The organism is Mycobacterium sp. Root265, from assembly GCF_001428895.1.
Lineage (GTDB): Bacteria > Actinomycetota > Actinomycetes > Mycobacteriales > Mycobacteriaceae > Mycobacterium.
The window spans coordinates 111,859-168,154 of sequence record NZ_LMJA01000031.1 but is presented as its reverse complement, the minus strand read 5'-3'; the positions used below and the strand labels follow the sequence as shown (position 1 = coordinate 168,154).

Here is a 56,296-nt window from a genome sequence, read left to right as displayed (position 1 = left end):
CCGGATCGCCGGGACAACGGTCGACGGTGTGCTCGGCGAAATCGTGCTCGAAGGTGAGTCGGTGTTCGCCGGCTACCGCGGGGACCCGGACAGCGCCACCCGCTGCATCGGTGGCGAACTGCACACCGGGGATGCGGGTTTCCTGCTCGACGGCGAACTGTACGTACTCGGGCGGATGGGAACGAGCGTGAAGGTCAACGGGCGCAGCATCTTCGCGGAGGATCTCGATCTGTCGGCGGCCGCGGCGCTGGGCACCACGCCGAACCGGGTGATGACGGTCGCGGTCGACGACGGTGGACGCGCCGGGGTGACGGTCTTCATCGAGCAGCCCGCCGGCGCCGCACTCTCGCGCCTGCGCACCGCGCTGAGCGGACAGGTCGGCGCGGATGCCCGGCTGCAGTTCGTCGGTGTGCCCCGCGGTGGGCTGGCCCGTACCTCCAGCGGCAAACCGCGGCGCGCGCACATGTGGCAACAGTGGTGCGCGGGTGGTCTGGTCGGCGCCGAACTGCTGTCGGTGTCGGACAACGGCATGGTCGAGAATGTGCGCGGTCTCTTCGAGAAAGCCTGTGCGCTCGCCGTGATACCGGAAGACGCCACAGTGCATTTCGAGGGATCGCTTGCCGAGGGCTTCGGCAACGAGGGCTCCGATATCGACCTGCTGCTGCTGATCCCGGGCGCCGGTGCCGAAGCGGTGATGCCGACGGTGCTCTTCATCGACGGGCACCGGGTGGAGATCCGGGCGCAGTCTCATGCCCAGGTACGCACACGGCTGCTGCGGATCCGCCGATCGCTGGACACCGGTGCCGTGGCCTCCGAGGATGCGCTCAACCGCGTGCAGCGATTCCTGCGGGGCACCGTGCTCAGGGCCGGACCCGGCTATGGCGAGTTGCGCGACGTCGTCGGCTACCCGGAACTCACGGAGCTACTTTCGACATGGTGGCAGCGCCGCGCCGATCAGTGCCTGCACCAGGCGGCCGCCCTGGCCGGGCTCGGCCGCGACTCCGAGGCGGTCAGCTGGGCCCGAGAAGGTCTGGCCCAGACCATGAAGGCATTCCTGGCCCACCACGGTGAGGGCTATGTGGAGATCAAGTGGCTGCCGTCGCAGATGGACCGGCTGCGGCTCCGCGCGGACGCCAGGGTCGCGGCGATCCTCGACGACTATCGAGAACTGGACCGCGAGTTCACCATCGGGGCGGCATTCGCACTGGCCGCCCGCATGGGCGGGCCGAGCATCGGCGTGGACCCGCGGAACGTGATCCTGCGCCGGGTTGCAGGCGTCACCACCTGGCCCGTCAGGTCGACGACCCACGTCATCCGTGACAAGGACGATCTCTTCGTATTGTCAGCCGAATGTGCCGAATCCTGGCGGCAGGTCGTGTTCGGACAAAGCCTCGCCGAAACCCGGGTCCCCGGCGAGCACCTGGCGTTGTTCGCGCGACTCGGCCTGGTCGCGCTGGCCTGGCGAGGTGGCGGTGTCATCACACCGGTTGCCGCGATGTGCGATCCGGGCAGGCCGCTGACTCCGGCGCCGTCGGTCCGGCGCCCGGTGATCACCATCGACGGCGCACCGCCCGATGGGCCGATCTCCAGATCGCCCTTGAAGGCAAAGGCGTTCGCCGAGGGCGCCAGTGCGCTGATCCTGGCCAACATGGTCTTGGAGAACGCCCGCGAGGACTTCGACGGTGCCGTCAAGGACGGTCAGTGGGAGGTGGCGGCCCTGTGCGGACGGCGCATCGTCACCATGGCGGTCCGCATCCTGGCCAGTGCGTGGGGCGTCACGCCCTTGCCGGGCGACCCGGTGCTGCTGCACGGACTGGACACGCTGGTGCCGGATCACCCCGAGCTGGCCACCCGGGCCCGCCACCTCGCCGAACTGAAAGTCGAGGATCACGATGACGCATCGCGAGCGCTGGCCGAGGTCGACCAGTTCGTGTCGGACGTCCAAGCGGTGACGGGCGGAGAGATGTTCCCATCGTCGTTCGCCTCCCGGACGCAGTGGCAGGAGACGTTGCGATACGGCTACCAGTGGCTGCGGATGGGCGGCTATCTGGATGCCTATGTGGAACTGGACGAGGCGAGGGATCTGCTGGCCAGCGGCGGCGCGCAACCGTCCGCGCGGGCAGGCGGGGAGCCATCGTGATGACCATCGGGAGCGACGTGCTCGCGCTGGTGACCGCCATGGCCCCCGGACCGGTCGAACCGGCCCTGCACAGCGCGTTCGTCGGTGACCTCGGCTATACGTCGCTGCGCCTGCTGGAGCTGTCCATCGCGGTCGAACGGGCCTTCGCCCTCCCGCCACTGACACCGGACACGCTGGCGGGCGTGCAGACCGTCGGTGACCTGGTGGCACTCGTGCAGAACCTCAAGGTGCCGTCGTGAGCGGGCGGCGCGTCCTGGTCACCGGCGCGGCCGGACATGTCGGAGCGGACGTCGTGGCCCGTCTGGTCGCTCGCGGACACGATGTGACGGCCCTGGTGCACGACCGACCCGTCGTCGTCGCCAACAGCGGCCGGCGCGTGCGGCCGACCCGGGTTGTGCGCGGTGACGTTCGACTCGAGGAGTTCGGTGTCAGCGGGCTGGGCGATGAGATCGACGTCATGGTGCACTGCGCGGCCGTCACCGACTTCGGGCTTCCGGAGCAGCGGTACACCGAACTCAACGTGCAGGGAACCGCGAACGCGTTGGCGCTCGCGCGCCGCCGGGACTGTGACTTCGTGTACGTCAGCACCGCCTACGTCTGCGGTGAGCACAACGGCCCGTTCGGCGAGGATCAGCTCGACGCGGGGCAGGGCTTCGGAAACGACTACGAGCGCAGCAAGTTCCGGGCCGAGCAGCTGGTGCGCAGCTCGGGACTGCGGTGGGCGGTGGTGCGTCCCGGCATCGTCTCCGGCGATCACCGCACGGGGCACAGCCGCGAGCACAAGCACATCTATCAGGTGCTCAAGCTGATCGTCGAGGGCCGGTTACGCACCCTGCCCGGGCAGTACGGTGCGACGCTGGCACTCTCGCCGATCGGGCACGTCGCCGACACCATCGTCGCGGTCACCGAGGGTTTCTCCGACAACGTCGGCCGCACGTTCCATGCCGTGGGAGCGAAACCGATTTCACTGCGCATGATCTCGGACGTGCTGGCCGAATATCCGTCCTTCCGGGTGGCCGACTTCGTGCCACCGAGCACCTTCAGCGTGGACGACCTCGACGAGATCGAGGCGGGCTACTACCGCAAGGTGGGCGCGCTGTACGCGAGTTACCTGACCCGCCGCCCGGAGTTCGACAGCACCAACACCCGCGAGCGACTCGGTGTCACGCCGCCGTCGTCGGGTGCCGGCTATCTGCGCCGAATTCTCGACTCATGCCTGCGTACCGGGTATCTGGGCAGACCCCAACCGTCCGTCGCCGAGGTGCTGGCCACCTTGCACCGAGAAAGGAGCCAGGTATGACCGACACGCGTGTCGCCGGCAGGTACCGATCCGACGTCTACTTTCTGGACACCGATGAGGCGCTGGCCCGGCTACGGATCGATGCCGGCGAGTTCGCCTCGCGCAGAGCGGTTCTGTTGCTCAAGCCGGATGCGGCGATCACCGGCGGGATGAGCCGGGCGGTGTCCTGGCTGATCGACAACGGCTACCGCATCGTCGGGGCGTACCCGGTGTCACTGAGCCCCCTGCACCTGCGCGCGCTGTGGTATTTCAACTGGCACCTCGCCACCCCCCAGCGGCGCAGGCTCGCCGACCGACTCGCGCAGATGACGCCGTCGGTGGTACTGATCGTCAGCCATCCCGACGGCACCGTGCCGGTATCGGTCCGGTTGACCGCCGACAAGGGTCCCGCCGATCCCGCGCAGCGACAGCCGGGTCAACTCCGGCATGCCCTGGCATCGGGCACCTATCTGCTCAATCAGGTCCACTCGCCGGATGACCCGGACGACGTCCTGCGCGAGTTGAGCATCTACTTCGCCGAACCTGTGCTCAGCGAGGTGATCTCGGCGTGTTCCGACGGCGTGGATGTCGCCGCCGAGGCGATTCGGCTGGCGCGGCGGATCGAGGCCGGCGTGCCGCGCCGAAGCGGTGATCTGAGGGCAGCCCATGACGCCGTTTGGGCCCATCTGCGGGCCGCGGGCGTGGCGTCACGCCCGGAGACCGGACCGGACTGGATGGCGGCCATCGACGCGGCCGACGACGAGCACCACCCCCTGGATCCCTGGTACCGGCTCGTACTGGAATCGGCGCACCTGCCCATGCATCGACGGCAAGATCGGGATGAATCATGAACGCAGTCAATTACTCTCAGACGATCGCCCGCGAACTCGTGCACAAACGGGCGATCGGCGAGGTGCTCGTCACCGCGGTGACCGGCCAGCAGCAGGGGTGGATCTGCCACGCGCAGTTGCCGCGGCAGCACCACTTCCACACCGACACGACCGCCTGCCAGCGGGCCTACCACGATCCGCTGCTCGTCATGGAGGCCTTCCGGCAGGCATGTATCGCCGCGAGCCATCTGTTCTACGACGTCCCGATGGATGCCCGGCACACGGTGCGGTACTACGAGTTCTCCGTGGTCGATCTGACCGCGCTGCGCCGCGACACCACGGCACTGAACCTGGAGTTCAACATCGCCGTGCGCAAAGAGTTCCGGCAGGGTCTGGAGGTCGGCGCGGTCGTCACCCATGACGGCACGAAGGTGATGGAGTTCACCGCTGCCTTCGGCTGGATGTCGGGCACCCAGTGGGAGAGCTTCCGCGACGGTGCGAGCTGGGAACCGGTGCCGTCGGCGCTCCCCGCCGAGCCGGCACGGGTGGGCCGCACAGATCCGCGGAACGTGGTGATCGGCGAGCCGACCGGGACGGCCGACGGTGCGAGCGCACCCATCGTGGTGGACCTCGGTCACCCCACGATCTTCGATCACCCGCTCGATCATCTGCCCGGTGGTCTGATCATCGAGGCCTGCCGTCAGCTCGCGTTGTCGGTCATGGGGCCGCGAGCCCCGAGCGTGACCGGCCTGGCCTCGCTGCGGTGCGACTACACGTCCTTCACCGAACTGGATGCCGTCAGTACCGTCACCATGGCACAGGCACCCGAAGACGATATGACCTTCCGCGGGGCGGTGACTCAGTCCGGGCAGACCCGTGCCGCGATCGAGCTGACCTTCTCGGCCGAATGACGGTCACCGAACGCCGCGGCGGGGTCGGCGCGTATCTCGCCGAGCGTTACCTGCCGGTCTACCCGGTGTACCTGACGCTGTGGGTGGTCGCCGTCGAGAGCATGACCGTCGTTCTCGGCGGCGGCGGACCGTGGCGACCGACCTGGGACACGCTGTGGAAGGTGCTGGCGCTGATCGCGGCGGGTGCCTTCCTGCGGATGGTCGACGACCAGAAGGACCTCGCCTACGACCGGACACACAATCCGTCGCGACCATTGGTGCAGGGCCGGATCTCCGGCGGGGAACTGCGGCAGGCGATGTGGCCGACCGCTGCGCTGGCGCTGACTCTCGCGTCGGCCGTCTCGCTTTCGGCCACGGCGTTGCTGGCGACCGCGCTCGGCTACGGCCTGGTGCTCTGGTGGGCTGAACCGCGGACGGCCTGGCTACGGGACAACCCGTTGGCAGCCCTTGCGGTTGTCTGCCCGGCTCAGTTCCTGGTGACCGGTTTCATGATGGTGGGCCAACCCGGCCTGGATCTACGGGCGCTCGCCGTGCCGTTGGTGTTCACCAGTGCCTTCCTGCATCTGGAGTTCGCCAGAAAGACCTCCCGGTCCGCCGCCGTGCGCGACCCGCATTCCTATTCGCAGATGCTCGGCCCGCGCGCAAGTGCGGTCACCGCATGGGCTTTCGGCCTCTTCGCGGTGCTGCTGGCGATCCTGCTCACCGGTAATCCGCTGCCGCTGGCGACCGTCGCATTGCCCTGCGTGTCGGCATGGATCTTTTTCACTCGCGAGCCCGCCGATCATCCGCGGAGCTGGCCAACGGTTTTCGTGGTCGTCTTCTATCTCAGCATTCTGGTCCAAGGTCTCCTGCACACGAAAGGTGCATAGTGCGCATTCTCATCCCTCTCGTAGGCAGCCGGGGCGATGTTCAGCCCGGGATCGCGCTGGGCCTGGAGCTGGAACGCCGCGGTCATACCGTGGTGATCGGTGCACCACCCAATTTCGTCGACTTCGTCGGCAAGACAGGCCTGACCGCCCGGCAGTTCGGTCCCGATGTGCACGCGCTGTATTCGTCGCCCGAAGGGCAGCGGGCGCTGGCGGCGGGAAACTCGTTCAAGCTGATGCAGATGGTGTCCGGCCAGATGGCCGAGTACGCCGACCGGATGGACGATGAGCTGATCGACATCTCCGCGGACGCGGAGATGATCGTGTGCACCACGTTCAGTGAGGACCGCTCGGTCATCCTGGCCGAGGCGCGCGACATCCCGGTTGTCACACTGCACACGTACCCGAGCCGTAAGAACAGTTCCTACGCGCCGCCCGGTGCACTGCCACACCACTGGCCGATCCCGGGAGCCGTCAACCGGGGTGCCTGGTTCGCACTGGAACGGCTGCGCACCGCGGTGTTCGGGAAGTACCTGAACAATCTGCGGGTGAAGCTGGACCTGCCGAGAACGACAGCCAGCACGGAGTCTCAGCTCGCGAAACGGCAGGTGCCCGAGCTGCAGATGTACGATTCGGCGCTCGTCCCCGGCCTGGCGGAAGAGTGGGGATCGACACGACCATTCGTCGGCTTTCTGTGGCTGCCGCGGTCGGCCCGCGAGGCAATCGGTGAACTGGCCGAGGAACACACCGACGTGGTGCAGTGGGCAGCTGCCGGCACACCGCCCATCTTCTTCGGGTTCGGCAGCCTGCCGATACAGGACTTCGGCTCGGTGATCGGGCTGATCCAGCAGATCTGCGACCGGACCGGGCAACGCGCCTTGATCAGTGTGGGTGGCGCCGACCTGGGCAACGAATCATTGTGCGTCGGAACGAATGTCAAGATCGTCGACGCCCTCGCCCACGACCTCATCTTTCCGCACTGCGGTGCGGCGGTGCACCACGGTGGTATCGGGACGCTCTTCGAGAGTCTGCGTGCCGGCCTGCCGACGCTGGTGTGCTCGGTGTCCTTCGACCAGCCGCTGTGGGGAACCCAGGTCGAGCGGCTCGGCGTCGGGGCGCACATCCCGTTCACCAAGCTCGATGCGCGCACCCTCGGCACGGCGATCGATGTGCTGCTCGACGAGCAGACCCGCAGCCGCGCAGCTGCTCTCGGAGCAAGGCTGCGCGCGACCGGGGACGGTGTGCCCATGGTGTGCGATATCGCCGAGAAGGAGGCCGCGGGCTAGCGAGGCGTCAGCGTCACCGGCAGTGCCGCCGGTGACAGCACGAAATCCTTGCCCCGCACCTTCACCTCGAAATCGTCGGGGAGCGCCGGACGCCACCGGGCGAACAGGGCGGCCGCCTGCAGAGTGATCGACAACAGCGCGAAATGATTACCGGGACAGTGCCGTTGACCCATCCCGAAGGGCATCATGGCCTGCGGGTCACCGGCCGCACCGTCCCAGCGGTCGGGGTCGAACACGGCGGCGTCCCGGAAATGCCGTTCCTGGTGATGCACCATGTACGGGCTGAACAGGAAGTCGGTGTTGTCCGGAAACTGCGTGGCGCCGATGCGGACAGGGCCGCCGGAGGTGATCATCGAGATCCACGGGGCCCACACCCGCAGCGTCTCCATCAGGACGTTGCGCAGGAACGGCAGCGACGACGCGTGCTCGGGCCGCACCGGGCCGGTGCCGACCACCGAATCCACTTCGGCGCAGATTCGTTCGGTGATCTGCGGTGCGCGCGCGGTCTCATAGATGAGCCACGCGAAGATCGAGGACTGCGAACCGATACTTGCAGCCAGTGCCAGCAGCAGCTCGTCCACCAGATCGTCATCCGGAAGATGCAGCAGCGCCGAGAGCATGTCCCCGCGGTCGGTGTCCTGGCGGCGCTGATCGATCAGCGATCGCAATGCCGTGCGTACTTCGCCGGACTGCCGGACGAACCGGCGATTGGGGATGATGCGCAGGCGCCGAGCCGGTTTGGGTAGCGCGCCCCGGATGATGACCTCGCCGAGCAGCCAGGGGATCCGCCGCTGGATGAAGCTCGCCTCGTCGGCGCCGGAATCGGACCGGAACAGGGTGGCGAACATGGTGCGGGTGACGAGTTCGTGGACGCGGGAGCGTAGATCACCGCAGTCGCCGGCGGTGAAGGCCGCCGACCAGTCGTCGGCGATGGTGGCGACGTGGCCTGCGTACTCGTTGAGTCGGCCCTGGCGGAATGCCGGGGCGATCATCCGCCTACGTACATCGTGTTCGGTGCCGCTGAGGACGTTGGTGGCGCCGCTGACCAGTTCGCTGATGGCGTCCCGCAGCGCATCGCGATGGAAGGTCCCCGCCCGGCCGAGGCTCACCTCGCGAATGGTCTCCGGCGTGGTGAGCACGTAGGCGGGCCGCGCGCCGAGGTAGATCCGGACGACGGGCCCGAGTTCGGGTAGCGAGGTGAGGAAGGCCCGTGGGTCCCCGGTGACCAGGTGCGCATGGCCGAGTAGCGGCAGTCTCCCTGGGGCGGTGGGGAACTCAGCCGTCATGCGCCATCGTCAGCAGTAGCGTCCTGATCCGGTCGGCGAAGGCCTCGGCCCGGGCGGCGGTGAGGACGGCCGCCGGGTAGCTGGTCTGTATGTTCAGCCGTCCGTGATAGCTGAAGACCATGTGGTGACGTCCGGTGGACAGCGGCAGGTTGTCCGGCGGCCCGCCGCCCGCCAGTACGGCGTAGTTGGCGTTGCCCCTGATCTGGAATTCCCCCGCGTGCACCCCGGCGGGCAGCGTCAACGGCGCGAACTCACCCATGTTCGACACCGAGATCGGCTCGAGGTTGTCGCTGGTGGCCCACCGCGCGATGATGTCGGGAATGTGCAGGCAAGTCTGCTGCACCACACCGTCTTCCAGGTCGGTGTGCAGCTGGCTCAGGATCTGCTCGCCGATGTGCCGCGGATCGTCGGCCGGGTCGACGATGACCTGGGCGCAGGAGTACCCGAGCACATTGGTCCCGTCGGCCTCATCGGCGGGCGGGCTCATCCACCGGCGGATGTTCACGTGCGAGATCAGGCCCATCGGCAGCGGACCGTCGGGGTCCAGCAGTTCACGCTCGGCGAGAAGAACGGCACCGCATATCAATCCGTGCAGCGTTTCGTTGAGTGCCTTGGCCGACGCGCGCAGGGCGGCGGTGTCCTCGGCGCTCAGCACGGTGACGATCCGGTGCTGAGCGAACGGGTCCGCGTCCGGGCTGCGGCCGACCGGGTCGCGGAACGGATACACCACGACACCGTCGAGTCGTTCGGCGCCGCTGCGCGGCCCCTTCCTGACACCGCGGTCGGCCAGCAGCGTCTCCGTGGCGGCCGGTGCGGGCAACGGTTCGGGTACCGGCATCGTGGCGCCGGCCAGGATCTGCGTGTAGTTCTGCCAGAGGATCCCGAACCAGTGATACACCAGGATGCCGTCGGCAATGGCGTGGTGGGTCACCAGGCTCACCCAGTGCTCGTCGCCGGGCGCCGGGGTGACGTCGAGAAAGGACACCGTCTCCCCGATGCCGATCGGCGTCGTGGTGTGCTGTGCCGGATCGACCCGGCCGCTGGTCAACGGCGGCGCGGGCGTAGACGCCTCGACGATGAGTTCCGGCCCGGCGGCTCCGAAGCCGATCCGGCCGGTAAGCACGGGGTTGCGCTGTACCAACCGATCCCACGCGGCGTGCAGCGCGTCCAGGTCCAGTGGTCCGGCCATCCGGCTCGCCATCACGGTCGTCTCGCAGACCAGCGCATGGATCGTCTCGAACGGAGACAGTGCCCGGCCCTGCGGGCAGCGCACCGTCAGGGGAACCGTCTCCAGCATGAGGCCTCCTGTGCATGTGGTGTTCCATGATTCTTTCGGCACACGCACCAGGGGACCTAGGTACAGCGGTACTCGTTTATCGGTTCTCGGAGAACGCCCGCAACGATTCGACCTGCGCCGGGTCCAGTGACGGGCGCACGTTCTCGCGGGCCTTGGCCACGTCCTCGGCGGTGACGTCGGCCGCGTCGATGGAGCGCCGCATCGCCGTCAGGGCGGCTTCGCGCAGCAGCGCCACACAGTCCGCGGCGCTGTACCCGTCCAGATCCTCGGCCAGCGCATCGAGGTCCACATCGTCGGCGAGCGGGATGGACTTACCCGACGTGCGCAGAATGTCCTTGCGTGCCTGCGCATCCGGGGGTTCGACGAACACCAGCTTCTCCAGCCGGCCCGGGCGCAGCAGCGCCGGGTCGATCAGGTCGGGACGGTTGGTGGCGCCCAGCACCACCACATCGCGCAGCGGGTCGATGCCGTCCAGTTCGGTCAGCAGTGCGGCCACCACCCGGTCGGTAACCCCGGAATCGTGGCTCTGCCCGCGTCGCGGTGCGAGTGCGTCGATCTCGTCGAGGAACACCAGCGAGGGCGCCGAATCGCGTGCGCGGCGGAACAATTCGCGCACCGCCTTCTCCGAGGATCCGACCCACTTGTCCATCAGCTCGGCGCCCTTGACGGCGTGCACGCTGAGGCGGCCCGAACTGGCCAGCGCGCGCACCACGAACGTCTTACCGCAGCCGGGAGGTCCGTAGAGCAGCACGCCGCGCGGGGGTTGCACGCCGAGGCGGGCGAAGGTGTCCGGGTGCTGCAGCGGCCACAGCACCGCCTCGGTGAGCGCCTGCTTGGTCTCGACCATGTCGCCGACGTCCTCGAGGGTGACCGAACCGACGGCCACCTCCTCGGTGGCCGACCGGGACAGTGGGCGGATGATCGACAGCGCCCCGTTGAAGTCATCCTGGGTCAGTGCGGGCGGCTGCCCGTCGGCGCTGGCGCGCGCGGCGGCCCGCAGAGCGGCCTCGCGGACCAGGGCCGCCAGGTCGGCGACGACGAAACCGGGTGTGCGTTCCCCGATCTCGTCGAGGTTCAGGTCACCGGCGGGTACCCCGCGCAGCAGCACTTCCAACAGGGCCTTGCGGGTCGCGCCGTCGGGCAGGCTCAGCCCGAGTTCGCGGTCGCACATATCGGGTGCCCGCAGCCGCGCGTCGACGTTATCCGGTAGCGCCGAGGTGGCGATGAATGCGGCGCCCTTGGTGGACACCGCGTTGCGCAGTTCGGTGAGGATCAGGGTGGCCACCGGTTCGGCGGTGGCGGGCAGCAGCGCGTCGATGTCGGTGATGAGCAGCACACCGCCGCCGTCGCGGACCGAGTTGACCGCGGACGCCACACTGGACAGCCGGTCCTCGGCGCGCAGCGCGCCGACCTCGGGTCCGTCCAGTTCGATCAGCCGGCGCTCGGCGCAGACCGCCCGCACCAGGGTGGACTTGCCCACACCGGCGGGCCCGGACACGAGCACACCGAGATTGGCTGTGGCGCCCAGGCTTTCCAGCAACTGCGGCTCGTCGAGCGCCAGCTTGAGCCATTCGGCCAGCTTGCCGGCCTGCACGTGGGCACCCTTGAGATCATCGAGTGGGATCGCGGGTGCGGCCGGCGTCTGGCTGGGGGTGGCCGGGGTGGTGACGGTGGTGCCGTCGCCCCAGCAGACATTCGAATTGGGTTGCACGCTCACGGTTCCGGCCGGATCCACGTCGGTCACCGTCAGCAGCTCGGAGGTCCAGGTGATGCCCACCGAGGTGGTCAGCGCGGTGGTCGCCGCCGATGTCGAGGTGCCCGGGCCGAGATCGCGGGGCAGCAGCGAGACGGTGTCGCCGACGGTCATCACCTTGCCCAGCAGCGCCATGCGCAGCGTCGCCGGCGTCACCGACTGGGTGGCCAGCCGGGAACCGGTCAGGGTGACCGAACGGGCGCCGAACACCGTCACCGGGGCCACCACCACCTCCGCGTTCTCCCGCAGACCGGCGTTGGACAGCGTCACATCGTCGACCAGTGCCACCCCGGCCGGGGTGCCGCCGGGTGCCAGGCCCACCACCGCCGCGGTGCTGCGCGCACCCAGCAGGGACACCGCGTCCCATTCGCGGATGCCCAAGGCGGCGATGGCCTCGGGATGCAGGCGCACCACCCCGCGCCGGCTGTCCAGGGCCGAGGTGGTCAGCCGGGCGGTCAGCCGGAGTTCGGTCATTTGCGGCCCTGCGGCTTGCGCAGGCCCAGCCGCGACATCGAGCGGCGGTGCGGCTGGGCGGCGCGGCGGATCTCGCGGCGGGCCTGACGGCGTTGGCCCGGTTTGTCGTTCCACGTCTCCGGTCGTGCCGCAACCCAGCGTTGACTGCGGATGGTGAAGGGGATGACGCAGACGTAGCCGACCACGATGAGCAGCAGCAGCACGTAGGGGAACAGCAGCAGCGCGGCGGCCGCGGCGGCGATGGCGATCAACAGGAACGGCGCCGCGTTGGGCGGCATCGAGACCGATTTCAGCGCCAGCGTAGGGATGCGGCTGACCAGCAGGGTGGCGTTCGCCGCGAACCACAGACACACGAACCAGGGTGCGGTCCACCAGCCCTGGCCGAACTGCAGCATGGCGGCCAGCGGCGCGATGACGCCGACGGCCCCGCAGGGCGCGGGCATGCCGGTGAAGTACTGCCGCGTGTAGGCGGGTTTGGTGGTGTCGTCGAGCAACGCGTTGAAGCGCGCCAACCGCAGCACGATGCACACGCAGTACAGCAGCGCGAAGATCCAGCCCACCGGGGACGTCGGCAGCAACGTCACGTACACCACCAGCGCGGGCGCCACGCCGAAGTTCACCGCGTCGGCCAGCGAGTCGATCTCGGCGCCCATCCGCGACTGGGCATCCAGCGCGCGGGCGATGCCGCCGTCGATACCGTCCAGGATCGCGGCGGCGCCGATCAGCGCGAGGGCGATATGAGGCTGGTCGTCGAGCGCGAACTTGATGGACGTCAGCCCCGCGCAGATCGCCAGCACGGTGGTGGCGCTCGGCAGGATGCGCATCGCCGCCGGGCGTGGTTTGGTGCGTTGCATCAGGGCAGCTCGGCTAGGACGGTTTCCCCGCCGATGGCCCGCTGGCCGCTCTCCACCAGCACATGGGCATCGGTGGGGAAGTAGGTGTCCAGCCGGGAGCCGAACCGGATCAGTCCGTAGGTCTCGCCGAGGGCCAGCTTGTCACCGGTGTGGGCGCTGCACACGATGCGCCGGGCGATCAGTCCGGCGATCTGCACGGCGACGATGTCCACGCCGTCCTCGGTGCGCAGCCACAGGCTGTTGCGTTCGTTGTCCTCGCTGGCGGTGTCCTTGTCCGCGGAGAGGAACTTGCCCGGGCGGTGCTGCACCGCAATGACCTCGCCGGCCACCGGCGCGCGCTGCACGTGCGCGTCGAAGATGGACAGGAAGATGCTGATCCGCTTCATCGGGGCGTCGCCGATGCCGAGTTCCGCGGGCGGCACCGCGGTGTCCAGCAGGGTGACCAGTCCGTCGGCCGGTGCCACGACGACACCGGGACGGCTCGGGGGCACGCGGGGCGGATGCCGGAAGAACAGTGCGCTGAAGCTCGCGGCGCCGAGACCGGCATTGCGCAGCCAGCGTCGGTTGCGGCCGGCGGCCGCCAGGCCCAGCCCGCCCGCGATGAACGGCAGGCCGGCCTGATGGACCGGAGGGACGGTGGAACGGACGAGTTCGATGAAGCGTTGCGCTTCTGAGCGGTCGTCATCGGGTGATCGCGCAGGTCTGGCCATATTGGCTCCCGATTCTACGTTGGACGGGGGTTTCAGCGGCTGGACAGGTCCCACACGTCGACCTGTGACCCGGCGGCCACCTTGTCGACACCTTGGGGGATGTCCAGCAGGCAGTTCGACGAGGCCAGCCAGCGCAGGTGGTGCGAGGCGGGCGGTCCGTAGCTGGTGACGATGTCGCCAGTGAGCACACCGCGGCGGAACTGGCGTTTGCCGGCCGGGGAAGTCAGGTCCTCGGCGAGGGTGGCGGTGATGCGGGGGCGATCGGCAAGCAGTCCCATCGCGGCGCGCAGCGGCGGACGCAGGAACACCTCGAAGGACACCAGGGCGCTGACCGGGTTGCCGGGCAGCGTGACGATCGGGACGCCGGCCACCCGCCCGCAGCCCTGCGGCATGCCGGGCTGCATGGCCACCTTGGTGAACTCGACGGTGCTGTTTTCGGAGCCCACCAGCGCGTCCTTGACCACCTCGTAGGCCCCTGCGCTCACCCCGCCGGTGGTGATGATCAGGTCGGCCTGCCCGGCGTGTGCTTCCAGTGCGGCGCGGAACGCGGCGACGTCGTCACCGACCATCGTCGAGGCGATCACCTCGGCGCCCGCGTCGCGGACGGCGGCGGCCAGCATCACCGCATTGGACTCGTAGATCTGGCCGGGCAGTAGCGGCGCGCCGGGCGCGACCAGCTCCGAACCCGTCGACATCACCAGCACCCGGGGCCGGGGCAGCACGCTGACCTCGGCCAGCCCCAGTGCGGCGACCAGGCCCAGCGCGGCCGGGGTGAGCAGCTGGCCGGCCTGCAGCACCGTGGTCCCGGCGGTGACGTCCTCGCCGGCGCGCCGGATGTGCTGACCGTCTTTGGTGGCGGCACGGATCTGTACCTGTTCGGCGCTGGTCGAGAAGTCTGCGTCCGTCGACTCGACGGGAACCACGGTGGTGGCCCCCGGCGGCAGCGGCGCCCCGGTCATGATCCGTTGTGCGGTACCGGGTTTCAGTGGCTGGGTATCGGTGCGCCCGGCCGGGATGTCATCGGTGACCGGCAGCGTGACGGGGTTCTCGGCACTGGCCGTGGCGATGTCGGTGGCCAGCGCCGCGAACCCGTCCATCGCCGAGTTGTCGAAACCGGGCAGCGACAGTGCGGCGACCACATCGGTGGCCAGCACCAGCCCGAGCGCGTCCCCGGGTGCCAGCACCACCGCCGGGCGGGCCTGCACCAAACCGGCGATGACCCGCTGGTGCTCCTCGACCGAACGCATCAGAGCGGGAACGTCACGCCGGTCAGTTCCTCGGACACCGTCCACAGCCGCTGCTGGATGGCGATGTCGTGGGACTGGGCGCTGGAGGTCACCAGATGCGGATGGCCGACGATTCCCATGGAGGCGATCGGGAAGGCCGGTCCGTAGTACTGCCCGCCGCGGACATCCTTGGCGGTGGCGGCGCGCAAGGTCGCCAGCGCGCCGACCAGCGGCGAGTTGGTGACCAGGCCGGCCAGGGTGTCGAAACCGGGCAGGGTGTTGCCGGGGGTGTGCCGCATCAGTTCGGTGTTGGAGACACCGGGATGGGCGGCCACCGACAGGGTGTTCTTGCCGGCAAGGCGGCGGTTCAGGTCGTAGCTGAACATCAGGTTGGCCAGCTTGGCCTGCCCGTAGGCGGCGACGCGGTTGTACTTCTTGCGTTCCCACTGCAGATCGTCGAAGTCGATCTTGGCCTGATTGCGGTGCGCGATGCTGGCGACCGTCACCACCCGTGAATTCTCCACGGGCAGAATGTTCTCCAGCAACAGTCCGGTGAGGGCGAAGTGGCCCAGATGGTTGGTGCCGAACTGCAATTCGAAACCGTCGGCGGTGGTCTGCTTCGGTGGGTACATCACGCCGGCGTTGTTGATCAGCAGGTCGATGCGCGGGTGGTCGGCCTTGAGCTGTGCGGCCGCGGTGCGGACCGACTCCAGTGACCCCAGGTCGAGGGCCACCACCTTGAGGTCGGCATCGGGTACGGCGGCGCGGATCTTGGCCGCGGCCTGGTCACCCTTGGCGGTGTCGCGCACCGCGATGACGACCCGGGCGCCGCGGTCGGCGAGCACCCTGGCGGTTTCGTAGCCGAGGCCGGTGTTGGAACCCGTGACGATCGCGACCCGCCCGGACTGGTCAGGGACATGTGCTTCGGTCCATTTCTGGCTCATGCCTAGAACATACGGTCCCGGACCGCCATGCTCGAGTGATGGGTGCACCCGTGCTGATGAGGGAACCGGCCTATCCACCCAGTCGCAGCGCACCGTTGGTGTGGGCGCTGGGTGCGGCGATTCCATGGCTGGCCGTCGCGTTGGGCCAGGTGGTGTGGTTCGTCCTGGACGGCCGGATGCCCTGGCTGCATGTGGGCGTCGCGGCCGCCACCATGGTGGGCGCGCTGGTCTCGGTGGTGGTCGCTCCGATCTGGCGCTACCGAGTGCACCGATGGGAGATCAGCCCGCAGGCGGTGTTCACCCGCAGCGGATGGCTGGTGCAGGAACGCCGTATCGCGCCGATATCGCGGGTGCAGACCGTCGACACCTACCGTGGGCCGCTGGACCGGCTGTTCGGCCTGGCCAATGTGACGGTGACAACGGCGTCCTCGGCGGGGGCGGTGCGCATCGTGGCCCTCGACGCGTCCGTCGCCGACCAGGTGGTCGCCCAGCTGACCGACATCGCCGCCCTCGGCGGCCACGATGCGACATGAGTAGTGCGGTCTGGCAACGTCTTTCGCCGCGCATGCTGTTGGTCCACCCGGTGCACGAAGTGCTCAACCAGCTGCCGTTGCTGATCGGGGCGATCGTGCTGGGGTCGGCCACCCAGAATCCGGTGTGGTCGCTGGTCGGCGTCGGCGTCATCGTGATGCTGGGATTGGCCAGATGGTTCACCACCAGTTATCGGATCGACGAACGCGACATCATGCTGCGCACCGGGCTGCTGCAGCGGAATGAACTGTCGGTGCCGCGCAACCGGATCCGTTCAGTGCAGACCGAGGCGCGGCTGCTGCACCGACTGCTCGGGCTGACCGTGCTGCGCGTCTCCACCGGACAGGAGGCCAAGGGCGACAACGCTTTCGAGCTCGATGCGGTGCGCTCCGATCAGGTCGCCGGGCTGCGGGCGGTATTACTGGGCGAGCAACGCGACGATGCCCCCGCGGGCGAGCCGTTGGCGTCCTGGGCGCCGTCATGGCTGCGCTACAGCCCGCTGAGCTGGTCGGGACTGCTGATGATCGGTGCCGCGCTGGGCGTGGCGTACCAGGCGGGACTTGGTGATGTGCTGCAGCAGTGGGTGCTGCTGTTCGGCGGTCCCTGGCTGATCGTCGGCGCGGTGCTGGCCGGGGTGGTGTTGGCGGTCGGGCGATCGCTGCTGACCTACGGGAACCTGGCGCTCACCCGTCGTGCCGACACGCTGAATCTCGTGCACGGGCTGCTGAAGGTTCGGGAACACACCTATGACCTGCGCCGCCTGCGCGGCGGCACACTGCGCGAGCCGCTGCTGGTGCGCGCGCTGGGCGGGGCCCGGTTGGACGCCGTGATGACCGGCGTGGCGGGAGCGGGGGAGTCGTCGCTGCTGCTGCCCGCCTGCCCGGTCGGCACCGCGCGGGGCGTGCTGACCGAACTGGTCGGAAACGCCGACGTGGTCGCCGGTCCGTTGGTGGCGCATGGGCCCGCCGCGGTGCGGCGGCGGTGGGTCAGGGCGTTGTTGGTTCCGGTGGGTGTCGCGGTGGTGCTGCCGTTCCTCGCGGTGCCGGGGTGGGCCTGGGGGCTCTGGGGTGTGCTTCTCGTGGCGTGTGTGGGCCTGGCGGTGGACCGGGTGTGTGCGCTGGGTCACCGGGTGGACGGACAGTGGCTGGTGACCCGCGCCGGCAGCGTCGAACGACGGCGGGACTGCGTGCAGACCGCGGGCATCATCGGGTGGACCGTGCGCCAGACCTGGTTTCAGCGTCGCGCCGGGGTGGCGACCCTGGTGGCGGCCACCGCCGCGGGTACCAAACGCTATGTGCTGATCGATGTGCCGGCCGAGATGGCATGGACGGTGGCGGCGACGGCCTCCCCGTGGGTCGCAGACAGCGTGTGGTGCGCCTAGTCTCGCTGCATGGCAATCGGTGGAGTGCTTTTCGATATCGACGGGGTGCTGGTGACCTCGTGGCAGCCGATCGACGGTGCCGCCCGGACGCTGCAGGTGCTGGCGGACAACCAGATTGCCCGGTCCTACCTGACCAACACCACCACCCGCACCCGCACCCAGATCGCCGACCTGCTGAGCACCGCGGGGATGTCGGTGAGCCCCGACGAGGTGATCACCGCCGCCGCGCTGACGGCCGACTACGTCCGGGACCGGTATCCGGGGGCGCGATGTTTTCTGGTCAACAGCGGCCAGATCGCCGAGGACATGCCGGGCATCGACATCGTCTACTCCAGTGACTGCAGCGGACACAGCGCCCCGGAGACCCCCGATGTGGTGCTGCTCGGCGGAGCCGGCCCGGAGTACAGCCACCTCACCCTGTCCTGGGTGTACGACTGGATGGCCCAGGGCGTGCCGGTGGTCGCCATGCACCGCAGCATGTCGTGGACCACCACCGACGGATTGCGCATCGACACCGGGATGTACCTGCACGGTATGGAGGAGTGCTCGGGGCGCAAGGCGACCGCCGTCGGCAAGCCCGCCCCCGAAGGATTCCTGTCCGCCGCCGGACGGCTCGGGGTGGATGCCGACGAGATGTACATGGTCGGTGACGACCTGAACAACGATGTGCTGGCCGGTCAGGTGGTCGGCATGACGGGCGTGCTGGTGCGCACCGGGAAGTTCCGCCAGGACACGTTGGATCGTTGGGCCGCAGACGAATTCGCCATGCAGCCCGGCCACGTCATCGACTCGGTGGCCGATCTGCCGGAGTTGTTGGGGCTTTAGCGCTGCGACGCACTCAGGCTGCGCACCGCGTCGATGCGCGCCTTGATCTGCTCGCCGGAGGCCGCCGCCAGCGGTGGGCCGCCGCAGATCTGGCGTAGCTCGTTGTGGATCTGCCCGTGCGTCTTGCCGGTGCGGTGATGCGCTATCGACACCAGGGTGTTCAGCTCGCGCCGGAGTTCCTGGAGCTGGCCGTGCGTGGTGCGCGGGGCGGGCAGCCCGGCCGCGCCCGCCGCGGCGGTCCGCTTCTGCAACTGCTCGTCCTGGCGGCGGCTCAGCAGATCGCGCATCTGGCCGGCGTCGAGCAGCCCGGGAATGCCGAGATAGTCGGCCTCCTCGTCACTTCCGGCCGCGGCCGCGGTGCCGAACGACGACCCGTCGAAGATGACCTGGTCCAGTTCGGCGTCGGCGCCCAGGGACTCGAAACCCCGGTCCTGATCGGTCTTCTCGTCCTTGGTCTTGTTCGCGTCCTCGATCAGCTCGTCGTCCAGGCCGTCGGATTCACGGTGCGGTTTGCCCAGCACGTGGTTGCGCTGGGCTTCCAGCTCGCTGGCCAGTTGCAGCAGGTTGGGCACCGAGGGCAGGAAGATGCTGGCCGTCTCGCCCGCCTGCCTGCTGCGCACGAAACGCCCGATGGCCTGGGCGAAGAACAGCGGCGTCGACGCACTGGTGGCGTACACGCCGACCGCCAGCCGGGGCACGTCCACACCCTCGGACACCATGCGCACCGCAACCATCCAGGGCTCCGACGAGTCGGAGAACTCCGAGATGCGCTTCGAGGCCGTCGGATCATCGGAGAGCACCACGGTCGGGTTGGTGCCGGTGATCGTGGTCAGCAGCTTCGCGTACGCGCGCGCGGTGGTCTGGTCGGTGGCGATGATCATGCCGCCGGCATCGGGCACATGCTCGCGCTTCTGCATCAGCCGCTTGTGGGCGGCGGCGATGACCGCGGGCATCCACTGGCCCTCGGGGTTGAGCGCAGTGCGCCAGGCCCGCGCGGTCTGCTCGGCGTTCAGCGGTTCGCCGAGGCGTGCGGCATGTTCCTCGCCGGCGCTGTCGCGCCAGCGGGCCTCACCGGAGTAGGCCATGAACACCACGGGTCGCACCACGCTGTCGGCAAGGGCGTCGGCGTAGCCGTAGACGTGGTCGGCCTTGGAACGCTGGAATCCCGCCCCGTCGGTCTCATAGGTGACGAACGGGATGGGGCTGTCATCCGAGCGGAACGGCGTCCCGGTCAGCGCGAGGCGCCGCGTCGCGTCGTCGTAGGCCTCCCGGATGGCGTCGCCCCACGTCTTGGCATCTCCGCCGTGGTGGATCTCGTCGAAGATGACCAGCGTCTTGTAGTTCTCGGTGCGCACCCGGTGCCGGGTCGGGTGGCTGGCCACCTGGGCGTAGGTGACGACGATCCCGTGATAGTCGCTGGAGGTCTGTGCCGCCGAGTTGCTGAACTTGGGGTCCAGCGCCATCCCGAACCGGGCGGCCGCCTGGGCCCACTGGGTCTTGAGATGCTCGGTGGGCACCACCACCACGACCTGCGTGACGGTGCCGTCACCGAGCAACTCCGCGGCGATGCGCAACGCAAAGGTGGTCTTACCGGCACCCGGCGTCGCGACAGCCAGGAAGTCCTTCGGCCTGGCGGCGAGATACTTCACCAACGCCCGGCGCTGCCAGCCCCGCAAAGCCTGGGTGCTGGGCGCTTCGTATGCCCGCACCCGGACTCCTATCTGGTCGAAGGGCAGTCTAGGGCAATGGGTTCCGTGTTCGCATATCCGCAGGAGACGTGTCGCTCATCCGGTGGATCAGACCCCGAAATTGACGCCGGTGAGCTCCTCGGAGACCGCCCACAGCCGGCGCTGCAGGTCCAAATCGTAGGACTGCGCACTGCTGGCCACCACGACCGGGTTGCCCTTCTGCTGGCCGATGCCCTCGGGGCCGTAGTACTGGCCGCCCAGCGCGCCGGGGTCGGTGGCCGCCCGCAGTGAGGGCAGCGCCCCGCCCGCCGGGCTCTGTGCGATCAGCGGGCTGACCGCCTGGAAGGCCCGCTGCAGGGCGGAGGGGATGTTGCGGGCCAGCTCGGTGGTGGACGTGCCGGGGTGAGCGGCCAGGGCGATGGTCTTGCCGCGCGCGGCGAGGCGGCGCTGCAGTTCGTAGGTGAACAGCAGGTTGGCCAGCTTCGACTGCGTGTAGGCGCCCATCCGGCTGTAGGAGCGTTCCCACTGCAGGTCGTCGAAGTGGATGGCGCCGCCCATCTTGTGGCCGTTGCTGCTGACCGTGACGATGCGGGCGCCGTCCACATCCAGGATGGCGTCGAGCAGTAACCCGGTGAGCGCGAAGTGGCCCAGATGGTTGGTGCCGAACTGCAGCTCGAAACCGTCCTTGGTGGTGCCCTTCGGCGTGGTCATCACGCCGGCGTTGTTGATCAGCAGGTCGATCTTGTCGTGACCGCCCTTCAGCGCCTCGGCGGCCTCGCGGATGGAGGCCAGCGAGGTCAGGTCGAGTTCCTGGACCGTCACATTCCCGGACATCTGCGCGGCGGCCTGTTTGCCCTTGGCGGCGTCGCGCACCGCGATGACGACGTCGGCGCCCTTGGCGGCCAGCGCCTTGGCGGTCTCGAAGCCCAGCCCGGTGTTGGCACCGGTGATGACGGCCGTGCGGCCGGTCTGGTCCGGAATGTCGGCGGTGGTCCATGTGGTCATGAGGGATATCCTGTCAGAAGTGGAGGAGTCGTTCCGTATAGACGGAACGCACGCCCCGCTTTGTTTAGTTCCCGGGAGGTCGAAAACGATGCGCGCCGATGCGGCACGGAACCGCGCCCGGGTGCTCGAGGTGGCCTATGACACCTTCGCCGCCGACGGCCTCGGGGTGCCCATCGATGAGATCGCCCGGCGCGCCGGCGTCGGCGCCGGAACCGTCTACCGCCATTTCCCGGCCAAGGAGGATCTGTTCCGGGCGGTGATCGAGGACCGGATGCGGCACATCGTCGACGAAGGACGCGCACTGCTCGATTCGGATCCTGCCGGAGCGATCTTCACGTTGATGAGAGCCATGGTGCTCGACTGGGGCGCCACCGACCGCGGACTGGTCGAGGCCTTCGCCGGTGCCGGGCTGGACGTCAACCGTGCGGTGCCCGAGGCCGAAGCCGAGTTCCTCGGCATGGTCGGGGACCTGCTGGCCGCCGGCCAGGCCGCCGGAACCGTGCGCGCCGATGTCACGGTGCCGGAGGTCAAAGGGCTCGTGGTGGGTCTGCAGGCGATGCAGGCCTACAACTCGGCGGTCGCCGAAACGGGTTTGGCCGTGGTGTTCGACGGGCTACGCGGCAAGTGAACAGGGGCTAACCAACCTTGCACTCGCCATGGGGGAGTGCTAAAAATGACGTTGGCACTCTCGATCTGTGAGTGCTAGGTCGGGCCGGTGAGGCAGGGAGCACACCCACGCCGTCCGTCGCGGGCACTGAACCCGACCAAAAAAAGACGTGCAATTCCCAACCGGAGGAATCACCTCGCAATGGCCAAGACAATTGCGTATGACGAAGAGGCCCGCCGCGGCCTCGAGCGGGGCCTCAATGCCCTCGCTGACGCCGTAAAGGTGACGCTCGGCCCCAAGGGTCGCAACGTCGTCCTGGAAAAGAAGTGGGGCGCCCCCACGATCACCAACGATGGTGTGTCCATCGCCAAGGAGATCGAGCTGGAGGATCCGTACGAGAAGATCGGCGCTGAGCTGGTCAAAGAGGTCGCCAAGAAGACCGATGACGTCGCAGGCGACGGCACCACCACCGCCACCGTGCTGGCCCAGGCACTGGTTCGCGAAGGTCTGCGCAACGTCGCGGCCGGCGCCAACCCGCTCGGCCTGAAGCGCGGCATCGAGAAGGCCGTCGCGGCCGTCACCGAGCGCCTGCTCTCGACCGCCAAAGAGGTCGAGACCAAGGAGCAGATCGCTGCCACCGCCGGTATCTCCGCCGGTGACCAGTCCATCGGTGACCTGATCGCCGAGGCGCTGGACAAGGTCGGCAACGAGGGTGTCATCACCGTCGAGGAGTCCAACACCTTCGGCCTGCAGCTCGAGCTCACCGAGGGTATGCGCTTCGACAAGGGCTACATCTCGGGTTACTTCGTGACCGACGCCGAGCGCCAGGAAGCCGTCCTGGAGGATCCCTACATCCTGCTGGTCAGCTCCAAGGTGTCGACCGTCAAGGACCTGCTGCCCCTGCTGGAGAAGGTCATCCAGTCCGGCAAGCCGTTGCTGATCATCGCCGAGGACGTCGAGGGCGAAGCCCTGTCGACCCTGGTGGTCAACAAGATCCGTGGCACCTTCAAGTCCGTCGCCGTCAAGGCCCCGGGCTTCGGTGACCGCCGCAAGGCCATGCTGCAGGACATCGCGATCCTGACCGGTGGCCAGGTTGTCAGCGAAGAGGTCGGCCTCTCCCTGGAGACCGCGGACATCGCCCTGCTGGGCACCGCCCGCAAGGTCGTCATCACCAAGGACGAGACCACCATCGTCGAGGGCTCGGGCGACTCCGATGCCATCGCCGGTCGCGTGGCCCAGATCCGTGCCGAGATCGAGAACAGCGACTCCGACTACGACCGCGAGAAGCTGCAGGAGCGCCTGGCCAAGCTGGCCGGCGGCGTTGCAGTCATCAAGGCCGGAGCTGCCACCGAGGTGGAGCTCAAGGAGCGCAAGCACCGCATCGAGGACGCCGTCCGCAACGCGAAGGCTGCCGTCGAAGAGGGCATCGTCGCCGGTGGCGGCGTGGCTCTGCTGCAGTCGGCTCCGGCGCTCGACGAGCTGAAGCTCGAGGGTGACGAGGCCACCGGTGCCAACATCGTGCGTGTCGCGCTGTCGGCTCCGCTCAAGCAGATCGCCTTCAACGGTGGTCTGGAGCCCGGTGTCGTCGCCGAGAAGGTGTCGAACCTGCCCGACGGTCACGGCCTGAACGCCGCGACCAACGTGTACGAGGACCTGCTGGCCGCCGGCGTTGCCGACCCGGTCAAGGTCACCCGCTCGGCGCTGCAGAACGCGGCGTCCATCGCGGCGCTGTTCCTCACCACCGAGGCCGTCGTCGCCGACAAGCCGGAGAAGGCGTCCGCTCCCGCGGGCGACCCGACCGGTGGCATGGGCGGTATGGACTTCTAAGTCCCTTTCACGAGAAAAGCCCCGGTGCGCTCGCGTGCCGGGGCTTTTTCGTGTCTTTATCCCCAGTGTGGGTTCTGTGCACAGGGGCGGCCCGAAATGTGTGCGCGAGGCCCACATTCGTCGGTGGCTTTTCTGACGGTTCCGCTATGGAACCTTTCATTGGCAGTACCGCCGTCCGCTCCGGCCGAGTGACCCGTCGCGGGCTGGTACGCGACCATGTCGCCCTCCACCGCGACATCTACATTCCGCGCGATGTGCCACTCACCCCGCTGATCCGTGCCGAGGCCGCCTGGTTGGCCACGAATGCACCCCTCGCCGGGGTCTCCGCGGCCGCCGTGCTCGGTACCAAATGGCTGAACCCGGCTGCGCCCGCCGAGATCATTCGAACTGACCGGCATGCGCCACCGGGCATGATCGTGCACACCTGGACTCTCGCCGATGGAGAGCTGTGCTCGGTGCGGGGCATCGAATGCACGACGCCGGCGCGCACGGCTTTCGACCTGGGGCGGCGGTACGGGGACGCGAACCTCGCAGTGCCGCTCCTCGACGCGCTCATGAACGCCACCGGATTGACGGCGGAGGCTATCGCACGGGTGGCCGCCGCACATCCGGGCGCTCGCGGCGTGGCGACGCTCCGATCCGTATTGACACTGGTCGACGGCGGGGCCGAATCGCTTCCGGAAAGCAGGCTGCGACTGCTACTGGTCCGGGACGGTCTGCCGCGTCCGGAAACCCAGATCGAGTTTCCGGAGCTGCACATCCGGGTCGACATGGGGTGGCGTGAGTGGAAGGTCGCCGTCGAATACGACGGTGTGCAGCATTGGAACGACCGGCGTCAGCGCTCGTGGGATATCGACCGTATCGCCCTGCTCGAAGACGCCGGCTGGTCGGTGGTGCGGGTGAGCGCGGAGATGATGTCGCGGCCGCAGATGGTCCTGGAGCGCGTCCGTGGCAGATTGCGGGCGAAGGGGTGCCCGGTGTGATGCCGACCGTGGGCCCTGTGCACGCTGTCGTCGAAATCTGCGTACATATGGCCCACAGTCGGCAACCTGATCAGCTTTTCAGCGGAACACAATCGTGCAGACCGCCGGGATCGGTACCCTCGCCGGGCTGGATGGCGCTGCGGTGCAACACCGCGCGACTCGGCGTCAGGCGCACGCCGGCCTCGGTGACCTCGGCGGTCCCGTCGACGATCAGCGAATAGCCCGTCGGTTCCCGGGGCGGCCACAGCACCGTGACGGCCTCGTGCGCGCCGGCGTTGCGCCGGGTGGTGCCGCCGAGTGGTCCGATGACGAACGCGCCGTCTTCGAAGACCGGCGTCACCGCCACCGTGTGCGCACGGAAATCATCCCCGACGGTGATCAGGTAGCCGAAGGGGAAGTCGACCAGGGTTTCGGCCAGCTTGTCCAGATCCACCTTGACGCTCATGACGCGAGAATACGGCGCGCCAGGAATAGCGAAGGGTGTCGTGCAATTGTGTGAAGTATGCCGCTTCCCGCTCCGTCACCCGCCAGCACCGCCGTCATCACCGGAGCCTCCGCGGGGATCGGCGCCGATATCGCCCGTGAACTCGTCTCCCGCGGATACGGGGTCACCCTGGTCGCGCGGCGTGAGGACAAGCTGCGCGAGCTGGCCGCCGAACTGTCCGGATCGGTACGTGTCGAGGTCATCGCCTGCGACGTGTCCGATCCCGACGCCCGCGCCGGCCTGTTCGACGAGGTCGAGCGACGCGGACTGCAAGCCGACATCCTGGTCAACAACGCCGGTATCGGCACCATGGGCGCGGTCAAGGACGCGGACGTGGCCCAAGAGATCGCCCAGATCCGGGTGAACGTGGAGGCCGTCATCGACCTGACGACGCGCGCCGTGCAGCTGATGGTCCCGCGTGGTCGCGGTGCCATCCTCAACGTCGGCTCCACCGCCGGATTCCAGCCCTTCCCCGGACAGGCCGCCTACGCGGCGACCAAGGCGTTCGTGCGCTCCTACACCGACGGACTGCGGGCCGAGCTGGCCGGCACCGGCGTCACCGTGGCGACGCTTAACCCCGGCCCGGTGCGCACCGAGTTCATCGCGGCCGCCGGGATGGACGAGCGCGAATTCGCGGACGCATTCCCGAAATTCATGTGGGTGCCCGCCCGTCAGGTGGCCAAGGCCGGGATCGACGCGCTGGCCGCCGACCGTGGCAGCGTCATCCCGGGCCTGGCAAACCAGGTGTCCACCCGGCTCTTCCAGCTGATCCCGAAGCGGCTGCTGCTGCCCGTGCTGGCCAAGCAGCATCCCGCGCTGAAGCCCGCCGCCTCAGCCGGCTGACGGCCAGGGCCGCATCCAGCCCTCGACGGGCAGATCCAGCCCGTTGCACAGGGTGCAGATGGTCCGATACCACCCCACGGCGATCAGCAGCTCCAAGCGCTGTTCCTCGGAGAGGCTGTCTCCCAGTGCTTTCCAGGTTGCTGTCGACCACGAGCCCGATCCTTCGAGCTCGTCGACGGCCGCGATCAGCACGCGCTCATCGGCCGACCACTCGACCGGCGTGCCGGTGACCAGCGCGTCGCACTCGGCATCGGACACCCCGGCGATCGGACCCCAGAACGCCGCTTGGCCGCCCCACTCGTAACCGCAGCCGACCAGCGCGCAGATCCGCAGGATCGCGATGGTGCGCACCCGCGGCGGCAGCAGCGCGTCGACGTAGAGCGCCTCGCCGAGCTTGCGCAGCTTGGCGGCCAGCGCGGGGTGACGCTGCAGCACCCGCACCAGCAGCAACGGTTCATACGTGCGGTCGGGATGGCCCCAGCTGGAGATGCCGGCGGTGTCCTCGTCACTCCACGGGGGAGGCAGCGGTGCGACCCGGCTCATGAGGTCGGCGCTGCCTGGCGCCCGCGCACCAGCCGGCCCGGCCGGGCCTCGGTGGGCACCCCGTTCTCGGCAATGATCTGCCCGGACACGATCGTGGCGACATAGCCGTCGGCACGCTGATCGAGTCGGCGTCCCCCGGCGGGCAGGTCGGCCTTCACCGTCGGCTGGTGCAGCCGCATGGCGGCCGCGTCGATGATGTTGAGGTCGGCCTTGTAGCCGGCGGTCAGCTGTCCGCGGTCCGCCATCCCGACGATCCGTGCCGGCACCGAGGTCAGCTCCTTGATCACCCGGGCCAGGGGCAGTCGCCCCGACGGTCGGTCCCGCACCCAGTGCGTCAGCATGTAGGTGGGAAAGCTTGCGTCACAGATCATCCCGTAGTGCGCACCACCGTCGCCGAGTCCCAGCACGACGTCATCGCGCTGGATAAGCTCGGCCACGGTGTCCAGTGAGTGGTCCCGGAAATTGGCCAGCGTGACCAACAGCATGGCGTGACCGTCGTCGTCGAGCAGACGGTCGTACGCTTCCTCCAACGGGCTGACGTCGCGGGCACGGGCGCGCGCGCCGATCGAATCCTCGGCCGCGGGTTCATAATTCGGTGGGTCGCCGAGCGGGTACATGTAGTCCCAGGCCTGGGCGGCGAACATCAGCGGATGCCCGTCGCTGGCCGGTGCGTCGGTCAGAATACGTTCGCGGACTTCGGGTTTGCGCATCTCGGCGACCCGCTCGGCGAGCGGCAGGTCGGCGATCTCCCGGTAGGACGGGTACATGACGAAGGGGTTGCCGGACAGATCCAGACCGAGCACCAGCCCGATCGGCCGCGGGAAGATCTGGCCCGTCACGTCGCCGCCGTCCGCGTTGGCCTTCTCCACCATCCGCAGCGCATCGAGATGGATCGGCGGGCCGGCATTGCCGATGGCCAGGGTGAAGGTGACGGGCACGCCCACCTCGGAGGCCACGTCGAACACCGCCTTCAGCGCGCCCTCGTAGTCACCGGCCATCAGATCGGGCACGAACTGCAGCAGCCCGCCGCCGGCGTCGTCGACGCCACGGGCGATGGCCTCGATCTCGGCGTATTCGGCCTCGTAACTCGGAATCGGCTGTCCGCCCGCGGTTTTGTGCAATGTCAGTCGCGACGATGCGAACCCGACAGCGCCCGCGCGGACGGCCTCCTCGGCGAGCTTGCGCATCAGTGCGAGGTCTTCGGCGGTGGGCAACTCGCGGTCGACGCCGCGCCGGCCCATGACGTACACCCGCAGCGGGGAGTGCGGCAGGAACGCGGCGACATCGATGTCCCGGCGGCGGCTGTCGAGGGCGTCGAGGAACTCGGGGAAGGTCTCCCAGGTCCATGGCAGGCCGTCGACCATCACCACACCCGGGATGTCCTCGACACCGGCCATCACGTCGACGAGCGTGTCGTGATCCTCGGGCCGGCACGGTGCGAAGCCGACGCCGCAGTTGCCCATCACGGCGGTCGTCACGCCGTGCGCCGAGGAGGGTGTCATGCGGTCACTCCAGATGGCCTGTCCGTCGTAGTGGGTGTGCAGGTCCACGAAGCCGGGCGTGACGAGCCGGCCGGTGGCGTCGATCTCGCGGTCGCCGTCGGTGTCGACGGTGCCCACCGCGGCGATCAACCCGCCGGATATCGCGACGTCCCCGATGTACGGATCGCCGCCGAGTCCGTCGACGATGGTGCCGCCCCGAATGACGAGCTCATATGTCATACCCCGAATGTACGGTGACCGTGTGATAGATCACTTCGGAATCAACTGTGCGGATTGGGAGCGGTCGAAGGCCTTCTACGACAAGGTCCTCGGCGTACTGGGGTTCACCCGGCAGATGGATTACCAGGTCGCCATCGGCTACGGCGTCGACGGCAAACCGGACTTCTGGATCGCCGATCTGAACGCCGGGGAGGCGACGGGTCCGAACCGTGAGACGCATTTCGCGTTCCAGGCGGCCGACACCGACGCGGTGCAGGCGTTCTACGACGCCGCGGTGGAACTGGGCGCGGAGTCGTTGCACGCCCCGCGGCTGTGGCCCGAATATCACCCCGGCTACTTCGGGGCGTTCGTCCGGGACCCGGACGGCAACAACGTGGAGGCGGTCTTCCACGGGGCGGCGCAGTAACGAAGTCGAGTAGCGAAATACTCACAGCGCCGCGTCACGTCGCTACTTAGTCTGTGCGCGCCGACAGGGGGTCGGCACAGTCACATTCGGGGGAATGACATGACTATTACTGTTCGTGCACACACAAAATTGATGTCGGCGGTTTTGGCCGCCGGGCTCGTCACGGCCGCGGCTCCGGTGTGGGTGCCGCCCATACAAGAGGCCGCGCCGGCGATCAGCAGCGAGGCGGTGCTGCCGGTGTCGTTCGTGACGGATGTGCTCTACAACGCCGGGGTCGCGGTGAACGGAGTTTCCGAAGCGATCCGATCGCCGCTCCTGGCCGTCACGTCGGTGCCATACAACGCGATCAACGCGTTGGTGACGTCGATACAAGATCCGGACCTGGCAGACAACGTTCTCAGCTATCTGGCTCAGCTGTACCTGAGCACCAATTCGGGACTCAGCGCCTATCCATACCGCGTCGCCACCGGCATCTACTACATCGCGTATGTCCTGCCCGCTCCTATCGGCGACTGGGCAATGGACGCGATCGAAGGGACGATCAACTCCGTCAACTCCCTGTTCGCGGGACTGCCGAACCCGTTCCCGGGTAAGGGGGCGATCGATGCTTTCAACGCGACGACCATCGGCAGTGTGCTGCTGGCGACCCGGTACCTGATCAACACACCGACCAATCTGGTCGCCGAGGCGCTCACCTGGCTCGGGTACCAGGCCTACGAAGTAGAGGCGGCGCTGGAATCGGCGATCCGGAACCCCAGCGAGATCCCGGGTCTGCTCAGCACTTTGATGCGCAATGTGCTGGACCCGAATACGGGGCTGCTAGGAATTGTGGCCAGAAACCTGGTCGCTTCGCTCGTCCTCCTGCCGGACCCCATCGGAGCCGGCGTGCAGAACGTGTACGACGACCTGGTGGACGGGTGGGGCGATCTACTCGATGCGCTGCTACCCGCGCCGGTCACACCGACGCCGTTCGCCACGGCGGCGGCTGATGAGTCGGGGTCTGTCCTGGCGACCGCTCGGGTGTCGGACGTACCCGGTGGCGATCCCACCGTGGTCACCGTGGACGTGCCTGTGGAGTCCGTCGATCCCGTTGCGCCGTCCGACCCGGGGCCTGCCACGACCGGCGGGGTGATCGATGAGCAGGACGACGAGACCGGGAACGAAACCTTCTCTGACGACCAAGAATTGGTGGATTCCGAGGACGAGGAGCAGGTCGTCGTCGACGAGATCCCGGCCGACGAGGAAGAGATCACCGTCGACGACGAAGACAACACCGACCTGGCCGAGACCGATACCGGGGCGGACGAGCAGTCCGACGAGACGGAACCCACCGCCGACACCGACACGGACACCGACACCGACACCGACAGCCCGGCGGACAACAGCACCGACAATGACACCGCCGCCGCTGCCTGAAACGCCCTAGAACGATCGTCCTAACGTGGTTTGATGGGCGTCGTGAACGGATCAGCCCTGATGGCAGCGGTATCCGCGGTGGTGGTGCTCGCGGGGTGCGCACCCGCGCAGGACGGTGCGAGCGCGCCGAGTACGACGGTCGGTGAGACGACGAGCCGTCCGACACCCGCGTTCACGCCGCCGACGGTCACGCTGGATGGCCTCTACGTGATCGAGTGGACCGGCTCGGGGACCCGCAACGGAGTCGCCGTTGACGATCTGCGGCGCGAGAAGAACGGCTGGGCCTTCCGCACCGCGTGCGATGACGACGGGTGCGTCGCCACCGGCGGCGGCATCCCCGACCCGGCGAAACCGCAGACCCCGCTGGCGGCCGTGCGCGTCGCCGATTACGCCGACGGACACTGGACGATGGTGTGGAGCGTGGAGAGCGGTCCGTCCTGCACGGGCGCGGACGGGGTGACCTACAGCGCGCCCGGGTGGTCGATCTGGGACATCGCGGTCGATGCCGCGGGCACGTTGACGCCGACGGTGACGCTGGTGGGCGCCGGCGATTGCCCGTACATCGAAGTGCACCGGCCGATCATGACCAGGAGCGAGGACACCCTTGGCGGTGTCCCGGTCCCCGACCCGGCGAAGCAACCGGCCCGCATCGCCTCCGCGGCGGCGGGCTTCACCGGCGCATACACGCTGACGCGCACGCCGCGTGGACGGCCGGGTGCCGCGCAGGTGGCGAACCATCAGGTGGCCACGCATTGTCTGCGCACCGAGACCAGATGCGTCACCACATCGGTGAACAGCAAAGCGCCCGAGGACTTCTCGGTGCTTCAGTTCGACGGCAACGGGTTCGGCCGCCGAACCGCCGGGGTGAGTGAGCCCTGCGCTGCCGGTGGCACCGGTGTCGCCGAGGTCGTGGAAACCCTCAAGCCCGACGGGACCGCGGCACCGTTGCGCACGGTGTCCGGCCAACGGGTGGCGACCTTCGGCGCCGGGTGTCGCGGCAGCGTCACCGACGATGTCCAATACGCATTCGCGGCGCAGTGAGTATCTTGGCGGCCATGAGTGATGCAGCCAAGGAACTGCTCCGGGACTCCTTCACCAGACTCGTCGAGCATGTCGACGCGCTCACCGAAGGGCTCACCGATGAGGTGTCGTGGTGGCAGCCGGTGGCCGGTGCGAACAGCGTCGCGTGGCTGATCTGGCACAGCGCCCGGCAGCACGATGTGCAGCTCGCCGATATCGCCGGCACCGAGCAGGTGTGGATCCGGGACGGGTGGCGGGAACGCTTCGGGCTGGACCTGCCGGGCAACGACATGGGTTACGGGCACACCCCCGCCGAGGTCGCCAAGGTCCGGGCCCCTGCTGACCTGCTGGCCGGGTACGCCCACGCGGTGCACAAGGTGACGCTGGAGTACATCGCGTCCGTCGACGACGCCGAGTTGGAGCGCGTCGTCGATGACAACTGGGACCCGCCGGTGACGGCCGCTGCCCGGCTGGTCAGCATCGTGGACGACGCGGCGCAGCACCTCGGCCAGGCCCAGTACGTCAAAGGCACCCTGGCCTCGACTTGACAGGTGTCAACCCCGGTGCGAGCTACGTCACAGCCCGGGTTTAACATGGCCCTATGACTGCCACAGCAGACCGTTCCGACGTGTCGACCATCCTGAATCCCGCCACCGGCGCGGTGGCCGGCGAGGTGCGCTGGACCAACCCCGCCGACGTCCCGCAGATCGCTGCCGGCCTGCGCGAAGCGCAACGCGAATGGGAGGCCCGCGGGGCGAAGGGCCGCGCCAAGGTGCTCGCCCGCTACGCCGTCTGGCTGGGCGACAACCGCGATGAGATCGAGCGGTTGCTGATCGCCGAAACCGGCAAATCGGCCACCGACGCGGCACAGGAAGTGCCGCTGCTGATCATGATCCTGTCGTACTACATCAAGACGGTCGAGAAGGCGATGGCGCCGGACAGCCGCCCGGCCCCGCTGCCGTTCCTGTCCATCAAGAAGATCGCCGTGCACTACCGGCCGCGCGCGGTCGTCGGGATCATCGCGCCGTGGAACTACCCCGTCGCCAACGCGATGATGGACGCCATCGGCGCGCTCGCCGCCGGTGCCGCGGTGCTGCTCAAGCCGTCCGAGCGCACCCCGCTGACCGCCGAGGTGCTGCTGCGCGGCTGGCTGGATTCCGGCGCTCCCGAGGTGCTGGCGCTGGCCCAGGGCGCGCGCGAGGTGTCCGAGGCCGTCATCGACAACTCCGACTACATCCAGTTCACCGGATCCTCGGCCACCGGCGTGAAGGTGATGGAGCGTGCCGCGCGCCGGCTCACCCCGGTCAGCCTGGAGCTGGGCGGCAAGGATCCGATGATCGTGCTCGACGACGCCGACGTGGAACTCGCCGCCAACGCCGCGGTGTGGGGCGCGATGTTCAATGCGGGCCAGACCTGCGTGTCCGTCGAGCGGGTCTACGTGCTGGAGCAGGTCTACGACCAGTTCGTCGCCGCGGTGGTCAAGGCCGTGCAGAACCTGAAGGTGGGGTCGGGCGAGGGCTACGACTTCGGCGCACTGATCGACGAGTCCCAGGTGGCGGTCACCGCCAAGCACGTCGATGACGCCCTGGCCAAGGGCGCCAGAGCGCTGACCGGCGGCAAGCGCTCCGAGGGCGCGGGCAGCTTCTACCCGCCCACCGTCCTGGTCGACGTCGACCACTCGATGGCCTGTATGACCGAGGAGACCTTCGGTCCAACCCTGCCCATCATGAAGGTGTCCTCCGTCGGTGAGGCCGTGCGGCTGGCCAACGACAGCCCCTACGGGCTGAGCGCGGCGGTGTTCTCCAAGAATGTCGAGCGCGCCAAGGACATTGCGCTGCAACTGGACTGCGGTGCCGTCAACGTCAACGACGTGATCTCCAATCTGATGTGCACCACCGCCCCGATGGGGGGCTGGAAGACCTCCGGGATCGGTGCCCGCTTCGGCGGCGTCGACGGTGTGCGCAAGTACTGCCGGCAGGAGACCGTGGTGGTGCCGCGACTGAGCGTCGGCGCCGGCGGCAACTACTACAACAACTCGCTCAAGGCGCTGGCCCGGATGAACAAGATGATGACCAAGATGGCGCTGTCGCGGCCCAAGCGCGAAGCAAAGTAGACCACCTGCTGTTCACCCGGACGTCACCGTCTCGTACGTCCGGGTGGATAGCTTCGCCCGGTGACTCTCGATGTTTCCGGCTACGCCGTCCGCGACGATGACGACGACGATCCCGAACTGCTGTTGATGCCCGGCGGCGACGTCGTCGACACCTGGCGGGAGAACTACCCGTACGACGAGCGGATGAAGCGCATCGAGTACGAAGAGCAGAAGCGCCTGCTGCAGATCGAGTTGCTCAAACTGCAGAAGTGGAGCCAGGCCAACGGCCTGCGGCACGTCATCGTCTTCGAGGGCCGGGACGCCGCGGGCAAGGGCGGCACCATCAAGCGGTTCATGGAACACCTCAACCCGCGCGGCGCCCGGGTGGTCGCACTGGAGAAGCCGACCGAGAAGGAACGCACCCAGTGGTATTTCCAGCGTTACGTCCAGCACCTGCCCGCCGCCGGTGAGATCGTCCTGTTCGACCGGTCCTGGTACAACCGGGCCGGTGTCGAGCGGGTCATGGGCTACTGCAGCCCCAAGCAGCACGCCGAGTTCATCCGGCAGGCGCCGCTGTTCGAACAGATGCTGGTCAACGACGGCATCAGCCTCACCAAGCTGTGGTTCTCGGTGACCCAGAACGAACAGCGCACCCGCTTCACCATCCGCCAGGTCGATCCGGTCCGGCAGTGGAAACTCTCGCCCACCGACCTGGCGTCGCTGGACAAATGGGACGGCTACACCGCGGCGAAGGAAGACATGTTCGCCTGGACCGATACCGAGACCGCGCCGTGGACCGTGGTGAAGAGCAACGACAAGAAACGCGCCCGGATCAACGCGATGCGCCACGTGCTGAGTAAGTTCGACTACGACAACAAGGACTACGAGGTGATCGGCCATCCCGATCCGCTGATCGTGGGACGCGCGCTTTCGGACTGACACGGAGAGGGGTGCCATGCGTTCGCTGCTGGCGCTCCTGCTCTGGCTGGTCACCACCGCGCTGCTGGCGCTCAGCGTCCCCGCGCTGTGGACGCAACACAATGTCGTCAGCGTGGACGGGTACTCCGATCTGGCGGCCGGCGCGGCACGCAACCCGGCGCTGCAGCAGCCGATGGCCGCTGAGCTGACCGCCCAGGTGTCCGCCGCCACCGGCGCCTCCGGGGTGCAGGCCACCCTGTTGGAGGCGGCCGCCAATTCCTACACCGCCAGCCCGGTCTTCCCCGGCCAGTTCGCCGCCGTCAACCGGGTGGCGCACCGCTGGTTGTTCACCAACGACGCGCAGGGTCAGTGGGTGGTGGATCTGTCGCCGATGCTGGCCGACAGTTCGATCCGGCAGACCCTTGATGGTTTCGGCGTGCAGGTGCCGACGAGCCTGCAGGTTCCGGTGACCGAGAACGAATCAGGCGGTCTGCGGCCGGGCCAGTTGCGTCCTGTCGCGCTGTGGGGCCCGTGGGTCAGCGTCGGGGTGGCGGTGCTGGCCGTCGTGTTCGCCCTGCTGACCCTCACGGCATCCCGTAGGCGCGGCAGAATGTTTGCCGCGCTGGGGGTTTCGGCGCTGCTCGTCGGTGCGGCCGGCTGGGCCGGTATCGAGATCGGCCGCGGCCACGTCGACGACGCGCTGAACCGGACCGCAGGCAACATCCACGCCATCGCCGATGTGATGGTCGATCACGCCGTCGACAGCATGCACATGTGGCTGAACCTCACCCTGACCGTCGGCGGCGGCATGGTGATCATCGGGGTGATCGTGTCGCTGCTCAGCGGGCTGGGCGGATCACGTCAGGAAGACGTCCCCGTCACCCGTAAACGCTGAGGAGTTCAGCGACGGCCGCGCGGCGGTACCCGCTTGCCGCCGGTGGGCTGCGCCAGTCCGGCGGCCACCTCCAGATCGAAGAGCGCGGGTTCGATCAGATCGGCCATCTTGTAGATGTCGGCAGCCACTTCGGGGGTGGTGATGAAACCGAAATCGACCGAACCGCAGTAGCTGAAGCAGGTGACGTTGAGCGCCACGTCGAAGAGCAGCGGCCCCAGCGGCATCAGGCTCTCGACCTTCGCGCCGCCGAGATACAGCGGGAAATCCGGGCCGGGCACATTGCTGATCACCACGTTCATCGGCGCGATCGAGCTACCGATCCCGCTGGCCGCGTAGGCGCGCGAGGCCAACGCGAGCAGGCCGGGCGGCGTGGTCTCGGTGTACCCCATGATCTGGTTCGCGGTGAGTGCCTTGGCCATCTCCTTGGCGCCCTGGGTGTAGGCGTAGATCGCCTTGATGCGTCTGGCGGGGTCGGCGATGTCGCTGGCGAGCACGACCGTCATGGCCGACACCTGGTTGCCCACCCCGTTGTCGGACTCCGAGCGGGTGGACACCGGCACCTGAGAGACCAGTGACTGCTCCGGCAACTCGTTGCGCTCCTTGAGGTAGTCGCGCATGGCACCGGATACCAAGGCGAGCACGACATCGTTGAGCTTGACGCCGAACGCCTCTTTCACCGCCTTGACCCGCTCAAGTGGCACCCGCGCTCCGGCCACCTGGCGGTGCGGTGAGATGGGTGCGTTGAAACGCACTGTCGGCCCGTCGAAATAGCGCGGAGGCTTGTTGACGATGCCGCGCACCGCGATCTGTTGGCGCACCGTCTGCTCGATGAGGCGTGCGATCCGGTAGGGCGTCTTGACGCCGAGATTGATCAGCCCGTTGACGAAGCGCACCTCGGGCCGCGGCAGGCCGACGCCGACGAGAGAGCGGTCGACGTCGACGGCCGGTGGGCGCGGCTCGCGGGTCACGTCGAACAGAATCTCGGTGAGTCCGGCGCCGGAGACACCGTCGACGACGGCGTGGTGCATCTTGGTGATGATCGCGACGCGGCCGCCCTTGAGGCCCTCGATCCACCAGAGTTCCCACAGCGGTTTGGATCGGTCGAGTTTGTAGGACATGAGCCGGCCGGCCAGTTCGTCGAACTCCTTGCGGCCGCCCGGCGCCGGTACCGCGATCCGCCGGATGTGGAAGTCGATGTCGAGATCGTCGTCCTCGACGAACCACGGCCGGTCCATCCCCATCGGGGCACCCGTCACGCGCCAGCGCAGTTGGGGGAGTTCGGGTAACCGGCTGGCGACGAGTTCGCGGACCCGGTCGAAGCTGAAGTCGGGTGCATCGGTCGGGTCGCATATCGCGCACGCCCCGATGTGCATGTGCCAGCCCTCGGTTTCGGCGAACCAGAATGCTGCGTCCACGCTCGATAGCCGGCTCATGGGGGGAGCGTACGCGGAGGGTGGCGGCTATTCGGCGTTGTTCATGCGGTTGCGAAGTTTCTCGACGGCCTGCGCGGCCTTGGCATCCAGCGGTGCCCGTTCGGCTTTCGTGGTGGCCGAGGTGATGGCCAGCGCGATGAGCACATCGGCCGCCGTGATGAACAGCCCGGCCCAGTACATCCATCGGATGGTGGTGTCCGGTTGGGCGCCGAAGTAGGTGAACAGGAAGATCGGCCCGACGATGCCGCACACCAGCGTCATCGCCTGGATGACGAGATAGCGTTTGAACGTCGAGAATCCGGACATCGGCGTCAGCATAGCGGCGCAGGCGTTGCGGCGATCGGACAAATTACCGTCGTGGTTACAGTAGCGTCGCCACGATGCTGCGCGTCATCCAATGGGCCACCGGATCCGTCGGCCGGCAGGCTGCCGCGGCCGTGCACCGGCACCCCGACCTGCAACTCGTCGGCGCCTACGTCCACCACGCGGCCAAGGCCGGCCGCGATATCGGCGAGATCTGCGGGATCGGCGATATCGGGATCACGGCCACCGATGATGCCGACGAGATCGTGGCCACCCACGCCGACTGTGTGCTCTACATGCCGCAGGGCGAGATGAACCCGCTCGGCGCCGTCAGCGACATCTGCCGACTGCTGGCGTCGGGCAAGAACGTGATCTCCACCGCCGTCACCGCACTGATCTACCCCGCGGCCATGGGCCGCCGCGTGCTGGACCGGCTGACCGAAGCCTGCGCCATCGGCAGGTCCTCATTTCACGGCACCGGTATCGAACCGGGTTGGGCCGCAGAGGTTCTGCCGCTGACCATGTCCGGTCTTTTCGGCCGCATCGACACCCTGCTGGTGCAGGAGCTACTGGACTACAGCACCTACGACAGCGCCGAGATGATGTTCGATGTGCTGGGTTTCGGCAGGCGTCCCGACGAACCGGTCCCGATGGCCGACCCGCTGCTGGCCGGGATGACGTTCCGCGCCCCCCTGATGCTGCTCGCCGACGGACTCGGTGCCACCATCGACGACTTCCTCTTCGACCGCCAGGTCGCCGTCACCGATGCACCGTTCGATGTCAAGGCCGGTCGCATCGAGGCGGGAACCGTTTCCGCACAACGTTTCTCCTACACAGCTGTGGTCAACGGGCGCCGGGCCATGACCATCGAGCACATCACCCGCCTCGGTGACGATCAGGCGCCGGACTGGCCGACCGGCCGGGGCTGGCACGTCACCGTCGAGGGCAACCCGTCGATGGAACTGCGATCGGCCATCGCCGTGCGCGGTGAGGACGAGACCGAGCAGAGCTGTCTGGGCACCGCGATGCACGCGGTGCACGCCATCGCCCCGGTGTGTGCGGCCGAGTCGGGCATCAAGACGTTCCTCGATCTGCCGATCATCGCCGGCCGGGGCGTGCTGTCCGGGTAACCGGGGGGAAATGGCACTGACACCTGGGGGTATCGCGCCCGAACTACGTTCGTGGCGATGAAGACACTTTCCAGTCCCGCGGTGCAGATCGGCATCGCTGCAGTCGGCGGCATCGCGTTCGGGCTACTCGTCGGCGAGTGGGCCGCCAATCTGAAGTTCGTCGGAGACATGTTCATCCGGCTCATCCAGATGTCGATCGTGCCGTTGGTGGTGGCCTCGGTGATCGTGGCCACCGCGTCGATGACGGGCGCGGGTACCGGCCGGATCGCCTTCCGCACCTTCAAGTGGATGCTGGGCTTCTCCTTCGTCGCCGCCGTGTTGGCTTGGCTGCTCAGCACGGTGATCCAGCCCGGCGCGGGCATGGTCTTCACCCAGGAACTCGACCCCGCGCTGCAGGAGTCCGCGGGGGAGGCGCTGGGCTGGCAGGAGACGCTGCTCAACTTCGTCTCGACCAACATCTTCAACGCGATGTCGACCGCCACGATGGTCCCGATCATCGTCTTCTCGCTGCTGTTCGGTATCGCGCTGCGCAGCCACATCAACAAGAGCGGCGACGATTCGGTGCTCGGCTTCATCGACCAGATCCAGCAGATCGTGCTGACCATGATCCGGCTGGTGATGTACATCGCGCCGATCGGTGTCTTCTGCCTGCTCGCCGCCCTCGCCGGGGATGTGGGCTTCTCGGTGGTCACCACGGCACTGAAGTATCTGGGCACCACACTGCTCGGCGTGCTCATCCTCTTCGCGCTGTTCGTCCTGGTCGTGACGGTCCGCACCCGGCTCAGCCCGTTGAAGCTGCCGGAGAAACTCGCCGAGCAGACCGCCATCGCCATCACCACCACCAGTTCGGCGGTGACCTTCCCGACGGTGCTGCGCAATGCCGTCGAGAAGGTGGGGGTCAGCCAGAAGGTCGCCAACTTCACCCTGTCCATCGGGCTCACGATGGGTTCCTACGGCGCCGTCCTGAACTACATGATCGTGGTGATGTTCCTGGCCCAGGCGGGCGATATCAACCTCAGCTTCGGTCAGATCGCCCTCGGTATGGCGCTGGCGATCCTGCTGAACATGGGCACCATCACCGTGCCCGGCGGCTTTCCGGTCGTCGCGATGTTCCTGGCCACCTCACTGGGACTGCCGTTCGAGGCCGTCGGCCTGCTGATCGCCGTCGACTGGTTCGCCGGGATCTTCCGCACCTTCCTCAACGTCAACGGGGACACCTTCGTGGCGATGCTGGTCGCCAACGCCGACGACGAGATCGACCGCGACGTCTACAACGGCACCAAGACGGTGACCGCCGAGGAACTCGACCTCACCGAGTACAGCGACGCTCTCGTCCGCGCGGACCAGGCGGACTAACCGCCGATGGTCCGCCACAGGTAGCGGTAGATCAGCGCCGCCCGGAATGCGGCCTGCGAATTGTCGGCCGCGCCACCGTGTCCGCCCTCGATGTTCTCGTAGTAGCTCACCGGGTGCCCGGCCTCCTCGAGGGCCGCGGCCATCTTGCGGGCGTGCCCCGGGTGCACCCGGTCATCACGGGTCGAGGTGGTGATCAGGATGGGCGGATAGCTGCGGTCGGCCGAAATGTTCTGGTACGGAGAGTATTTCGAGATGAATGCCCAGTCTTCAGGATCATCGGGGTTGCCGTACTCGGCCACCCAGGACGCGCCGGCCAGCAGCAGGTGGAACCGTTTCATGTCCAGCAACGGCACACTGCACACCAATGCGCCGAACAGGTCCGGGTAGCGGGTCAGCATGATGCCCATCAGCAGCCCGCCGTTGGAGCCGCCCTGAGCGCCCAGGCGTGCCACCGTGGTCACCCCGCGCCCCACCAGATCCCTTGCCACCGCCGCGAAATCCTCGTCCACCAGGTGACGACCCTCGCGCATTGCCTGGGTGTGCCAGCCCGGCCCGTACTCGCCGCCGCCGCGGATGTTGGCCAGCACGTAGGTGCCGCCACGGGCCAGCCACAGCCGGCCGAGCACACCGTCGTATCCCGGCGTGCGCGACACCTCGAACCCGCCGTAACCGCCCAGCAGGGTCGGCCCGGTGGCCCCCGGCCTGCCGACCACGAAGTACGGGATCCGGGTGCCGTCGGCCGAGGTGGCGAAATGCTGGGACACCTCGATATCCGCCGCGTCGAAGAACCCCGGCGCCTGCTTGATCTGGGTGACCGGGCCTTCCGGCGTGCCGTGCAGCAGCTGTGACGGGGTGACGAAACCACTTGAGTCCAGGAAGATCTCGTCGCCGTGCGAGTCCGCGGCGGCGATCACCGTGTTGGTGTTGGGGGGTACCCCGGGCAGGTCGGCGGCCGTCCAGTCGCCGGGGGTGAAGATCTGCACGTGGCTGGCGACATCGGCGAGCGTGACCACGACGAGCCTGTCGCGGGTCCACGAATACTGATGCAGGCTGGTACGGGCGTCCGGCTCGAACACCACGGCGAGGTTCTTTGTACCCGAGAGGAATTCGGTGTAGCTGGCCGCGAGTAGGGATCCGGCGGCATAGCCGTCCCAGTCGGTGCGCAACTCGATGAGTAGCCAGTCGTGATGCACCGAGACGCTGGCGTCGGTGGGTGCGTCGACGCGCAGTAGTTCCTCGTCTCGCAGTTCGTAGATCTCGTCGTTGAAGAAGTCGACCGCGCGGCTGATCATGGTGCGCTCGAAACCGGGGGTGCGGTCCACCGAGGCCGCGACGATGACATCGGCCTGCTCCCCGGCATAGACGGTCGCCGCGTCGGCCAGGGCGTCCCCGCGCCGCCAGCGTTTGACCAGCCGGGCATAACCGGAGTCGGTCAGCGAACCCGGGCCGAAGTCGGTGCCGACCAGCACGGTGTTCGCGTCCTCCCAGGTGATCTGGGTCTTCGCTTCGGGCAGTTCGAATCCATCGCTCACGAATTCGCGTGTGCGCATGTCGAATTCCCGCACCACCACGGCGTCCGCGCCACCGCGGGACAGGCTGATCAGCGCCAGCGCATGATCGGGTTCGATGACATCGGCGCCGGCCCACACCCAGTTCTCGCCATCGGCGGCGGCCAGCGCGTCGACATCGATGACCACATCCCACTCGGGGCTGTCGGTCCGGTAGCTCTCCAGCGAGGTCCGCTGCCACAGACCGCGCGGGTTGGTCTCGTCGCGCCAGAAGTTGTAGAGGTACTCGCCGCGGCGGCGCACGTACGGGATGCGGGCGTCGGTGTCGAGCACCTGCAGCGCCTCGGTGCGCATGGCCTCGAACTCGGCGTCACCGAGGTCGGCCAGGGTCGGCTCATTGTGCCGGCGCACCCAGTCCAATGCGTCGTCGCCGGTGACGTCTTCGAGCCAGAGGTGCGGGTCTCCCGGGGCGAGCGAAGCGACGGGGGGGTCGATAGAACTCATGAAGTAATTCTTACCGTGCGCGTAGCCTGGGCACATGACCAGCCGAGCCCTGATCACCGCGGCCGCCGCGGACCTGCTGCGTACGCTGCAGAACCGGCACGGGGCCTTGATGTTTCATCAGTCCGGCGGGTGTTGCGACGGATCCTCGCCGATGTGTTACCCGGACGGTGACTTCATCGTCGGTGACCGCGACATCCTGTTGGCCGTGCTCGACGTCGGCGACGGAGTTCCGGTCTGGATCTCCGGCCCGCAGTTCGAAGCCTGGAAACACACCCAGTTGGTGATCGACGTCGTCCCGGGCCGCGGCGGCGGGTTCAGTCTGGAGTCCCCGGAAGGTATGCGCTTTCTGAGCCGCGGACGGGTCTTCACCGACGAGGAGACCGCCGGTCTGCCGGCCCCGATCACCGGGGCCCAGTACGAGGCCGGCGCTCGGCCCGAGCACGAGGGCACCCGCATCGTGGCCGAGGCCTCCGATGCAGCCTCGGCGGCGTGTCAGATCCCGACCCGCTTGGGCTGAACTTCTTCACTTCATGTGTTCAGATAGACACATGAAGTTCCCAGCCGTCGCGCTGGCCGTCGGGCTGCTGGCGGGCTGCTCCGCGCCGTCCGACGATGCCCGCGCCGACCAGATCGTGCTCTCCGACGGGTACGAACTCGGCGGCTACAACCCCGTCGACGGCTATGCGGAGACCGGTGTCTCCCCGATCTATGACGGGCTCTACCGTCCGGCCGCGACCACCGACACCTTGCTGCCCGACCTCGTCCCGGCACTGGCGGCCGAACTCCCGCAACCGTCCGGACCCAACACCTGGCGACTGCCGTTGCGGTCCGGCGTCACCTTCTCCGACGGCAGCGCACTGGACTCCGCCGACATCGTCGCCACCTACGACGCGGTGCGCGATCCGGCCGTCGCCTCCCAGATCGCGACCACCGTCGCCCCGATCGTGCGCGTCAGCGCCGACGGCCCCGACGCCGTCACCGTCGAACTGGACACCGCGGCCGACCCGCGGCCCTACCTGCTGCTGGGCATCCTGCCGTCGGAGAAGGTGGAGGCCAAGCCGGCCGCTGACTGGGCGGTCAACACCGAACCGGTCGGCACCGGCCCGTACCGGCTGGAAAGCCTGCGTCCGGATCAGGCCGTCATGGTGGCCCGCGACGACTACTGGGGCGAACCCGCCCAGATCAAACGCGTCGTCTACACCTACACCCCCGATGACAACGCCCGGGCGCAGGCGATGGTCGCCGGCTCGGCCGACGGCACCAGCCTGCCGCCGCGGCTCATCGACTCCATCAAACGCGACGGCATCCAGACCGTCGGCGTGGCATCGGCGGACTGGCGGGGAGTGGCACTGCCCGCAGGCAACCCGTTCACGGCGGACCCGACGGCGCGCCTGGCGATGAACATCGGTGTGGACCGCGACGCACTGGTCCGCGACGTGCTCGCCGGCTACGGCCGGGTCGCGAGCACGCCGGTGGCCGCCGTCTACGGCGACGCGTACAACGCGGACGCGGCATACCGCTTCGACCTGGGGCGGGCCCAGGCGCTGCTCGACGCCGCCGGCTGGCGCACCGCGGGCGATCAGGTCCGGGAAAAGGACGGCGCGCGAGCCACTTTCGAACTGCTGTACAACGCGCAGGACACCCTGCGGCGCGATATCTCGGTGGCCTTCGCCGCGGCGATGAAACCGCTCGGGATCGACATCCGGCCGCGCGGCAGCAGCTGGGACGAGATCGACACCCGTTTCGGTGACGCCGCGGTGCTGCTCGGTGGCGGCGCGACGCCCTACAGCATCGACTCGCAGGTCCAGGACACCCTGCACACCCGGGTACCGGGCTCGTCGCTGTACTCGAACCCCGGAAATTTCACCGCTGCCGGGCTCGACGATCTGCTGAACCGGGCGCGGCTGTCCCCGTCCGGAGCGGCCAAGGACGAGTTGTACCGCGAGATCCAAGCGGTCTACGCCGCCGAACCGTCGCAGGTGTTTTTGGTCTTCCTCGACCACGCCTACGGCTATCGCGATCTGGGCTGGCACCAGAGCGCGCCCATCCTGGAACCGCATTCGCACGGGGTCGGCTGGGGGCCGTGGTGGGATCTCGCAGCATGGACGCGGTGAAACCCCCCGGGTCGCTGCGCTCTCCCCCGCAAGCGGGAGGTGCCCCCAGCCCGCCGCTGAGGCTCCTCGGAATCCGCGCCGCCGTCGCGATCCCGCTGACCCTCGCGATCTCGGCCGCCATGTTCTGGGTCGCCTCGCTGTCGCCGTTCGACCCGCTGGCCGCTTACCTGGGCTCCAACTACCAGTTCGCCACCGAGTCCCAGCGGGCGGCGATGCGGGCCGCCTACGAGACCGATATGCCGTGGTGGCGCGCGTGGTGGCAGTGGGCGGGCGGGCTGGCACACGGCGACCTGGGCTGGTCGTCCACGCAATCCCAACCGGTGGCCACCGTGCTGGCCGAACGGATGCCGTTCACGTTGCTGCTCTCGGGTGCCGCGCTGCTGACCGCCGCGGTGGTGGCGATCGTGGCGGGCTGTATCGCCGGGATGCGCAGCGGCGGCGTCATCGACCGGGTGTGCACCGGCACCGCGGTGGTGTTCGCGGCGGTGCCGCCCTTCGTGGTGTCGCTGGGACTGGTGCTGGTGGTCGCGGTCGGGCTGCGCTGGTTGCCGGCCTCCGGCGCGGTGGCGCCGGGTGCGGACTACACCGTCACCGGGGTGCTGCGGCACGCCGTCCTGCCCTGGATGGCGCTGACGGTGTCCCAGATCCCGTGGCTGCTGCTGACCACCCGCAGCGCGGTGATGGCGAGCACCCAGTCCGATGCCGTGCGGGGGGCGCGGGCCCGCGGGGTGCACGGCTGGGCGCTGCTGCGCGGCCACGTCGCGCCGGTGTCGGTGCTGCCGACGCTGGCGCTGCTGGGTACCCGGCTGCCCGAGCTGATCGCCGGCGCGGCCATCGTCGAGACCGTCTTCGGTTGGCCCGGCATGGCCGCGGTTCTGGTCGAATCCGCTGCCGCCCTGGACTTCCCGCTGCTCGCAGCGCTGACCGTGGGTGCCGCACTCGCGGTGCTGGCCGGTTCGGCACTGTCGGACGCCGCTGCGGTGGCCATCGACCCGAGGGTGAGGATCGCGGCATGAGCGAAGCTTGCGAGCGAATCGATGGATGGGCATGCGAGACCCGAGCTTGCGAGGTGGTCGCATGAAATGGCCATGGATCGTGCTCGCGGTCATTGCGGCGGCCGCCGTCGGTATCCCGTTGGTGGCCGGGGAACAGGTCGCCGATTTCTCGGCGGCGCTGCGGGCACCGGGCGCCGGGCATCTCGCGGGTACCGACCATTCCGGTTATGACCTGATGGTCCGCACCGCGGAGGGACTGCGGGTCTCGCTGTTGATCGCCGTGGTCTGCGCGGTGGTGGCCACCGCGCTGGGCCTGGCCATCGGGGTGGCCGCCGCGCTGCGGGGCGGCTGGGTCGACGCCGTGGTGATGCGCCTGGTCGACGGGTTCAACGCGCTGCCGCACCTGGTGGTCGGCATCGTGATCGCCGCCATGTGGCGGGGTGCGCCGCTGGCGATCATCGCCTCGATCGCGCTCACGCACTGGCCCGCGGTGGCGCGGGTGGTCCGCGCGGAACTGCTGGCGGTCAGCGACGCGGGCTGGATCCAGACCTCGCGGCTGGCCGGGGCCTCCCGCTGGTTCGTCGCCCGCAACCATCTGCTGCCCGCGGTGACCGGCCAGGCGCTGGTCGCCATGGTCATGCTGCTGCCGCACGCGGTGTGGCACGAATCGACCCTGTCGTTCCTCGGCGTCGGGCTCTCCCCGGACCGGGCCAGCCTCGGCACGCTGCTCAGCGAGGCCCGCGGCGATGTACTGACCGGCGCGTGGTGGACGCTGGCGGTCCCCTCGGCGGCGCTCATCGTGACCGCGCTCGCGTTCGCGGCCGTCGGCACCCTGGTGCGCGAGCGCCACCGCCCACCGGTGGGGCAGGTCTGGTGAACAGGCTCGAAGGCTTGACGGTGGACATCGCGGTCCGGCGCCGCGGCACGGCGACGGTGCGGGTGCTCGACGGGGTGGATCTGGACGTGCCCGCCGGGCGGGTCACCGCGCTGGTCGGCGAATCGGGCTGCGGCAAGTCGCTGGTGGCCGCCGCGCTGAGCGGTCTGATACCGCCCGGGGCGCGGGTGTCCGGGCGAATAATACTGGGCGGCAACGATATCCGTCATGACGATGAGCCGGCCTGGCGGCTGCTGCGGGGCAGTCGGGTAGGAGTGGTGCCGCAGTCGGCAGCCACCTCGTTCACCCCGGTGCGCACGATCGGCGCCCAGCTCGGCGAGGTCTGCGAGCGGCTGGCCGCCGACCGGACACCCGCGCAGCTGTGCGTCGCCGTCGCGCTGCCCGTCGACGCGTTGCGCCGCTACCCGCACGAACTGTCCGGCGGCATGGCCCAGCGTGCCGCCATCGCGGCCGCTGTCGCGGGGCGCCCGGGCCTGCTGCTGGCCGACGAACCCACCTCGGCGCTGGACCCGGACAACGCGGCGGTCATCTGGCGACTGCTCGGGCAAGCAGCCGCCGAGGGCGCCGGCGTCCTGGTCATCACCCATGACATGCCGTCCCTGCTGCGCGCCGCCGTCCGCCCTGATGTCGCGGTGATGGCCAAGGGTGTTGTACAGCAACAGTTTCCGCTGGAAGAAGCGCTGGCCAGCGGTGATCCCCACACGCGGGCGCTGCTGCGGGCGGTGCCGGCATGAGCGTGCAGGCGGCGGGAGTGACGGTGTCGTTCGGGGGCGTGACCGTGCTGGATGGCGTCGACCTGGACGCGCCCGCGGGGACGATCACCGGGGTCACCGGGGCATCGGGCAGCGGCAAGACCACGCTGCTGCGGGTGCTGGCCGGTCTGCAGGTTCCGGACCGTGGGACGGTTCGTCACGGAGGATCGCCCCTCGCGCCGGCAGGGTCGATCGCACTGCTGGCCCAGCATCCCCGGCTGGTCTGCAACCCGCGCTGGACACTGCGCCGGATCATCGCCGAACCTGCCGCGATCCGCGGTGAACCGGACACCGCCGATGCCCTCGCCGAGCGGGTCGGCCTGGATCCGTCTCTGCTGCAACGCTATCCCGGGCAGGTCAGCGACGGGCAGTTGCAGCGGGCGTGCCTGGCCCGGGTGCTCGGGCAGTCCGCGAGCACGGTGCTCTGCGATGAACCGACCGCGATGCTGGACCCGATCGCCTCGGCGTCGGTGCTGAGGTTACTGCGCGAGATCGCGTCCGGCGGCGCCGTGGTGCTCGTGGTCAGCCACGACCCCGAACTGATCGCGGCGCTCGCCGACCGGCAGCTCAGCCTTTCGCGAGGGTGAACTGCACGACGTCGGTCTGGCGGAGACGGAAGGTCTGCGCGCAGCCGGTGAGGTACTTCATGTAGCGCTCGTAGACCTCTTCGGACTGGATGGCGATGGCCTCGTCCTTGTGCTGCTCGAGCGCCGCAGCCCAGATGTCGAGGGTCTTGGCGTAGTGCGGCTGCAGGGACTGCTCGCGGGTCAGGGTGAAATTGCCCTCCGCGGCCTTCTCCTTGACCATCTCGACCGACGGCAGGCGGCCGCCGGGGAAGATCTCGGTGATGATGAATTTGACGAAGCGGGCCAGCTCGAAAGTGACCGGGATGCCGTGCTCCTTGGCGTGCACCGGGTTGAACGCACAGATGGTGTGCAGCAGCATCACGCCGTCGTCGGGCAGCGCGTCATGGGCCATCTTGAAGAAGTCCGGGTAACGGTCGAAACCGAAATGCTCGAATGCCCCGATGGAGACGATCCGGTCGACCGGTTCGCTGAACTGCTCCCAGCCCTGCAGCACCACCCGACGGTCCCGGGAGCTGTCCATCTCGTCGAAGCTGCGCTGCACGTGGGCGGCCTGGTTCTTCGACAATGTCAGGCCGATGACGTTGACGTCGTATTTCTCCACCGCGCGGCGCATGGTGGCCCCCCAGCCGCAGCCGATGTCGAGCAGCGTCATGCCGGGTTGCAGTCCCAACTTGCCCAGCGCCAGGTCGATCTTGGCCAGCTGAGCCTCTTCCAGCGTCATGTCGTCACGCTCGAAGTACGCGCAACTGTAGGTCTGCGTCGGATCCAGGAACAGCTGGAAGAACTCGTCAGACAGGTCGTAGTGGGCCTGGACGTCCTCGAAGTGCGGCGTCAATTTGTTCGGCATGGCGGTCCCCCCTCTTGGTCGCATCGCGACACATCCTTAGGCATTCGAAACCACGGAACGTCCGGATTGGTCCGAATGCCCGCTTAGCCTTACCCAGATCGGCCGATTATGAAACTCGGGCACCAAACGGGGCCACGTCGAGCACCGATAAGGTGGTAGCCGTGACCCACTATGACGTCGTCGTACTCGGAGCTGGCCCCGGCGGATATGTGGCGGCCATTCGCGCTGCCCAACTCGGCCTGAACACCGCGATCGTCGAACCCAAGTACTGGGGCGGCGTCTGCCTGAACGTGGGCTGCATCCCCTCCAAGGCGCTCCTGCGTAACGCCGAACTCGCTCACATTTTCCACAAGGAAGCCAAGACCTTCGGCATCAGCGGGGAGGCCACCTTCGATTTCGGTGCCGCCTTCGACCGCAGCCGCAAGGTGGCCGACGGCCGCGTCGCCGGCGTGCACTTCCTGATGAAGAAGAACAAGATCACCGAGATTCACGGCTACGGCAAGTTCACCGACGCCAACACCATCGAGGTCGACCTCAACGAGGGCGGCACCGAGTCGGTCACCTTCGACAACGCGATCATCGCGACCGGGTCGTCCACCCGTCTGGTGCCCGGCACGTCACTGTCGGAGAACGTGGTCACCTACGAGAAGCAGATCATGTCGCGCGATCTGCCCGGCTCGATCATCATCGCCGGCGCCGGAGCCATCGGCATGGAGTTCGCCTACGTGCTGAAGAACTACGGCGTGGACGTCACCATCGTCGAGTTCCTGCCGCGCGCACTGCCCAACGAGGACGCCGAGGTCTCCAAGGAGATCGAAAAGCAGTACAAGAAGCTGGGCGTGAAGATCCTCACCGGCACCAAGGTCGAGACCATCGAGGATGACGGGTCCACGGTCACCGTGACGGTGTCCAAGGACGGCAAGTCCGAGGAGCTCAAAGCCGACAAGGTGATGCAGGCCATCGGATTTGCGCCCAACATCGAAGGCTTCGGGCTGGAGAACACCGGGGTGGCGCTCACCGAGCGCAAGGCCATCGACATCGATGACCACATGCGGACCAATGTGCCGCACATCTACGCCATCGGCGATGTGACCAGCAAGTTGCAGCTCGCCCACGTGGCCGAGGCGCAGGGCGTGGTGGCCGCCGAGACGATCGCCGGGGCCGAGACGCTGACCCTGGGCGACTACCGGATGATGCCGCGCGCCACCTTCTGCCAGCCGCAGGTCGCCAGCTTCGGCCTCACCGAGGAGCAGGCCAAAGACGAGGGTTACGACATCAAGGTCGCGAAGTTCCCGTTCACGGCCAACGGCAAGGCGCACGGACTGGCCGACCCGGTCGGCTTCGTGAAGCTGATCGCCGACACCAAGTACGGCGAACTGCTGGGCGGGCACCTCATCGGGCCCGACGTCTCCGAGCTGCTGCCCGAACTGACGCTGGCCCAGAAGTGGGATCTGACCGTCAACGAGCTGACCCGCAACGTGCATACCCACCCGACCCTGTCCGAGGCGCTGCAGGAAGCCATCCATGGCCTGGCCGGCCACATGATCAACTTCTGACGGGGGTTTGATGCCGACCCGGGCGGTGATCGTCGCCGCCATCGGTGGCCTGGTGATCGGGCACATGCTGTGGTTGCTGGCCATCACACTGGCGATCAACACCAGCGAGGTGAGCTTCTGGGTGCTCGTCACCTCGGCGGTGATCACCGTGCTGTCGGCAGCCGTCGCCTGGCTCGGCTGGCGTGCGTATCAGCGCAAAGATCAGGTGTGGACGGCGTTCCTGTGGTCGGTGCCGGTCGCCCCGATGTTGCTGACCCTCATCGTGCTGGGCGTCACCTACTTGTAGGACTCGCGCACTTTCGCGACGCTGCGTAGCGAATTGGGTCAGAATGGCCTGGTGGGCGACGGGGGACGCGGTGATTTGCTGGTCCAATGGTGGCGTCAGAGCGACGACTACCAGTGGCGGATAGATTTCCTGCGCAGCCGCGGCCTGCTGCCGATCCTGCGCGGGCTGATCGGTGGTCTCGGCGCCGTCATGGGTCTGCTCAGCGCACTGCATGCGGTCGCGCCGCCGGTCAATGACACCCCGCTGATCCGGATCGGCTGGGCGGTGGTGTCCGTCGGTTCGCTGGCCTGGTCCGCGCGCTGGTTGCTGCCGTGGCCGAGTGCACGCTCCTCGGCGGTGCTGGTGGTCTGCGTCGACATCCTGATGACGCTGTCGACGCTGCTGTTCGGCGACGCCAACCTGGCCATGTCGGGCATCCCGATCCTGTTGTGTGCCGGCGGCTATGTGGTGTTCTTCCATGGGCCGAAGCTGCACCTCGCGCACATCCTCTGGTGCACCGCGTCGGTCACCGGTATCGCGGTGTGGATGGTGCTGAGCACCCCCGGATATGGACCGCAGGTCGCGATATCGCGGGCGGTCATCGCGCTCGCGGTCACGGTGTGCATCCTGCCCGCGCTGCAGTTCGGGTTCTGGCTGTTGCAGGGTAGTTCGATCCAGTCGCTGGCCGATCCGCTGACCGAGCTGACCAACCGCCGGGGGCTCGCGGTGGCGGTGCAGCGGCTCAACGAACGTGCCGTGCGACGCTCAGATGTGTGCGCCCTGCTCATCGATGTGGACGACTTCAAATGGGTCAACGACAACCTCGGGCACGCGGCGGGTGATGAGGTGCTGATCCGCACCGCGCGCCGCATCCGCGACAGCGTGGGTCCCGATGCGGTGGTGGTGCGCTGGGGCGGTGAGGAATTCCTGGTGGTGGACCGGATTCCGGTGCGGCAGGCGGAGGTCGTCGCCGAGCGGGTGCGGGCGGCGGTCTCGGCGCACGCCGAACCTGCGGTCACCGTGAGCATCGGGGTGGCGAGCTCGGACCGGCCCGACACGGCACTCGACGGCGTGATCTCGGCCGCGGACCGGGCCATGTATGAGGCCAAGGCTCACGGCGGCGACCGCGTCGTTGTGGCCGGAGCGTCAGTCCGGGAAGTCCAGCGGGATGCGTAACGTCGCCATGGTCGCCGCGAGAGCGTCGTATTGTCCTGCGAGCGTGCAGAATTCAATGATCTGCGCGCGGTTGTAGAGCTTGGACAGGGCGGTCCAGGTCTCGGCCGACATGGACCGGGTGATGACGAACTCGTCGGTCGCGGTGATGAGGACCCGCTGATGCGGCGCCAGTCCCGGCGCGTCGGGGCCCTCGAAAATGGCGGCCTGCAGGTCCGCGTTCAGCCCGCGGCTGCGGGCCAGCCTGCGGTGCTGCTGCAGTTCGTATTCGCTGTTGCGCAGATGCCCGACCCGCAGGATCACCAGTTCGGCGTCCTTGCGGTCCAGCTTGCCCGCGTAGAGCAGGTACCCGGAGAGCGGCAGCCAGGCCAGGAACATGAGCCGGTGCTGACCCAGGATGTTCATCAGGTGGAACTTCGGGGCCCGGATCCGGCGCGCGCCGGCCTTGGCGATGGCCCAGTTGAGCGGGCCGAGTTCGCGGAACCCGCCGGGCGGGATCCTGGGGGTGACATCGGATTCGGTCATGTTGTCTGCTTCACCAGATATGGGGACACCGTGCTGCGGTGTTCGTCGAGGTCGAGGGCCTTGCCCAGGGCCGGGAACGCGCGCTGCGGGCAGTTGTCGCGTTCGCACACCCGGCAGCCGGCACCGATCGGTGTCGCGGTCGTAGCGTTTGGGCCACCGGACAGATCCAGCCCTTCCGAGTAGACCAGCCGGTGCGCATGTCGGAGTTCACAGCCCAGGCCGATCGCGAACGTCTTACCCGGCTGACCATAGCGCGACGCGCGGCGCTCGACGGTGCGCGCCACCCACATGTAATCGCGGCCGTCGGGCATCTGGGCGATCTGCACCAGGATTTTGCCGGGGTTGGCGAATGTCTCGTAGACGTTCCACAGCGGGCAGGTGCCCCCGGAGGACGAGAAGTGAAAACCGGTGGCGGACTGGCGTTTGGACATGTTCCCGGCGCGGTCGACCCGAACGAAGGACAGCGGCACCCCGCGCATGGACGGGCGCTGCAGGGTGGACAGCCGGTGCGCGATGGTCTCGTAGGACACCGCGTAGAACGCCGACAGCCGTTCGACGTCATAGCGGAAGTTCTCGGCCACATCATGGAACTGCCGGTAGGGCAGCACGGTGGCCGCGGCGACGTAGTTGGCCAGTCCCAGCCGGGCCAGGGTGCGCGACTCGTCGCTGGTGAACTTGCCCTCGTCGACCAGTTTGTCGATCAGGTCGCCGAATTCCAGGTAGCCCAGTTCGGCGGCCAGCTTGAAGACGTACTGACCGCTGGCCAGGTGCCCGCCGATCTCCAGCGTGCGGGTCGCGGGGTCGAAGCGGTGCAGCACCGGATCGCCGAGGTCGGTGCGGCGCACGATGCGCACCCCGTGCACCCGGGTCAGCCGGTCGGACAGTTCGCGGGTCAGTTCGGCGCGGTGCATCCGCATCCGGATGGTGAGGTCCTCGGCGGCGGTGTCGAGCTCGTGCAGGTAGTTCTGCCGCTGGTAGAAGTAGTCGCGCACCTCTTCGTGCGGCATGGTGATGGTGCCCGAACCCGCGCCGGACCCGGAGGTGAACCGGCCCTCGGAGACGGCGGCCAGCTGGGTGCTGGTCAGCCGGTAGCGCTGGTGCAGGCTGACCATCGCCCGGGCGAAGGCCGGGTGGGTGCTGACGATATCGGCGAGCTCGGCCGGGTCGACGGCGATGTCGAGGTCGCGGTCCAGGGTCACCTCGCGCAGCTCGGCCACCAGCCGGGTGTCGTCCTGGGAGGCGAAGAAGGTGGCGTCCACGCCGAAGACCTCGGTGATGCGCAGCAGCACGGCGACGGTCAGCGGGCGGACATCGTGTTCGATCTGGTTGAGGTAGCTCGGAGAGATGTCCAGCATCTGAGCCAGCGCGGCCTGACTGAAACCGCGCTCCCGGCGGAGCTGGCGCACCCGCGATCCGACGTAGGTCTTGGACACCCCAAACAGCCTAGTCAAGGCTGCAAAGGTTGGCTTTGCATTCTTCGCAGACCATATTGGAGTCCATGAGCTTGGCGAAGACCCTGATGCCTGTCCCGGACCCGCACCCCGACGTGTTCGATGTGCAGTGGCCGTTGCGGGTCGCCGATATCAATCGCGAAGGCCGGTTGAAGTTCGACGCCGCCACCCGGCACATCCAGGACATCGGGTCGGATCAGCTGCGCGAAATGGGCTACGAGGAAACACATCCGGCGTGGATCGTGCGGCGCACCATGATCGACCTGATCGAACCGATCGAGTTCAAGGACACCCTACGGCTGCGCCGCTGGTGCTCGGGGACGTCGAACCGGTGGTGCGAGATGCGGGTACGCATAGAAGGTCGGCGGGCCGGCCTCATGGAGTCCGAGGCGTTCTGGATCAACTTCAGCCAGGAGACGCAGGCCCCGTCGCGGATCTCCGACGACTTCCTGGCCGGGCTGCGGCGCACCACGGATGTGGACCGGTTGCGCTGGAAGTCCTATCTCAAGGCCGGGCCCCGCGAGACCGCGGCGGCAGTGCGCAGGTATCCGGTCCGGGTCAGCGATATCGACCTGTTCGACCACATGAACAACTCGGTCTACTGGAGCGTGATCGAGGAGTACCTGCACGAGGCGCCCGAACTGCTGCAGGCACCGCTGCGGGTGACCATCGAACACGACTCCGCGGTCGCGCTCGGCGACGACCTGGAGATCGTCTCGCACGGGTATCCGGCCGGCTCGACCGACAAGTTCGGCCCGGAGCTTCAAGATCGCACTGTTACAACGCTCACATATGCCGTCGGTGACGAGACCAAAGCGGTCGCATCCCTGTTCCCGCTGTGACCCGGCGAGTTTTAACAGTACGGGCGTACTGACCAGCAGAAACCACTTACCGGCCGGTAGCTTCTGAACCGGTAAAGCAAGGCACTGCATTAACAACCTTCGCAACATCCCCGCGGCAGTTGGACAAAATTGGCAACTGAAACGGGTGGACCTGCGGTAATGCGGTAGGGCATCCTCGGTATAGCAACGCAGCGAAGTCACTGCAGCGTTAACAAATACTGATAGGAGCGCCCATGTCCACCGTTGGCACGCCGAAGAGCCCGGAACAGATCCAGCACGACTGGAACACCAACCCCCGCTGGAAGGGCATCGAGCGCACCTACTCCGCCGAAGACGTCGTCGCCCTGCAGGGGCACGTCGTCGAGGAGAGCACGCTGGCCCGCCGCGGTGCCGAGGTGCTGTGGGATCAGCTGCACACCATGGACTACGTCAACTCGCTGGGCGCGCTGACCGGCAACCAGGCCGTGCAGCAGGTGCGCGCGGGTCTGAAGGCCATCTACCTGTCCGGTTGGCAGGTCGCCGGTGACGCCAACCTCTCCGGCCACACCTACCCCGACCAGAGCCTGTACCCGGCCAACTCGGTGCCGCAGGTCATCCGCCGCATCAACAACGCGCTGCTGCGCGCCGACCAGATAGCCAAGGTCGAGGGTGACACCTCGGTGGAGAACTGGCTGGCCCCGATCGTCGCCGACGGTGAGGCCGGTTTCGGCGGCGCGCTCAACGTCTACGAGCTGCAGAAGGCCATGATCGCCGCCGGTGTCGCCGGTTCGCACTGGGAGGACCAGCTGGCCTCGGAGAAGAAGTGCGGCCACCTCGGTGGCAAGGTGCTGATCCCGACCCAGCAGCACATCCGCACCCTGACCTCGGCCCGTCTGGCCGCCGATGTCGCCGATGTGCCGACCCTGGTCATCGCACGCACCGACGCCGAAGCCGCCACCCTGATCACCTCCGACGTCGACGAGCGCGATCAGCCGTTCATCACCGGCGACCGGACCAAGGAAGGCTTCTACCACGTCAAGAACGGTGTGGAGCCCTGCATCGCCCGCGCCAAGGCCTATGCGCCGTACTCGGATCTGATCTGGATGGAGACCGGCACCCCGGACCTGGAGCTGGCCAAGAAGTTCGCCGAGGCCGTCAAGGCGGACTTCCCCGACCAGATGCTGGCCTACAACTGCAGCCCGTCGTTCAACTGGAAGCAGCACCTGGACGACTCGACCATCGCCAAGTTCCAGAACGAGCTGGGCGCCATGGGCTTCAAGTTCCAGTTCATCACGCTGGCCGGCTTCCACGCCCTGAACTACTCGATGTTCGATCTGGCCCACGGCTACGCCCGCAACCAGATGAGCGCCTACGTCGAGCTGCAGGAGCGCGAGTTCGCCGCCGAGGAGCGCGGTTACACCGCCACCAAGCACCAGCGCGAGGTCGGCGCCGGCTACTTCGACCGGATCGCCACCACCGTGGATCCGACCAGCTCGACCACCGCACTCGCGGGTTCGACCGAAGAGGGTCAGTTCCACTAACAACCAGAGTTGATAGCGTCAGGCCTCGTCCGTGCATACGGGCGGGGCCTGACGGCTGTCCGGAGTCCAAGGGAGTGGCAGTGAGTATCGAACGAGTCGGCGTCATCGGCGCCGGACAGATGGGCGGCGGCATCGCCGAGGTGTGCGCGAAGGCCGGGGCGCAGGTCCTGGTGTTCGAACCGACCGACGACCTGATCACGGCGGGCAGCAAGCGCATCACCGCGTCCCTGGATCGCGCGGCGGCCAAGGGCAAGCTCAGCGAGGCCGACCGTGATGCGGCGCTGGCCCGGCTGACATTCACCACCAGCCTGACCGACATGGCCGACCGTCAGCTCACCATCGAGGCGATCGTGGAGGACGACACCGTCAAGGCGAAGGTCTTCGCCGAACTCGACCGTGTCATCGAGGACCCGGACGCCGTGCTGGCGTCGAACACGTCGAGCATCCCGATCATGCGGATCGCGGCGGCCACCCAGCGCCCGGAGCGGGTGCTCGGGCTGCATTTCTTCAACCCGGTTCCGGTGCTGCCGCTGGTGGAGCTCATCTCCACCCTGGTCACCGCGGAGGGGGCGCTCGCGCGCACCGAGGATTTTGCGGCCAACGCGCTGGGCAAGCAGGTGGTGCGCTGCTCGGACCGGTCCGGCTTTGTCGTCAACGCGCTGCTGGTGCCCTACCTGCTCTCGGCGGTCCGGATGGTCGAGGCCGGCTTCGCCACCGTGGAGGACGTGGACAAGGCCGTGGTGGGCGGACTGTCCCATCCGATGGGGCCGCTGCGGTTGTCGGATCTGGTCGGGCTCGACACGCTCAAGCTGATCGCCGACAAGATGTACGAGGAGTTCAAGGAGCCGCTGTACGGCCCGCCGCCGCTGCTGCTGCGCATGGTCGAAGCGGGGCAACTCGGTAAGAAATCGGGTCAGGGCTTCTACTCGTACTGAGCCTGACGGGTAGAGTCAGGCGATGCGGTGTGGGGGCACCCGAATCTGGGTACTCGTCCGCAGTTATTCAAGACGATCACAGAGGGTTGTTTCCGAATGTCAAAAGTTGAGTCCGAGCTGGAACCGTACTACGAAGAGTCGCAGTCGATCTACGACATCTCCAACGACTTCTTCGCCCTGTTCCTCGGACCCACCATGGGCTACACGTGCGGGTACTACGAGCGCGAGGACATGAACCTCGAGGAGTCCCAGAACGCGAAGTTCGATCTGGCACTCGGCAAGCTGGGTCTCGAGCCGGGAATGACGCTGCTCGACATCGGCTGCGGTTGGGGTGGCGCGCTGGAGCGGGCCGTCGAGAAGTTCGATGTGAACGTCATCGGCATCACGCTGAGCAAGGCCCAGTCCGAATGGGCCCGCGCGCGGCTGGCGAAGCTCGACACGAAACGGTCCATCGAGATCCGGCTGCAGGGCTGGGAAGAGTTCGACGAGCCCGTCGACCGCATCGTGTCGATCGGCGCCTTCGAGGCCTTCAAGGCCGAGCGCTACCCGGTGTTCTTCGAGCGG

At 68.0% G+C, this 56,296-nt stretch carries 54 protein-coding genes (2 of these 54 running past the window's edge); 36 read left to right on the top strand and 18 right to left on the bottom strand.

All coding sequences use genetic code 11. The annotated features are described in order from the left end of the window. The 7 genes in view from ASE48_RS26665 to ASE48_RS26635 are tightly spaced (each overlapping or abutting the next) and all read left to right on the top strand, a layout consistent with a single transcriptional unit that may run on beyond the window. Nucleotides 1-2,140, top strand: partial view of an AMP-binding protein gene (locus ASE48_RS26665; protein ID WP_082614446.1) — the 3' portion only. 1,133 nt of this gene lie to the left of the window's left edge; the window shows 2,140 of its 3,273 coding nt (coding positions 1,134-3,273); its start codon lies off the left edge, out of view; its stop codon occupies nt 2,138-2,140. Then, nucleotides 2,140-2,379 carry an acyl carrier protein gene (locus ASE48_RS26660; protein WP_057170190.1) on the top strand — a complete coding sequence of 80 codons (240 nt, stop codon included), beginning with the start codon at nt 2,140-2,142 and terminating at the stop codon, nt 2,377-2,379. Before ASE48_RS26665 ends, ASE48_RS26660 begins: the two co-directional genes overlap by 1 nt. Next, nucleotides 2,376-3,440, top strand: a complete 1,065-nt coding sequence (locus tag ASE48_RS26655; RefSeq protein WP_057170189.1) for an SDR family oxidoreductase — start codon at nt 2,376-2,378, stop codon at nt 3,438-3,440. Before ASE48_RS26660 ends, ASE48_RS26655 begins: the two co-directional genes overlap by 4 nt. Beyond that, a complete protein-coding gene (locus ASE48_RS26650; RefSeq protein WP_057170188.1) occupies nt 3,437-4,270 on the top strand; it encodes a nucleoside-diphosphate kinase in 834 nt (277 codons plus the stop codon). The genes ASE48_RS26655 and ASE48_RS26650 overlap by 4 nt, the downstream gene beginning before the upstream one ends. Then, nucleotides 4,267-5,160 (top strand): AfsA-related hotdog domain-containing protein, encoded by an 894-nt coding sequence (locus ASE48_RS26645; protein WP_057170187.1) that lies wholly within the window; start codon nt 4,267-4,269, stop codon nt 5,158-5,160. Before ASE48_RS26650 ends, ASE48_RS26645 begins: the two co-directional genes overlap by 4 nt. After that, nucleotides 5,157-6,029: a UbiA family prenyltransferase gene (locus ASE48_RS26640; RefSeq protein ID WP_057170186.1), complete on the top strand. Its 873-nt coding sequence runs from the start codon at nt 5,157-5,159 to the stop codon at nt 6,027-6,029. The genes ASE48_RS26645 and ASE48_RS26640 overlap by 4 nt, the downstream gene beginning before the upstream one ends. Beyond that, nucleotides 6,029-7,312: a glycosyltransferase gene (locus ASE48_RS26635; RefSeq protein WP_057170185.1), complete on the top strand. Its 1,284-nt coding sequence runs from the start codon at nt 6,029-6,031 to the stop codon at nt 7,310-7,312. The genes ASE48_RS26640 and ASE48_RS26635 overlap by 1 nt, the downstream gene beginning before the upstream one ends. Here the strand turns inward: ASE48_RS26635 and ASE48_RS26630 are convergent. From ASE48_RS26630 to ASE48_RS26600, 7 genes are all read right to left on the bottom strand, one after another. After that, nucleotides 7,309-8,598: a cytochrome P450 gene (locus ASE48_RS26630; RefSeq protein ID WP_057170184.1), complete on the bottom strand. Its 1,290-nt coding sequence runs from the start codon at nt 8,596-8,598 to the stop codon at nt 7,309-7,311. The two genes, ASE48_RS26635 and ASE48_RS26630, sit on opposite strands and share 4 nt — an antisense overlap. Continuing rightward, nucleotides 8,588-9,895, bottom strand: a complete 1,308-nt coding sequence (locus ASE48_RS26625; protein WP_057170183.1) for a phthiocerol/phthiodiolone dimycocerosyl transferase family protein — start codon at nt 9,893-9,895, stop codon at nt 8,588-8,590. Before ASE48_RS26625 ends, ASE48_RS26630 begins: the two co-directional genes overlap by 11 nt. A 76-nt stretch (nt 9,896-9,971) precedes the next feature. Continuing rightward, nucleotides 9,972-12,122, bottom strand: a complete 2,151-nt coding sequence (locus ASE48_RS26620; RefSeq protein ID WP_057170182.1) for an AAA family ATPase — start codon at nt 12,120-12,122, stop codon at nt 9,972-9,974. Then, on the bottom strand, nt 12,119-12,976 hold the full coding sequence (locus ASE48_RS26615) for a CDP-alcohol phosphatidyltransferase family protein (protein ID WP_057170181.1): 858 nt from the start codon (nt 12,974-12,976) through the stop codon (nt 12,119-12,121). Before ASE48_RS26615 ends, ASE48_RS26620 begins: the two co-directional genes overlap by 4 nt. Next, a complete protein-coding gene (locus ASE48_RS26610) occupies nt 12,976-13,686 on the bottom strand; it encodes a phosphatidylserine decarboxylase (protein WP_057170180.1) in 711 nt (236 codons plus the stop codon). The genes ASE48_RS26615 and ASE48_RS26610 overlap by 1 nt, the downstream gene beginning before the upstream one ends. 32 nt (nt 13,687-13,718) lie before the next feature. Beyond that, the gene (moeA, locus tag ASE48_RS26605; RefSeq protein WP_057170179.1) at nt 13,719-14,933 is read right to left on the bottom strand and encodes a molybdopterin molybdotransferase MoeA; all 1,215 of its coding nucleotides are present in this window, start codon (nt 14,931-14,933) and stop codon (nt 13,719-13,721) included. Next, nucleotides 14,933-15,856: an SDR family NAD(P)-dependent oxidoreductase gene (locus ASE48_RS26600; RefSeq protein ID WP_057170178.1), complete on the bottom strand. Its 924-nt coding sequence runs from the start codon at nt 15,854-15,856 to the stop codon at nt 14,933-14,935. The genes moeA and ASE48_RS26600 overlap by 1 nt, the downstream gene beginning before the upstream one ends. Before the next feature lie 38 nt (nt 15,857-15,894). On the opposite strand from ASE48_RS26600, the gene ASE48_RS26595 reads away from it, so the two are divergent. From ASE48_RS26595 to ASE48_RS26585, 3 genes are read left to right on the top strand one after another with little or no spacing between them, the layout of a single operon-like run. Further along, entirely contained in the window at nt 15,895-16,389 is a 495-nt protein-coding gene (locus tag ASE48_RS26595; RefSeq protein ID WP_235571557.1) for a PH domain-containing protein, read from the top strand. Further along, on the top strand, nt 16,386-17,768 hold the full coding sequence (locus ASE48_RS26590; protein ID WP_057170177.1) for a PH domain-containing protein: 1,383 nt from the start codon (nt 16,386-16,388) through the stop codon (nt 17,766-17,768). Before ASE48_RS26595 ends, ASE48_RS26590 begins: the two co-directional genes overlap by 4 nt. 9 nt (nt 17,769-17,777) lie before the next feature. Further along, nucleotides 17,778-18,593 (top strand): HAD-IIA family hydrolase, encoded by an 816-nt coding sequence (locus ASE48_RS26585; RefSeq protein WP_057170176.1) that lies wholly within the window; start codon nt 17,778-17,780, stop codon nt 18,591-18,593. On the opposite strand, the gene ASE48_RS26580 is transcribed toward ASE48_RS26585, so the two are convergent. After that, nucleotides 18,590-20,302: a DEAD/DEAH box helicase gene (locus tag ASE48_RS26580; protein ID WP_057170175.1), complete on the bottom strand. Its 1,713-nt coding sequence runs from the start codon at nt 20,300-20,302 to the stop codon at nt 18,590-18,592. The genes ASE48_RS26585 and ASE48_RS26580 overlap by 4 nt on opposite strands. An 87-nt stretch (nt 20,303-20,389) precedes the next feature. Beyond that, nucleotides 20,390-21,286 carry an SDR family NAD(P)-dependent oxidoreductase gene (locus tag ASE48_RS26575; protein ID WP_057170174.1) on the bottom strand — a complete coding sequence of 299 codons (897 nt, stop codon included), beginning with the start codon at nt 21,284-21,286 and terminating at the stop codon, nt 20,390-20,392. A gap of 88 nt (nt 21,287-21,374) precedes the next feature. Here ASE48_RS26575 and ASE48_RS26570 point away from each other — a divergent pair, with 88 nt between their 5' ends. The 3 genes from ASE48_RS26570 (at nt 21,375) to ASE48_RS26560 (ending at nt 24,703) form a co-directional block, all read left to right on the top strand. After that, a complete protein-coding gene (locus ASE48_RS26570; RefSeq protein ID WP_057170173.1) occupies nt 21,375-21,914 on the top strand; it encodes a TetR/AcrR family transcriptional regulator in 540 nt (179 codons plus the stop codon). 180 nt (nt 21,915-22,094) lie between these two features. Beyond that, nucleotides 22,095-23,720 carry a chaperonin GroEL gene (groL, locus tag ASE48_RS26565; protein WP_057170172.1) on the top strand — a complete coding sequence of 542 codons (1,626 nt, stop codon included), beginning with the start codon at nt 22,095-22,097 and terminating at the stop codon, nt 23,718-23,720. A gap of 146 nt (nt 23,721-23,866) precedes the next feature. After that, complete coding sequence (locus ASE48_RS26560; protein WP_057170171.1) at nt 23,867-24,703, top strand: endonuclease domain-containing protein; 837 nt, start codon at nt 23,867-23,869, stop codon at nt 24,701-24,703. Nucleotides 24,704-24,773: 70 nt separating this feature from the next. Here ASE48_RS26560 and ASE48_RS26555 read toward each other — a convergent pair whose 3' ends face one another. Then, nucleotides 24,774-25,148 carry a hypothetical protein gene (locus tag ASE48_RS26555; protein ID WP_057170170.1) on the bottom strand — a complete coding sequence of 125 codons (375 nt, stop codon included), beginning with the start codon at nt 25,146-25,148 and terminating at the stop codon, nt 24,774-24,776. 57 nt (nt 25,149-25,205) lie between these two features. On the opposite strand from ASE48_RS26555, the gene ASE48_RS26550 reads away from it, so the two are divergent. Further along, the gene (locus ASE48_RS26550; RefSeq protein WP_057170169.1) at nt 25,206-26,030 is read left to right on the top strand and encodes an SDR family NAD(P)-dependent oxidoreductase; all 825 of its coding nucleotides are present in this window, start codon (nt 25,206-25,208) and stop codon (nt 26,028-26,030) included. On the opposite strand, the gene ASE48_RS26545 is transcribed toward ASE48_RS26550, so the two are convergent. Next, nucleotides 26,019-26,573 (bottom strand): carboxymuconolactone decarboxylase family protein, encoded by a 555-nt coding sequence (locus ASE48_RS26545; protein WP_057170168.1) that lies wholly within the window; start codon nt 26,571-26,573, stop codon nt 26,019-26,021. The genes ASE48_RS26550 and ASE48_RS26545 overlap by 12 nt on opposite strands. After that, nucleotides 26,570-28,294 (bottom strand): N-acyl-D-amino-acid deacylase family protein, encoded by a 1,725-nt coding sequence (locus ASE48_RS26540; protein WP_057170167.1) that lies wholly within the window; start codon nt 28,292-28,294, stop codon nt 26,570-26,572. Before ASE48_RS26540 ends, ASE48_RS26545 begins: the two co-directional genes overlap by 4 nt. Before the next feature lie 22 nt (nt 28,295-28,316). Between ASE48_RS26540 and ASE48_RS26535 the strand changes: the two genes are divergently transcribed. From ASE48_RS26535 to ASE48_RS26505, 7 genes are all read left to right on the top strand, one after another. Further along, nucleotides 28,317-28,700 (top strand): VOC family protein, encoded by a 384-nt coding sequence (locus tag ASE48_RS26535; protein ID WP_057170682.1) that lies wholly within the window; start codon nt 28,317-28,319, stop codon nt 28,698-28,700. 132 nt (nt 28,701-28,832) lie between these two features. Continuing rightward, nucleotides 28,833-30,116: a hypothetical protein gene (locus ASE48_RS26530; protein ID WP_057170166.1), complete on the top strand. Its 1,284-nt coding sequence runs from the start codon at nt 28,833-28,835 to the stop codon at nt 30,114-30,116. A 33-nt stretch (nt 30,117-30,149) separates the two neighbouring features. Continuing rightward, a complete protein-coding gene (locus ASE48_RS26525) occupies nt 30,150-31,157 on the top strand; it encodes a hypothetical protein (RefSeq protein ID WP_057170165.1) in 1,008 nt (335 codons plus the stop codon). Nucleotides 31,158-31,162: 5 nt separating this feature from the next. After that, nucleotides 31,163-31,684 carry a mycothiol transferase gene (locus tag ASE48_RS26520; protein ID WP_057170681.1) on the top strand — a complete coding sequence of 174 codons (522 nt, stop codon included), beginning with the start codon at nt 31,163-31,165 and terminating at the stop codon, nt 31,682-31,684. A gap of 53 nt (nt 31,685-31,737) precedes the next feature. Next, complete coding sequence (locus ASE48_RS26515; protein WP_057170164.1) at nt 31,738-33,249, top strand: aldehyde dehydrogenase family protein; 1,512 nt, start codon at nt 31,738-31,740, stop codon at nt 33,247-33,249. Nucleotides 33,250-33,309: 60 nt separating this feature from the next. Then, nucleotides 33,310-34,167 (top strand): polyphosphate kinase 2, encoded by an 858-nt coding sequence (gene ppk2 / locus ASE48_RS26510; RefSeq protein ID WP_057170163.1) that lies wholly within the window; start codon nt 33,310-33,312, stop codon nt 34,165-34,167. A gap of 16 nt (nt 34,168-34,183) precedes the next feature. Further along, a complete protein-coding gene (locus ASE48_RS26505; RefSeq protein ID WP_057170162.1) occupies nt 34,184-35,041 on the top strand; it encodes a hypothetical protein in 858 nt (285 codons plus the stop codon). A gap of 5 nt (nt 35,042-35,046) precedes the next feature. On the opposite strand, the gene ASE48_RS26500 is transcribed toward ASE48_RS26505, so the two are convergent. Both ASE48_RS26500 and ASE48_RS26495 read right to left on the bottom strand, forming a co-directional pair. Beyond that, on the bottom strand, nt 35,047-36,474 hold the full coding sequence (locus ASE48_RS26500; protein WP_057170161.1) for a WS/DGAT/MGAT family O-acyltransferase: 1,428 nt from the start codon (nt 36,472-36,474) through the stop codon (nt 35,047-35,049). A 27-nt stretch (nt 36,475-36,501) separates the two neighbouring features. Continuing rightward, the gene (locus ASE48_RS26495) at nt 36,502-36,780 is read right to left on the bottom strand and encodes a hypothetical protein (RefSeq protein ID WP_057170680.1); all 279 of its coding nucleotides are present in this window, start codon (nt 36,778-36,780) and stop codon (nt 36,502-36,504) included. Nucleotides 36,781-36,854: 74 nt separating this feature from the next. Here ASE48_RS26495 and ASE48_RS26490 point away from each other — a divergent pair, with 74 nt between their 5' ends. After that, a complete protein-coding gene (locus tag ASE48_RS26490; protein ID WP_057170160.1) occupies nt 36,855-37,907 on the top strand; it encodes an NAD(P)H-dependent amine dehydrogenase family protein in 1,053 nt (350 codons plus the stop codon). 57 nt (nt 37,908-37,964) lie between these two features. Then, entirely contained in the window at nt 37,965-39,263 is a 1,299-nt protein-coding gene (locus tag ASE48_RS26485; protein WP_057170679.1) for a dicarboxylate/amino acid:cation symporter, read from the top strand. On the opposite strand, the gene ASE48_RS26480 is transcribed toward ASE48_RS26485, so the two are convergent. Beyond that, nucleotides 39,260-41,275 (bottom strand): prolyl oligopeptidase family serine peptidase, encoded by a 2,016-nt coding sequence (locus ASE48_RS26480; protein WP_057170159.1) that lies wholly within the window; start codon nt 41,273-41,275, stop codon nt 39,260-39,262. The two genes, ASE48_RS26485 and ASE48_RS26480, sit on opposite strands and share 4 nt — an antisense overlap. Nucleotides 41,276-41,309: 34 nt before the next feature. On the opposite strand from ASE48_RS26480, the gene ASE48_RS26475 reads away from it, so the two are divergent. From ASE48_RS26475 to ASE48_RS26450, 6 genes are all read left to right on the top strand, one after another. Next, entirely contained in the window at nt 41,310-41,792 is a 483-nt protein-coding gene (locus tag ASE48_RS26475) for a DUF779 domain-containing protein (protein WP_057170158.1), read from the top strand. A gap of 31 nt (nt 41,793-41,823) precedes the next feature. Continuing rightward, nucleotides 41,824-43,389, top strand: a complete 1,566-nt coding sequence (locus ASE48_RS26470) for an ABC transporter substrate-binding protein (protein WP_082614443.1) — start codon at nt 41,824-41,826, stop codon at nt 43,387-43,389. After that, nucleotides 43,377-44,405 (top strand): ABC transporter permease, encoded by a 1,029-nt coding sequence (locus ASE48_RS26465; protein ID WP_082614442.1) that lies wholly within the window; start codon nt 43,377-43,379, stop codon nt 44,403-44,405. The genes ASE48_RS26470 and ASE48_RS26465 overlap by 13 nt, the downstream gene beginning before the upstream one ends. A 61-nt stretch (nt 44,406-44,466) precedes the next feature. After that, the gene (locus ASE48_RS26460; protein WP_235571554.1) at nt 44,467-45,261 is read left to right on the top strand and encodes an ABC transporter permease; all 795 of its coding nucleotides are present in this window, start codon (nt 44,467-44,469) and stop codon (nt 45,259-45,261) included. After that, nucleotides 45,258-46,013, top strand: a complete 756-nt coding sequence (locus ASE48_RS26455) for an ATP-binding cassette domain-containing protein (RefSeq protein ID WP_442928768.1) — start codon at nt 45,258-45,260, stop codon at nt 46,011-46,013. Before ASE48_RS26460 ends, ASE48_RS26455 begins: the two co-directional genes overlap by 4 nt. Beyond that, a complete protein-coding gene (locus tag ASE48_RS26450; RefSeq protein WP_057170156.1) occupies nt 46,010-46,618 on the top strand; it encodes an ABC transporter ATP-binding protein in 609 nt (202 codons plus the stop codon). Before ASE48_RS26455 ends, ASE48_RS26450 begins: the two co-directional genes overlap by 4 nt. On the opposite strand, the gene ASE48_RS26445 is transcribed toward ASE48_RS26450, so the two are convergent. Further along, nucleotides 46,599-47,465, bottom strand: a complete 867-nt coding sequence (locus ASE48_RS26445; RefSeq protein ID WP_057170155.1) for a cyclopropane mycolic acid synthase family methyltransferase — start codon at nt 47,463-47,465, stop codon at nt 46,599-46,601. The two genes, ASE48_RS26450 and ASE48_RS26445, sit on opposite strands and share 20 nt — an antisense overlap. 161 nt (nt 47,466-47,626) lie before the next feature. Here ASE48_RS26445 and lpdA point away from each other — a divergent pair, with 161 nt between their 5' ends. From lpdA to ASE48_RS26430, 3 genes are read left to right on the top strand one after another with little or no spacing between them, the layout of a single operon-like run. After that, nucleotides 47,627-49,021, top strand: coding sequence for a dihydrolipoyl dehydrogenase (gene lpdA, locus ASE48_RS26440; protein ID WP_057170154.1), 1,395 nt, complete (start codon nt 47,627-47,629; stop codon nt 49,019-49,021). 10 nt (nt 49,022-49,031) lie between these two features. Continuing rightward, complete coding sequence (locus ASE48_RS26435; RefSeq protein ID WP_057170153.1) at nt 49,032-49,307, top strand: hypothetical protein; 276 nt, start codon at nt 49,032-49,034, stop codon at nt 49,305-49,307. A gap of 51 nt (nt 49,308-49,358) precedes the next feature. Beyond that, on the top strand, nt 49,359-50,462 hold the full coding sequence (locus ASE48_RS26430; protein WP_057170152.1) for a GGDEF domain-containing protein: 1,104 nt from the start codon (nt 49,359-49,361) through the stop codon (nt 50,460-50,462). On the opposite strand, the gene ASE48_RS26425 is transcribed toward ASE48_RS26430, so the two are convergent. Further along, a complete protein-coding gene (locus ASE48_RS26425) occupies nt 50,433-50,984 on the bottom strand; it encodes a carboxymuconolactone decarboxylase family protein (protein WP_057170151.1) in 552 nt (183 codons plus the stop codon). The genes ASE48_RS26430 and ASE48_RS26425 overlap by 30 nt on opposite strands. Beyond that, entirely contained in the window at nt 50,981-52,417 is a 1,437-nt protein-coding gene (gene ramB, locus ASE48_RS26420; RefSeq protein WP_057170150.1) for an acetate metabolism transcriptional regulator RamB, read from the bottom strand. Before ramB ends, ASE48_RS26425 begins: the two co-directional genes overlap by 4 nt. 65 nt (nt 52,418-52,482) lie before the next feature. Here ramB and ASE48_RS26415 point away from each other — a divergent pair, with 65 nt between their 5' ends. From ASE48_RS26415 to ASE48_RS26400, 4 genes are all read left to right on the top strand, one after another. After that, nucleotides 52,483-53,277, top strand: coding sequence for an acyl-[acyl-carrier-protein] thioesterase (locus tag ASE48_RS26415; RefSeq protein ID WP_057170149.1), 795 nt, complete (start codon nt 52,483-52,485; stop codon nt 53,275-53,277). A gap of 233 nt (nt 53,278-53,510) precedes the next feature. Next, complete coding sequence (aceA, locus tag ASE48_RS26410; protein ID WP_057170148.1) at nt 53,511-54,797, top strand: isocitrate lyase; 1,287 nt, start codon at nt 53,511-53,513, stop codon at nt 54,795-54,797. A 74-nt stretch (nt 54,798-54,871) separates the two neighbouring features. Beyond that, nucleotides 54,872-55,732, top strand: coding sequence for a 3-hydroxybutyryl-CoA dehydrogenase (locus ASE48_RS26405; protein WP_082614441.1), 861 nt, complete (start codon nt 54,872-54,874; stop codon nt 55,730-55,732). 96 nt (nt 55,733-55,828) lie between these two features. Continuing rightward, on the top strand, nt 55,829-56,296 hold the 5' portion of the coding sequence (locus tag ASE48_RS26400; RefSeq protein ID WP_057170147.1) for a cyclopropane mycolic acid synthase family methyltransferase. The gene runs 408 nt beyond the window's last position; only the first 468 of its 876 coding nucleotides appear in the window; it begins with the start codon at nt 55,829-55,831; its stop codon lies off the right edge, out of view.

Excerpts from the sequence above, each read along its gene's own strand:
- ASE48_RS26660 (WP_057170190.1), top strand. The coding sequence starts at position 2,140 with ATGACCATCGGGAGCGACGTGCTCGCGCTGGTGACCGCCATGGCCCCC.
- ASE48_RS26650 (WP_057170188.1), top strand. The coding sequence starts at position 3,437 with ATGACCGACACGCGTGTCGCCGGCAGGTACCGATCCGACGTCTACTTT.
- ASE48_RS26645 (WP_057170187.1), top strand. The coding sequence starts at position 4,267 with ATGAACGCAGTCAATTACTCTCAGACGATCGCCCGCGAACTCGTGCAC.
- ASE48_RS26640 (WP_057170186.1), top strand. The coding sequence starts at position 5,157 with ATGACGGTCACCGAACGCCGCGGCGGGGTCGGCGCGTATCTCGCCGAG.
- ASE48_RS26630 (WP_057170184.1), bottom strand. The coding sequence starts at position 8,598 with ATGACGGCTGAGTTCCCCACCGCCCCAGGGAGACTGCCGCTACTCGGC.
- ASE48_RS26625 (WP_057170183.1), bottom strand. The coding sequence starts at position 9,895 with ATGCTGGAGACGGTTCCCCTGACGGTGCGCTGCCCGCAGGGCCGGGCA.
- ASE48_RS26620 (WP_057170182.1), bottom strand. The coding sequence starts at position 12,122 with ATGACCGAACTCCGGCTGACCGCCCGGCTGACCACCTCGGCCCTGGAC.
- ASE48_RS26615 (WP_057170181.1), bottom strand. The coding sequence starts at position 12,976 with ATGCAACGCACCAAACCACGCCCGGCGGCGATGCGCATCCTGCCGAGC.
- ASE48_RS26610 (WP_057170180.1), bottom strand. The coding sequence starts at position 13,686 with ATGGCCAGACCTGCGCGATCACCCGATGACGACCGCTCAGAAGCGCAA.
- moeA (WP_057170179.1), bottom strand. The coding sequence starts at position 14,933 with ATGCGTTCGGTCGAGGAGCACCAGCGGGTCATCGCCGGTTTGGTGCAG.
- ASE48_RS26600 (WP_057170178.1), bottom strand. The coding sequence starts at position 15,856 with ATGAGCCAGAAATGGACCGAAGCACATGTCCCTGACCAGTCCGGGCGG.
- ASE48_RS26595 (WP_235571557.1), top strand. The coding sequence starts at position 15,895 with ATGGGTGCACCCGTGCTGATGAGGGAACCGGCCTATCCACCCAGTCGC.
- ASE48_RS26590 (WP_057170177.1), top strand. The coding sequence starts at position 16,386 with ATGAGTAGTGCGGTCTGGCAACGTCTTTCGCCGCGCATGCTGTTGGTC.
- ASE48_RS26585 (WP_057170176.1), top strand. The coding sequence starts at position 17,778 with ATGGCAATCGGTGGAGTGCTTTTCGATATCGACGGGGTGCTGGTGACC.
- ASE48_RS26575 (WP_057170174.1), bottom strand. The coding sequence starts at position 21,286 with ATGACCACATGGACCACCGCCGACATTCCGGACCAGACCGGCCGCACG.
- ASE48_RS26570 (WP_057170173.1), top strand. The coding sequence starts at position 21,375 with ATGCGCGCCGATGCGGCACGGAACCGCGCCCGGGTGCTCGAGGTGGCC.
- groL (WP_057170172.1), top strand. The coding sequence starts at position 22,095 with ATGGCCAAGACAATTGCGTATGACGAAGAGGCCCGCCGCGGCCTCGAG.
- ASE48_RS26560 (WP_057170171.1), top strand. The coding sequence starts at position 23,867 with ATGGAACCTTTCATTGGCAGTACCGCCGTCCGCTCCGGCCGAGTGACC.
- ASE48_RS26555 (WP_057170170.1), bottom strand. The coding sequence starts at position 25,148 with ATGAGCGTCAAGGTGGATCTGGACAAGCTGGCCGAAACCCTGGTCGAC.
- ASE48_RS26550 (WP_057170169.1), top strand. The coding sequence starts at position 25,206 with ATGCCGCTTCCCGCTCCGTCACCCGCCAGCACCGCCGTCATCACCGGA.
- ASE48_RS26545 (WP_057170168.1), bottom strand. The coding sequence starts at position 26,573 with ATGAGCCGGGTCGCACCGCTGCCTCCCCCGTGGAGTGACGAGGACACC.
- ASE48_RS26540 (WP_057170167.1), bottom strand. The coding sequence starts at position 28,294 with ATGACATATGAGCTCGTCATTCGGGGCGGCACCATCGTCGACGGACTC.
- ASE48_RS26530 (WP_057170166.1), top strand. The coding sequence starts at position 28,833 with ATGTCGGCGGTTTTGGCCGCCGGGCTCGTCACGGCCGCGGCTCCGGTG.
- ASE48_RS26525 (WP_057170165.1), top strand. The coding sequence starts at position 30,150 with ATGGGCGTCGTGAACGGATCAGCCCTGATGGCAGCGGTATCCGCGGTG.
- ASE48_RS26515 (WP_057170164.1), top strand. The coding sequence starts at position 31,738 with ATGACTGCCACAGCAGACCGTTCCGACGTGTCGACCATCCTGAATCCC.
- ASE48_RS26505 (WP_057170162.1), top strand. The coding sequence starts at position 34,184 with ATGCGTTCGCTGCTGGCGCTCCTGCTCTGGCTGGTCACCACCGCGCTG.
- ASE48_RS26500 (WP_057170161.1), bottom strand. The coding sequence starts at position 36,474 with ATGAGCCGGCTATCGAGCGTGGACGCAGCATTCTGGTTCGCCGAAACC.
- ASE48_RS26495 (WP_057170680.1), bottom strand. The coding sequence starts at position 36,780 with ATGTCCGGATTCTCGACGTTCAAACGCTATCTCGTCATCCAGGCGATG.
- ASE48_RS26490 (WP_057170160.1), top strand. The coding sequence starts at position 36,855 with ATGCTGCGCGTCATCCAATGGGCCACCGGATCCGTCGGCCGGCAGGCT.
- ASE48_RS26485 (WP_057170679.1), top strand. The coding sequence starts at position 37,965 with ATGAAGACACTTTCCAGTCCCGCGGTGCAGATCGGCATCGCTGCAGTC.
- ASE48_RS26480 (WP_057170159.1), bottom strand. The coding sequence starts at position 41,275 with ATGAGTTCTATCGACCCCCCCGTCGCTTCGCTCGCCCCGGGAGACCCG.
- ASE48_RS26475 (WP_057170158.1), top strand. The coding sequence starts at position 41,310 with ATGACCAGCCGAGCCCTGATCACCGCGGCCGCCGCGGACCTGCTGCGT.
- ASE48_RS26470 (WP_082614443.1), top strand. The coding sequence starts at position 41,824 with ATGAAGTTCCCAGCCGTCGCGCTGGCCGTCGGGCTGCTGGCGGGCTGC.
- ASE48_RS26465 (WP_082614442.1), top strand. The coding sequence starts at position 43,377 with ATGGACGCGGTGAAACCCCCCGGGTCGCTGCGCTCTCCCCCGCAAGCG.
- ASE48_RS26460 (WP_235571554.1), top strand. The coding sequence starts at position 44,467 with ATGAAATGGCCATGGATCGTGCTCGCGGTCATTGCGGCGGCCGCCGTC.
- ASE48_RS26450 (WP_057170156.1), top strand. The coding sequence starts at position 46,010 with ATGAGCGTGCAGGCGGCGGGAGTGACGGTGTCGTTCGGGGGCGTGACC.
- ASE48_RS26445 (WP_057170155.1), bottom strand. The coding sequence starts at position 47,465 with ATGCCGAACAAATTGACGCCGCACTTCGAGGACGTCCAGGCCCACTAC.
- ASE48_RS26435 (WP_057170153.1), top strand. The coding sequence starts at position 49,032 with ATGCCGACCCGGGCGGTGATCGTCGCCGCCATCGGTGGCCTGGTGATC.
- ASE48_RS26425 (WP_057170151.1), bottom strand. The coding sequence starts at position 50,984 with ATGACCGAATCCGATGTCACCCCCAGGATCCCGCCCGGCGGGTTCCGC.
- ASE48_RS26415 (WP_057170149.1), top strand. The coding sequence starts at position 52,483 with ATGAGCTTGGCGAAGACCCTGATGCCTGTCCCGGACCCGCACCCCGAC.
- aceA (WP_057170148.1), top strand. The coding sequence starts at position 53,511 with ATGTCCACCGTTGGCACGCCGAAGAGCCCGGAACAGATCCAGCACGAC.